The sequence below is a fragment of the Streptomyces sp. Y1 genome (genome assembly GCF_041053115.1).
GTDB lineage: Bacteria > Actinomycetota > Actinomycetes > Streptomycetales > Streptomycetaceae > Kitasatospora > Kitasatospora rubellomurina.
In genome coordinates, this window is the sequence record NZ_CP163445.1 from 6,072,187 (window position 1) to 6,128,964 (window position 56,778).

General features: G+C 73.1%; 54 protein-coding genes and 1 pseudogene (1 of these 55 only partly in view). 44 read left to right on the forward strand and 11 right to left on the reverse strand.

Annotated elements, in window-relative coordinates:
* Positions 1-69: 69 nt before the first annotated feature.
* Positions 70-1,023, reverse strand: coding sequence for a PAC2 family protein (locus AB2U05_RS26535; protein ID WP_369184455.1), 954 nt, complete (start codon positions 1,021-1,023; stop codon positions 70-72).
* 354 nt (positions 1,024-1,377) lie between these two features.
* Here AB2U05_RS26535 and AB2U05_RS26540 point away from each other — a divergent pair, with 354 nt between their 5' ends.
* Positions 1,378-1,914: an SRPBCC domain-containing protein gene (locus tag AB2U05_RS26540; RefSeq protein ID WP_078860030.1), complete on the forward strand. Its 537-nt coding sequence runs from the start codon at positions 1,378-1,380 to the stop codon at positions 1,912-1,914.
* On the opposite strand, the gene AB2U05_RS26545 is transcribed toward AB2U05_RS26540, so the two are convergent.
* Positions 1,911-2,939 (reverse strand): hypothetical protein, encoded by a 1,029-nt coding sequence (locus AB2U05_RS26545; RefSeq protein WP_369184456.1) that lies wholly within the window; start codon positions 2,937-2,939, stop codon positions 1,911-1,913. The two genes, AB2U05_RS26540 and AB2U05_RS26545, sit on opposite strands and share 4 nt — an antisense overlap.
* A gap of 205 nt (positions 2,940-3,144) precedes the next feature.
* Between AB2U05_RS26545 and metH the strand changes: the two genes are divergently transcribed.
* The 3 genes from metH to AB2U05_RS26560 all read left to right on the forward strand — a co-directional run bounded on the left by metH (position 3,145) and on the right by AB2U05_RS26560 (position 9,376).
* Positions 3,145-6,657: a methionine synthase gene (metH, locus tag AB2U05_RS26550; protein ID WP_045697520.1), complete on the forward strand. Its 3,513-nt coding sequence runs from the start codon at positions 3,145-3,147 to the stop codon at positions 6,655-6,657.
* A 153-nt stretch (positions 6,658-6,810) separates the two neighbouring features.
* Positions 6,811-7,512, forward strand: a complete 702-nt coding sequence (locus AB2U05_RS26555; protein WP_045710209.1) for an HAD family phosphatase — start codon at positions 6,811-6,813, stop codon at positions 7,510-7,512.
* Between the two features lie 241 nt (positions 7,513-7,753).
* Positions 7,754-9,376, forward strand: coding sequence for an ABC transporter substrate-binding protein (locus tag AB2U05_RS26560; RefSeq protein ID WP_369184457.1), 1,623 nt, complete (start codon positions 7,754-7,756; stop codon positions 9,374-9,376).
* A gap of 65 nt (positions 9,377-9,441) precedes the next feature.
* On the opposite strand, the gene AB2U05_RS26565 is transcribed toward AB2U05_RS26560, so the two are convergent.
* Both AB2U05_RS26565 and AB2U05_RS26570 read right to left on the reverse strand, forming a co-directional pair.
* A complete protein-coding gene (locus AB2U05_RS26565) occupies positions 9,442-10,113 on the reverse strand; it encodes a response regulator transcription factor (protein WP_045697526.1) in 672 nt (223 codons plus the stop codon).
* A 39-nt stretch (positions 10,114-10,152) separates the two neighbouring features.
* A complete protein-coding gene (locus tag AB2U05_RS26570; protein WP_052706588.1) occupies positions 10,153-11,025 on the reverse strand; it encodes a RecB family exonuclease in 873 nt (290 codons plus the stop codon).
* A 166-nt stretch (positions 11,026-11,191) separates the two neighbouring features.
* Here AB2U05_RS26570 and AB2U05_RS26575 point away from each other — a divergent pair, with 166 nt between their 5' ends.
* From AB2U05_RS26575 to AB2U05_RS26585, 3 genes are all read left to right on the forward strand, one after another.
* Complete coding sequence (locus AB2U05_RS26575) at positions 11,192-12,412, forward strand: site-2 protease family protein (protein WP_369184458.1); 1,221 nt, start codon at positions 11,192-11,194, stop codon at positions 12,410-12,412.
* Between the two features lie 47 nt (positions 12,413-12,459).
* Entirely contained in the window at positions 12,460-13,419 is a 960-nt protein-coding gene (locus tag AB2U05_RS26580; protein ID WP_045697530.1) for a tRNA (adenine-N1)-methyltransferase, read from the forward strand.
* 117 nt (positions 13,420-13,536) lie between these two features.
* Positions 13,537-14,142 (forward strand): hypothetical protein, encoded by a 606-nt coding sequence (locus AB2U05_RS26585; RefSeq protein WP_052707413.1) that lies wholly within the window; start codon positions 13,537-13,539, stop codon positions 14,140-14,142.
* 2 nt (positions 14,143-14,144) lie between these two features.
* On the opposite strand, the gene AB2U05_RS26590 is transcribed toward AB2U05_RS26585, so the two are convergent.
* Positions 14,145-14,450 carry a ferredoxin gene (locus AB2U05_RS26590; protein ID WP_045697532.1) on the reverse strand — a complete coding sequence of 102 codons (306 nt, stop codon included), beginning with the start codon at positions 14,448-14,450 and terminating at the stop codon, positions 14,145-14,147.
* A gap of 285 nt (positions 14,451-14,735) precedes the next feature.
* Between AB2U05_RS26590 and arc the strand changes: the two genes are divergently transcribed.
* The 24 genes and pseudogenes from arc to AB2U05_RS26710 all read left to right on the forward strand — a co-directional run bounded on the left by arc (position 14,736) and on the right by AB2U05_RS26710 (position 38,096).
* Entirely contained in the window at positions 14,736-16,502 is a 1,767-nt protein-coding gene (arc, locus tag AB2U05_RS26595; protein ID WP_045697534.1) for a proteasome ATPase, read from the forward strand.
* Positions 16,503-16,733: 231 nt separating this feature from the next.
* The gene (dop, locus tag AB2U05_RS26600; RefSeq protein WP_045710212.1) at positions 16,734-18,245 is read left to right on the forward strand and encodes a depupylase/deamidase Dop; all 1,512 of its coding nucleotides are present in this window, start codon (positions 16,734-16,736) and stop codon (positions 18,243-18,245) included.
* Positions 18,246-18,418: 173 nt separating this feature from the next.
* Positions 18,419-18,637, forward strand: a complete 219-nt coding sequence (locus AB2U05_RS26605; protein WP_031069167.1) for a ubiquitin-like protein Pup — start codon at positions 18,419-18,421, stop codon at positions 18,635-18,637.
* 161 nt (positions 18,638-18,798) lie between these two features.
* Positions 18,799-19,641: a proteasome subunit beta gene (prcB, locus tag AB2U05_RS26610; RefSeq protein ID WP_045697539.1), complete on the forward strand. Its 843-nt coding sequence runs from the start codon at positions 18,799-18,801 to the stop codon at positions 19,639-19,641.
* A gap of 31 nt (positions 19,642-19,672) precedes the next feature.
* The gene (gene prcA, locus AB2U05_RS26615; protein ID WP_045697540.1) at positions 19,673-20,431 is read left to right on the forward strand and encodes a proteasome subunit alpha; all 759 of its coding nucleotides are present in this window, start codon (positions 19,673-19,675) and stop codon (positions 20,429-20,431) included.
* Between the two features lie 113 nt (positions 20,432-20,544).
* Positions 20,545-21,906, forward strand: a complete 1,362-nt coding sequence (pafA, locus tag AB2U05_RS26620) for a Pup--protein ligase (protein ID WP_045697542.1) — start codon at positions 20,545-20,547, stop codon at positions 21,904-21,906.
* Positions 21,907-22,029: 123 nt separating this feature from the next.
* On the forward strand, positions 22,030-23,019 hold the full coding sequence (locus AB2U05_RS26625) for an FKBP-type peptidyl-prolyl cis-trans isomerase (protein WP_052706590.1): 990 nt from the start codon (positions 22,030-22,032) through the stop codon (positions 23,017-23,019).
* Positions 23,020-23,227: 208 nt separating this feature from the next.
* Entirely contained in the window at positions 23,228-24,550 is a 1,323-nt protein-coding gene (locus tag AB2U05_RS26630; RefSeq protein ID WP_369184459.1) for an FKBP-type peptidyl-prolyl cis-trans isomerase, read from the forward strand.
* A gap of 182 nt (positions 24,551-24,732) precedes the next feature.
* Positions 24,733-25,110 carry an FKBP-type peptidyl-prolyl cis-trans isomerase gene (locus tag AB2U05_RS26635; RefSeq protein WP_045697631.1) on the forward strand — a complete coding sequence of 126 codons (378 nt, stop codon included), beginning with the start codon at positions 24,733-24,735 and terminating at the stop codon, positions 25,108-25,110.
* Positions 25,111-25,631: 521 nt separating this feature from the next.
* Positions 25,632-26,057, forward strand: a pseudogene (locus AB2U05_RS26640) (helix-turn-helix transcriptional regulator); the annotation flags it as partial.
* Positions 26,048-26,275, forward strand: coding sequence for a hypothetical protein (locus AB2U05_RS26645; protein ID WP_369184460.1), 228 nt, complete (start codon positions 26,048-26,050; stop codon positions 26,273-26,275). The pseudogene AB2U05_RS26640 and the gene AB2U05_RS26645, both read left to right, overlap by 10 nt.
* Before the next feature lie 26 nt (positions 26,276-26,301).
* Positions 26,302-27,228, forward strand: coding sequence for a YafY family protein (locus AB2U05_RS26650; protein WP_208615472.1), 927 nt, complete (start codon positions 26,302-26,304; stop codon positions 27,226-27,228).
* Between the two features lie 27 nt (positions 27,229-27,255).
* On the forward strand, positions 27,256-27,462 hold the full coding sequence (locus AB2U05_RS26655) for a hypothetical protein (RefSeq protein ID WP_244178816.1): 207 nt from the start codon (positions 27,256-27,258) through the stop codon (positions 27,460-27,462).
* A 45-nt stretch (positions 27,463-27,507) separates the two neighbouring features.
* A complete protein-coding gene (locus AB2U05_RS26660) occupies positions 27,508-27,693 on the forward strand; it encodes a hypothetical protein (RefSeq protein WP_369184461.1) in 186 nt (61 codons plus the stop codon).
* A gap of 190 nt (positions 27,694-27,883) precedes the next feature.
* On the forward strand, positions 27,884-28,183 hold the full coding sequence (tatA, locus tag AB2U05_RS26665) for a Sec-independent protein translocase subunit TatA (protein WP_045710217.1): 300 nt from the start codon (positions 27,884-27,886) through the stop codon (positions 28,181-28,183).
* 98 nt (positions 28,184-28,281) lie between these two features.
* Complete coding sequence (gene tatC, locus AB2U05_RS26670; RefSeq protein ID WP_244178817.1) at positions 28,282-29,229, forward strand: twin-arginine translocase subunit TatC; 948 nt, start codon at positions 28,282-28,284, stop codon at positions 29,227-29,229.
* 168 nt (positions 29,230-29,397) lie between these two features.
* Positions 29,398-30,561 carry an FAD-binding oxidoreductase gene (locus AB2U05_RS26675; protein ID WP_244178818.1) on the forward strand — a complete coding sequence of 388 codons (1,164 nt, stop codon included), beginning with the start codon at positions 29,398-29,400 and terminating at the stop codon, positions 30,559-30,561.
* A 217-nt stretch (positions 30,562-30,778) separates the two neighbouring features.
* Positions 30,779-31,096 carry a (2Fe-2S)-binding protein gene (locus tag AB2U05_RS26680; RefSeq protein WP_045697558.1) on the forward strand — a complete coding sequence of 106 codons (318 nt, stop codon included), beginning with the start codon at positions 30,779-30,781 and terminating at the stop codon, positions 31,094-31,096.
* Entirely contained in the window at positions 31,077-32,549 is a 1,473-nt protein-coding gene (locus AB2U05_RS26685; RefSeq protein WP_045709829.1) for an NAD(P)/FAD-dependent oxidoreductase, read from the forward strand. The genes AB2U05_RS26680 and AB2U05_RS26685 overlap by 20 nt, the downstream gene beginning before the upstream one ends.
* A 75-nt stretch (positions 32,550-32,624) precedes the next feature.
* Complete coding sequence (locus tag AB2U05_RS26690) at positions 32,625-33,533, forward strand: dihydrodipicolinate synthase family protein (protein WP_045697636.1); 909 nt, start codon at positions 32,625-32,627, stop codon at positions 33,531-33,533.
* A gap of 148 nt (positions 33,534-33,681) precedes the next feature.
* Positions 33,682-34,686 carry a proline racemase family protein gene (locus AB2U05_RS26695; protein ID WP_045697562.1) on the forward strand — a complete coding sequence of 335 codons (1,005 nt, stop codon included), beginning with the start codon at positions 33,682-33,684 and terminating at the stop codon, positions 34,684-34,686.
* Positions 34,687-34,738: 52 nt separating this feature from the next.
* Positions 34,739-36,103: an aldehyde dehydrogenase gene (locus tag AB2U05_RS26700; RefSeq protein WP_369184462.1), complete on the forward strand. Its 1,365-nt coding sequence runs from the start codon at positions 34,739-34,741 to the stop codon at positions 36,101-36,103.
* A complete protein-coding gene (locus AB2U05_RS26705) occupies positions 36,103-37,131 on the forward strand; it encodes a proline racemase family protein (RefSeq protein ID WP_369184463.1) in 1,029 nt (342 codons plus the stop codon). Before AB2U05_RS26700 ends, AB2U05_RS26705 begins: the two co-directional genes overlap by 1 nt.
* A complete protein-coding gene (locus tag AB2U05_RS26710) occupies positions 37,128-38,096 on the forward strand; it encodes an ornithine cyclodeaminase family protein (RefSeq protein ID WP_341846012.1) in 969 nt (322 codons plus the stop codon). Before AB2U05_RS26705 ends, AB2U05_RS26710 begins: the two co-directional genes overlap by 4 nt.
* Positions 38,097-38,131: 35 nt before the next feature.
* Here the strand turns inward: AB2U05_RS26710 and AB2U05_RS26715 are convergent, their stop codons facing one another.
* Positions 38,132-38,470, reverse strand: a complete 339-nt coding sequence (locus AB2U05_RS26715; RefSeq protein ID WP_369184464.1) for a hypothetical protein — start codon at positions 38,468-38,470, stop codon at positions 38,132-38,134.
* A 213-nt stretch (positions 38,471-38,683) separates the two neighbouring features.
* On the opposite strand from AB2U05_RS26715, the gene AB2U05_RS26720 reads away from it, so the two are divergent.
* Together AB2U05_RS26720 and AB2U05_RS26725 are read left to right on the forward strand one after the other, a co-directional pair.
* A complete protein-coding gene (locus tag AB2U05_RS26720; RefSeq protein ID WP_369184465.1) occupies positions 38,684-39,391 on the forward strand; it encodes a GntR family transcriptional regulator in 708 nt (235 codons plus the stop codon).
* A gap of 101 nt (positions 39,392-39,492) precedes the next feature.
* Positions 39,493-40,089, forward strand: a complete 597-nt coding sequence (locus AB2U05_RS26725) for a Uma2 family endonuclease (RefSeq protein ID WP_369184466.1) — start codon at positions 39,493-39,495, stop codon at positions 40,087-40,089.
* A gap of 1 nt (position 40,090) precedes the next feature.
* Here AB2U05_RS26725 and AB2U05_RS26730 read toward each other — a convergent pair whose 3' ends face one another.
* Positions 40,091-40,771 (reverse strand): ABC transporter ATP-binding protein, encoded by a 681-nt coding sequence (locus AB2U05_RS26730; RefSeq protein ID WP_369184467.1) that lies wholly within the window; start codon positions 40,769-40,771, stop codon positions 40,091-40,093.
* Positions 40,768-41,844 (reverse strand): ABC transporter permease, encoded by a 1,077-nt coding sequence (locus AB2U05_RS26735; RefSeq protein WP_369184468.1) that lies wholly within the window; start codon positions 41,842-41,844, stop codon positions 40,768-40,770. The genes AB2U05_RS26730 and AB2U05_RS26735 overlap by 4 nt, the downstream gene beginning before the upstream one ends.
* 166 nt (positions 41,845-42,010) lie before the next feature.
* Here AB2U05_RS26735 and AB2U05_RS26740 point away from each other — a divergent pair, with 166 nt between their 5' ends.
* The 5 genes from AB2U05_RS26740 to AB2U05_RS26760 all read left to right on the forward strand — a co-directional run bounded on the left by AB2U05_RS26740 (position 42,011) and on the right by AB2U05_RS26760 (position 45,748).
* Complete coding sequence (locus tag AB2U05_RS26740; RefSeq protein WP_045697579.1) at positions 42,011-43,255, forward strand: sensor histidine kinase; 1,245 nt, start codon at positions 42,011-42,013, stop codon at positions 43,253-43,255.
* Positions 43,252-43,878: a response regulator transcription factor gene (locus AB2U05_RS26745; RefSeq protein ID WP_045697581.1), complete on the forward strand. Its 627-nt coding sequence runs from the start codon at positions 43,252-43,254 to the stop codon at positions 43,876-43,878. Before AB2U05_RS26740 ends, AB2U05_RS26745 begins: the two co-directional genes overlap by 4 nt.
* A 49-nt stretch (positions 43,879-43,927) precedes the next feature.
* Positions 43,928-44,950, forward strand: coding sequence for a nitronate monooxygenase (locus AB2U05_RS26750; RefSeq protein WP_369184469.1), 1,023 nt, complete (start codon positions 43,928-43,930; stop codon positions 44,948-44,950).
* Positions 44,951-45,050: 100 nt separating this feature from the next.
* Positions 45,051-45,422, forward strand: a complete 372-nt coding sequence (locus AB2U05_RS26755) for a type II toxin-antitoxin system RelE/ParE family toxin (protein ID WP_045709820.1) — start codon at positions 45,051-45,053, stop codon at positions 45,420-45,422.
* Complete coding sequence (locus AB2U05_RS26760) at positions 45,419-45,748, forward strand: XRE family transcriptional regulator (RefSeq protein WP_369184470.1); 330 nt, start codon at positions 45,419-45,421, stop codon at positions 45,746-45,748. The genes AB2U05_RS26755 and AB2U05_RS26760 overlap by 4 nt, the downstream gene beginning before the upstream one ends.
* A gap of 13 nt (positions 45,749-45,761) precedes the next feature.
* Here AB2U05_RS26760 and AB2U05_RS26765 read toward each other — a convergent pair whose 3' ends face one another.
* Positions 45,762-47,213: an aminopeptidase P family protein gene (locus tag AB2U05_RS26765; protein WP_045709818.1), complete on the reverse strand. Its 1,452-nt coding sequence runs from the start codon at positions 47,211-47,213 to the stop codon at positions 45,762-45,764.
* Positions 47,214-47,366: 153 nt separating this feature from the next.
* Between AB2U05_RS26765 and AB2U05_RS26770 the strand changes: the two genes are divergently transcribed.
* From AB2U05_RS26770 to AB2U05_RS26790, 5 genes are all read left to right on the forward strand, one after another.
* A complete protein-coding gene (locus AB2U05_RS26770; RefSeq protein WP_045697589.1) occupies positions 47,367-49,118 on the forward strand; it encodes an ABC transporter substrate-binding protein in 1,752 nt (583 codons plus the stop codon).
* A 221-nt stretch (positions 49,119-49,339) separates the two neighbouring features.
* The gene (locus AB2U05_RS26775; RefSeq protein ID WP_244178821.1) at positions 49,340-50,218 is read left to right on the forward strand and encodes an ABC transporter permease; all 879 of its coding nucleotides are present in this window, start codon (positions 49,340-49,342) and stop codon (positions 50,216-50,218) included.
* On the forward strand, positions 50,215-51,201 hold the full coding sequence (locus AB2U05_RS26780; RefSeq protein WP_369184471.1) for an ABC transporter permease: 987 nt from the start codon (positions 50,215-50,217) through the stop codon (positions 51,199-51,201). Before AB2U05_RS26775 ends, AB2U05_RS26780 begins: the two co-directional genes overlap by 4 nt.
* The gene (locus AB2U05_RS26785; protein ID WP_369184472.1) at positions 51,201-52,202 is read left to right on the forward strand and encodes an ABC transporter ATP-binding protein; all 1,002 of its coding nucleotides are present in this window, start codon (positions 51,201-51,203) and stop codon (positions 52,200-52,202) included. The genes AB2U05_RS26780 and AB2U05_RS26785 overlap by 1 nt, the downstream gene beginning before the upstream one ends.
* On the forward strand, positions 52,202-53,209 hold the full coding sequence (locus tag AB2U05_RS26790) for an ABC transporter ATP-binding protein (protein ID WP_369184473.1): 1,008 nt from the start codon (positions 52,202-52,204) through the stop codon (positions 53,207-53,209). The genes AB2U05_RS26785 and AB2U05_RS26790 overlap by 1 nt, the downstream gene beginning before the upstream one ends.
* 98 nt (positions 53,210-53,307) lie before the next feature.
* Here the strand turns inward: AB2U05_RS26790 and AB2U05_RS26795 are convergent, their stop codons facing one another.
* A complete protein-coding gene (locus AB2U05_RS26795; protein ID WP_045709816.1) occupies positions 53,308-53,685 on the reverse strand; it encodes a YrdB family protein in 378 nt (125 codons plus the stop codon).
* A gap of 83 nt (positions 53,686-53,768) precedes the next feature.
* Positions 53,769-55,835, reverse strand: coding sequence for a prolyl oligopeptidase family serine peptidase (locus tag AB2U05_RS26800; RefSeq protein ID WP_369184474.1), 2,067 nt, complete (start codon positions 55,833-55,835; stop codon positions 53,769-53,771).
* Positions 55,836-55,982: 147 nt separating this feature from the next.
* On the opposite strand from AB2U05_RS26800, the gene AB2U05_RS26805 reads away from it, so the two are divergent.
* A protein-coding gene (locus tag AB2U05_RS26805) for an aminotransferase class V-fold PLP-dependent enzyme (protein WP_369184475.1) crosses the window boundary here: on the forward strand, positions 55,983-56,778 show its 5' portion. The gene runs 374 nt beyond the window's last position; only the first 796 of its 1,170 coding nucleotides appear in the window; its start codon is at positions 55,983-55,985; its stop codon lies off the right edge, out of view.

The following is a 56,778-nucleotide window of genomic DNA, read 5'->3' on the forward strand; positions in this document are numbered from 1 at the left end:
AACGCCGAAGGGGCGTCAGGACACCTGGTCCTGACGCCCCTTCGGCGTTCCCGCCCCGACGTGCGGCGACTACTCCTCCTCGGCCCCGTCCGGGCTCTCCCGGGCCGGGCCCGGCGCCTCCGGCTCGGCCGGCCGTTCCGCCGTCGCGTGCCCGGCCACCGGCTTCTCGCCGGTCGGCCCGACGTTCTCCCGGCGGCGCAGGTAGCGCTCGAACTCGCGGGCGATGGCGTCGCCCGAGGCCTCCGGCAGCTCGGCGGTGTCCTGCGCCTCCTCCAGCTGCTGCACGTACTCGGCGACCTCGCTGTCCTCGGCGGCCAGCTGGTCCACGCCGATCTGCCAGGCCCGGGCGTCCTCGCCGAGCTCGCCCGGCGGGATCCGCAGGTCCAGCAGGTCCTCCAGCTTGTTGACCAGCGCGAGGGTCGCCTTCGGGTTCGGCGGCTGCGACACGTAGTGCGGCACCGCCGCCCAGAGCGTCACGGCCGGCACCCCGGCGTGCGTGCAGGCCTCCTGCAGCACCCCGACGATCCCGGTCGGGCCCTCGTAGCGGCTCTCCTCCAGGTCCAGCCGGCGGGCCAGCTCCGGGTCGGAGGTGACGCCGCTGACCGGCACCGGGCGGCTGTGCGGGGTGTCCCCGAGCAGCGCGCCCAGGATCACCACCAGCTCGATGCCCAGCTCGTGCGCGAAGCCCAGCAGCTCGTTGCAGAACGAGCGCCAGCGCATGCTCGGCTCGATCCCGCGCACCAGCACGACGTCGCGGGTGGTCGGCTCGGTCACCCGGATCACCGAGAGCCTGGTGGTGGGCCAGGTGATCCGGCGGATGCCGCCGTCCAGCCAGATCGTCGGCCGGTTGACCTGGAAGTCGTAGTAGTCCTCAGCGTCCAGGGCGGCGATCACCTTGCCGCCCCAGGTCTCGTCCAGGTGGGCGAGTGCGGCGGAGGCGGCGTCGCCCGCGTCGTTCCAGCCCTCGAAGGCGCAGACCATCACCGGGTCGATCAACTCGGGAACATTTTCCAGCTCGATCACCCAGCGTCTCCCTCCGGTCGGTGGCCCCACCGGCGCCGCCCCGGCTGTCCTGCCGGGCCGCGACGGATCGGCCGCCGACGGTCGAACCTCTCGTCTCCCGTGGAACGCCTAGCTCCACGGTCCCTACCTGCCCAGCCTACGGGCTTTGATGCGCCCGGGGCCCCGGGCGTCCGGGCACCGGGACAGTCTGGGGGAGCGGGCCGCCCCGATCCAGCGGATATCGGGACGGGGCGGCCCGACGGGCCGTCGGCCCGCGCACGGTGGCCGGCCGGTGACCCGGTGCGACGGGCGTGCCGCCCGGGCCCGGCGGCGCGATGATGAACGGGCGGGGGCCGGGCGGAAGGGGCCGGAGCGATGAGGCGATGGCTGTGGATCGGCGCGGGAACGGCGACGGTGACGGCGGCCGGCGCCGGGCTGCTGCTGGCGGATCGGGCCGGCCGGCGGCTGCCCGTCGAGCACGTCACCGAGGGCGGGCTGGAGCTGGCCCAGTCGCCCGGCGCGGTCTGGGAGGTGCTGACCGACATCGACCTGTACCCGGCCTGGCGCCCCGAGCTCACCCACGTCGAGCGGCTGCCCGCCGCGGCCGGCGGCCGCCCGCGCTGGCGCGAGTACGGCCGGCACGGCCACACCACCTACGAGGTGGTGGCGGACGAGGCGCCGCACCGGCTGGTGACCGGCATCGCGGACCCGGACCTGCCGTACGGCGGCACCTGGACCTTCCAGCTGGCCCCGGCGGGGGAGGGCTGCTCGCTGACCGTCACCGAGCGCGGCGAGGTCCGCAAACCGCTGTACCGGGCCGTCTCGCACTACCTGACCGGCGAGGACGCCGGGGTGCACCGGTTCCTGGCCGCGCTGGCCCACCGGATGGCCGCGCCGGCCGAGGCCGCTTAGGGCTCGACCCAGCCGCGCCGGTAGTCCGCCCAGTTCTCGGGCGTCGCGGCGAAGTCCACGTACAGCGCGACGCCGAAGTTGCGCCGCCCCGGGTCCTGCCGGCCGAGGCCCAGCCGCACGCCGCGCACGGCCGCCGGGACCGTCTCGGCGTCGCCCCAGTGGCCCCACTTGTCGTCCCGGAAGAACGGCAGGCCCATCAGCAGGTCGACGTCCGGCGGGGTGGCCTCCAGCGCCAGCTCGGTCTGCAGCGCGACGTAGCCGCCGTACAGCGGTTCGGTGGGCATCGAGGTGTCGTAGCTCATCACCGCGATCTGGTCGACCCGGCGGGCGGTCGCGCGGAAGTAGTCCTGGTCCCACCACTTGCCGTGGTCGGTGAGCAGGATGCCGGCGGTGTGCAGCCCGGGCACCGGGTCGATCTGCGGGACGGCCACCGACAGCAGGGCACCGCGTGCGGCCGTCACCGGGCGGACCTGGTCCAGCAGGGCGAGCCAGCCGGCCGTGCCGGGGCGGATCGGTTCCATGTCGAAGTGCACGCCGTCGAAGCCCTGGTCCAGCACCTGCCGGGCGGCGGCGGTGACCCGCTCCCGGGTGGGGGCGTCGTCGAGGTCCAGGGCGTCCTTCTCCGGCTTGACCTCGTCGCCCAGCCAGCCCTGCACCCGTACGCCGGGCAGCGCCCGGTGCGCGGCCTCGGTGAACCAGCGGGCCTTCGGGTGGACGGCGGGCGGCAGCGAGCCGTCGTGCTCCAGCGGGCCGGTGTGGACGTACAGGTCGCGGATGCCGGTGCCGGCCAGCTGCCGGGCGAGCGCCGCGACGTCGGCCTCGGTCTTGCGGCCGTCCACCCAGGCGTGGCCGAGCCAGACGGCGTCCCTGCCCCGGGTGCGGGCGTCGGCGGACGGTTCACCCGAGTAGTGCAGCCGGATCGCGGCGAACGCCGAGCCCAGCGTGGCGGCCGGGACGGCCGCCGCGACGACCAGGACCAGGAGCGTCCGGCGCCACCAGGACCAGGCGCGCCAGCGGTCGCGCACCGTACGGAACGGCGCCGCCAGAGCCCGGCCGACACGTCGCGGAACTGTCCGGAACCGGCTCACGCGGATGCTCCCCCCAAGCAGTCGAACGCTCAGCATACGGAATGCGGCGGCGCGGGCCTGGACAAGCCGGATACGCTGGCGACGTGCGCGCCCGATCAAGCGGGCCGCAAAGCCGACAGCCGTCGCACCAGGGAGAAGCCCCATGGCCACTGCAGCCGATCCGTCCATCACCCAGCAGAGCCGCGCGAACGCGCTGCGTGAAGCACTCGCCACCCGGGTGGTGGTGGCCGATGGTGCGATGGGCACCATGCTCCAGGCGCAGGACCCGACCATGGAGGACTTCCAGAACCTCGAGGGCTGCAACGAGGTCCTGAACATCACCCGGCCCGACATCGTCCGTTCCGTCCACGAGGCCTACTTCGGCGTCGGCGTGGACTGCGTGGAGACCAACACCTTCGGCGCCAACTTCTCGGCGCTCGGCGAGTACGAGATCTCGGAGCGCATCTTCGAGCTGTCCGAGGCCGGCGCCCGGATCGCCCGTGAGGTCGCGGACGGGCACGCCGCCGCGGACGGCCGCACCCGCTGGGTGCTCGGCTCGATCGGCCCCGGCACCAAGCTGCCGACCCTCGGCCACGCCCCGTACGAGGTCCTGCGGGACGGCTTCCAGCAGAACGCGGCCGGCCTGATCGCGGGCGGCGCCGACGCGCTGCTGGTCGAGACCAGCCAGGACCTGCTGCAGACCAAGGCCGCCATCCTCGGCTCCAAGCGCGCCCTCGCCGAGGCCGGGCTGGACCTGCCGGTGCTGGTGCAGGTGACGGTCGAGACCACCGGCACCATGCTGCTCGGCTCGGAGATCGGCGCCGCGCTCACCGCGCTGGAGCCGCTGGGCGTCGACTACATCGGCCTGAACTGCGCCACCGGCCCGGCCGAGATGAGCGAGCACCTGCGCTACCTGGCCAAGAACGCCCGGATCGGCCTGTCCTGCATGCCGAACGCGGGCCTGCCGGTGCTCGGCAAGGACGGCGCCCACTACCCGCTGTCCCCGGCCGAACTGGCCGACGCGCACGACGTGTTCACCCGCGAGTACGGCCTCTCGCTGGTCGGCGGCTGCTGCGGCACCACCCCCGAGCACCTGCGCCAGGTGGTCGAGCGCGTCCAGGGCCGCCCGATCTCCCCGCGCGACCCGCAGCCCGAGCCCGCGGCCGCCTCGCTGTACCAGGCGGTGCCGTTCCGTCAGGACACCTCGTACCTGGCGATCGGCGAGCGCACCAACGCCAACGGCTCGAAGAAGTTCCGCGAGTCGATGCTGGCCGGCGACTGGCAGGCCTGCGTGGAGATCGCCCGCGACCAGATCCGGGACGGCTCCCACCTGCTGGACCTGTGCGTCGACTACGTCGGCCGCGACGGCGTCGCCGACATGAAGGAGATCGCGGGCCGGCTGGCCACCGCCTCCACCCTGCCGATCGTGCTGGACTCCACCGAGCCGGACGTCCTGCGGGCCGGCCTGGAGGCCCTGGGCGGCCGCGCGGTGCTCAACTCGGTCAACTACGAGGACGGCAACGCCCCGGACTCCCGCTTCGGCCGGATCGCCTCGCTGGCCCGCGAACACGGCGCCGGCCTGATCGCGCTGACCATCGACGAGCAGGGCCAGGCCCGCACCGCCGACGCCAAGGTGGAGATCGCCGAGCGGCTCATCGCCGAACTCACCGCCGACTACGGCATCGACGAGGGCTCGATCCTGGTCGACTGCCTCACCTTCACCCTGGCCACCGGCCAGGAGGAGTCCCGCAAGGACGGCATCGAGACCATCGAGGCGATCCGCGAGCTCAAGCGCCGCCACCCGAAGGTGCAGACCACCCTCGGCCTGTCGAACATCTCCTTCGGCCTCAACCCGGCCGCCCGCGTGGTGCTCAACTCGGTCTTCCTGCACGAGTGCGTGGAGGCCGGCCTGGACTCGGCGATCGTGCACGCCTCCAAGATCCTGCCGATCTCCCGGATCCCCGAGGAGCAGCGCGAGGTCGCCCTCGACCTGATCCACGACCGCCGCCGGGACGGCTACGACCCGCTGCAGCGCCTGCTGGAGCTGTTCGCCAACGTCTCCAGCGCCGACGTCAAGGCCTCCAAGGCCGAGGAGCTGGCCGCCCTCCCGCTGGACGAGCGGCTGCAGCGCCGGATCATCGACGGCGAGCGCAACGGCCTGGAGGCCGACCTGGACGAGGCGCTGGCCGGGCGCCCCGCGCTGGAGATCATCAACGAGACCCTGCTGGCCGGCATGAAGGTGGTCGGCGAGCTCTTCGGCTCCGGCCAGATGCAGCTGCCGTTCGTGCTCCAGTCCGCCGAGGTGATGAAGACCGCGGTGGCCCACCTGGAGCCGCACATGGAGAAGTCCGACAGCGAGGGCAAGGGCACCATCGTGCTGGCCACCGTCAAGGGCGACGTCCACGACATCGGCAAGAACCTGGTCGACATCATCCTGTCCAACAACGGCTACAACGTGGTCAACCTGGGCATCAAGCAGCCGGTCTCGGCGATCCTGGACGCCGCCAAGGAGCACAACGCGGACGTGATCGGCATGTCCGGCCTGCTGGTGAAGTCCACCGTGATCATGAAGGAGAACCTGGAGGAGCTGAACCAGCGCAAGCTGGCGTCCAGTTACCCGGTGATCCTCGGCGGCGCGGCGCTCACCCGCGCCTACGTCGAGCAGGACCTGCACGAGATCTACGAGGGCGAGGTCCGCTACGCCCGGGACGCCTTCGAGGGCCTGCGGCTGATGGACGCGCTGATCGCGGTCAAGCGCGGCGTGCCCGGCGCGACCCTGCCGGAGCTGAAGCAGCGCCGGCACGCCCGGGCGGAGGTCCAGGAGCCGGAGCCCGAGGTCAACCTCGGCCAGATCCGCTCGGACGTCGCGGTCGACAACCGGGTCCCGACCCCGCCGTTCTGGGGCGACCGGATCGTCAAGGGCATCCCGTTCGCCGACTACGCCTCCTGGCTGGACGAGGACGCGCTGTTCAAGGGGCAGTGGGGCCTGAAGGCCGCCCGCTCCGGCGAGGGCCCGTCCTACGAGGAGCTGGTGGAGACCGAGGGCCGGCCGCGGCTGCGCGCCTGGCTGGACCGGCTGCAGACCGAGGGCTGGCTGGAGCCGGCCGTCGTCTACGGCTACTACCCGGCGAACTCCAAGGGCGACGACCTGGTCGTCTTCCACGAGGACGGCACCGAGCGCACCCGCTTCACCTTCCCCCGCCAGCGGCGCGGGCGCCGGCTCTGCCTGGCCGACTTCTTCCGCCCGGAGGAGTCCGGCGAGCGGGACGTCCTCGGCCTGCAGGTGGTCACCATGGGCAACCGGATCTCCGAGGCGGCCAACGAGCTGTTCGCCGGGAACTCCTACCGCGACTACCTGGAGCTGCACGGCCTGTCCGTCCAACTGGCCGAGGCGCTGGCCGAGTTCTGGCACGCCCGGGTCCGCTTCGAGCTGGGCTTCTCGGACGAGGACCCGCAGGACGTCAGGGACATGTTCGCGCTCAAGTACCGCGGCGCCCGCTTCTCGCTCGGCTACGGGGCCTGCCCCGAGCTGGAGGACCGCGCCAAGATCACCGAGCTGCTGAAGCCGGAGCGGATCGGCGTGGTGCTGTCCGAGGAGTTCCAGCTGCACCCGGAGCAGTCCACCGACGCGATCGTGATCCACCACCCGGAGGCGAAGTACTTCAACGCGCGGTAACCCGGCTGCCCCGTTCCGTTGGCTCTTTCCGGAGGCGGCGGGCGTATCCTTGATGATCCTGAACGGGCCGGTCCGCTCACCAGCGGGCCGGCCTGTGCCATCCCCGAGGTGCGCCGTGGCGCAGCGAGGGGCACTGCCGGAAGGACTCCCGCCATGACCACCATCTCCACCGCCACGCGCGTGCTCGACCACGGTGACCGGGGCCTGCAGGCGGTGCTGCTGGACATGGACGGGACGCTGGTGGACACCGAGGACTTCTGGTGGCAGGCCGAGGCCTCGCTCTTCGCCGAGCTGGGCCACCGGCTGGACGAGGCGGACCGCGCCCACGTGGTCGGCGGCCCGATGACCCGGGTGATGGAGTACCTGGTCGCCCGCACCGGGGCGGACATCTCCCCGGCCGACCTCGGCGTCCTGGTGAACGAGCGCTTCGTGGAGCTGCTGGCCGGCGGCGTGCCGCTCATGCCGGGCGCCGAGCGGCTGCTCAACACCCTTGACGCGCACGGGATCCCGGCCGCCCTGGTGTCCGCCTCGCACCGGCACGTGATCGACATCGTGCTGCGCTCGCTGGGCCCCGAGCACTTCGCCTTCAGCATCGGCGGGGACGAGGTGGCGCGCACCAAGCCCTTCCCGGACCCGTACCTGGAGGCGGCCCGCCGGCTGGGCGCCGAGCCGGCCCGCTGTGTGGTGGTCGAGGACACCCCGACCGGGGTGCGCGCGGGCGAGGCGGCCGGCTGCCAGGTGATCGCGGTGCCCTCGGTGGCGCCGATCGAGCCGGCGCCGGGGCGGCTGGTGGTCTCCTCGCTGGAGCAGGTGGACCTCGACCTGCTGCGGTCGCTGGTCACCGCGCGAGTGTGATTGTCATCTCATTGCGGGCGCGCCCTACTCGCCGGTAAGGGGCCTGGGCCTCCACGTCACGCACGGTGACCGGGGGAGAAAACGGTCATTGTCTGACAAGTCGTCGGGGCGGGCGCACTGCCCACAAGGGCCGTGTCCCAAACGTCATCTTCGCGGGTATCGGTCGTACATGTTCGATATGGCACGCTACTCGGGTTCGCCGCCGGCTCCGCCGGACCGCACCCAGAAGGAACACGTGCCCGTGAAGACTCCCGCCAGACGCCTGTCAGTTCTCGGCTGCGCCGGTCTGGTCGCCGTGACGGTGGCCGGCTGCGGATCGGTCACCGACGCCGTCAACGGCGACGGCGGCAGCAAGTCGATCACCATGGGCACCCGCGGCCTCACCAGCGTCCTGGACCCGGCCGGCGCCTACGACACCGGCTCGTGGCTGGTGCTCTCCAACACCTTCCAGTCGCTGCTCGCCTTCCCTCCCGCCGCCAGCGCCCCGACCCCGGACGCCGCCCAGTCCTGCGAGTTCGTCAGCGGTGACACCACCCAGTACCACTGCGTGCTCCGCCCCGGTCAGAAGTTCGCCAACGGCCACGCCCTCACCGCCGCCGACGTCGTGTTCTCGATCCAGCGGACCAAGAAGATCAAGGACCCGAACGGTCCGGGCGGCCTGCTGGACACGATCAAGTCGGTCGAGGCGAAGGGCGACAACGAGGTGGTCTTCCACCTCTCCGCACCCGACGCGACCCTGCCGGCCAAGCTGGCCACCCCGGCCGGCGCCATCGTCGACCACGAGGTCTACCCGGCCGACAAGCTGCTCGACAACGACAAGGTCGTCGGCTCCGGCCCGTACAAGCTCGACTCGGTCGAGACCATGACCCCCCAGGGCGGTAGCGCCAAGGTCCTCGCCAAGGTCGTGCTGACTCCCAACGGCAAGTACGCCGGCGACGCCAAGCTGCAGAACGACAAGTTCACCGTGCGGTACTTCGACAGCCCCACCGCGCTGAAGGACGAGTTGGACAAGGGCGGTGTCGACCTCACCGACAACAGCCTGGAGCCGAACACCGCCGCCCGGATCCTCGACGACCAGCAGAGCGGCAAGGGCGACCTGACCGTCGTCGAGGGCGAGAGCTCCGACACCAACTCGATCGCCTTCAACACCAAGGACGCCACCACCGGGAACCTCGCCGTCCGTCAGGCCGTGGCGCAGCTGGTCGACCGGAAGGCCCTCGCCCGCGACGTCTTCGCGCGCACCGTCCAGCCGCTGTACTCGATGGTCCCGACCGGCATCACCGGCCACAACACCGCCTTCTACGACAAGTACGGCGACCCCGACGTCGCCAAGGCCAAGGCGATCCTCGCCGCCGCCAAGGTCCCCCTGCCGGTCAAGCTCAACCTCGCCTCGGGGCGCTCGCGCACCGGCACCAACGAGATCGACACGCTGAAGCGCCAGTTGGAGACCGGCGGCCTGTTCCAGGTCACCGCCCAGGTGGAGAACGACTCGGCCGCCTACCAGAAGGGCCGGAGCGAGGGCAAGTACCAAGCGTACCTGGTCGGTTGGACCGCGGACTACCCGGACCCCGACAACTACATCGGGCCGCTGGTCACCGAGGACAGCGTCTACCGCACCGGGTGGGAGGACGACCGGATCAGTCAGAAGCTGCTGCCGGACGGCCTCAAGCAGGCCGACCGCGGCGCCACGAACGGGATCTACAACCAGGTCCAGGGCATCGTCGCGGAGAACGTGCCGCTGATCCCGATGTTCCAGAGCAAGGCCTTCTTCGCGGCCAAGCCGTACGTCACCGGCGTCGAGTCGACCATCGACACCACCGGCGTCTTCCGCTTCTGGGAGATCGGCCGCAACAAGAAGAAGTAGCGCCCCGCGCACGGCGGCCCGCCGCCTCCCCCGAGCCCGGGGGAGGCGGCGGGCCGCTCGGCGTCCTACAGGGTGCCCGGGCGCACCAGCCCGCTCTCGTACGCGTACACCGCCGCCTGCACCCGGTCGCGCAGCTGGAGCTTGGTCAGCACGTGGCCCACGTGGGTCTTCACCGTGGTCTCGCTGACGAACAGCTCGGCCGCGATCTCCGCGTTCGACAGGCCGCGCGCCACCAGCTTCAGCACCTCCAACTCCCGCTCGGTCAGGGCCCCGAGGGCCTGCGGCGGGGCCTCCTCGCCGGACGGCAGCTTGGTGGCGTACATGTCCAGCAGTCGGCGGGTGATGCTCGGCGCCAGCATCGCCGCGCCGTCCGCGACCACCCGGATCGCCTGCACCAGCTCCTCCGCCGGGACGTCCTTCAGCAGGAAGCCGCTGGCGCCCGCGCGCAGCGCCTCCACCACGTACTCGTCCAGGTCGAAGGTGGTCAGCACCAGTACCTTGGCCGGGCCGTCGCGCCCCGGCCCGGCGATCCGGCGGGTCGCCTCGACGCCGTCCATCCGCGGCATCCGGATGTCCATCAGCACCACGTCGGGCTGCAGCGCCCGCACCTGGTCCAGCGCCTGCTGGCCGTCACCGGCCTCGCCGACCACCACCAGGTCGGACTCGGCCTCCAGGATCATCCGGAAACCGGTGCGCAGCAGCGGCTGGTCGTCGACCAGCAGCACTCGGATCGTCACTCGGACTCCTTGCTCATCGGATCCCCCGTGGGATCGTGCTCATTCCGACGTTCGGGCCTGCAGCGGCAGCGGGTACGGCGGCGGGGTGCCGCCGAACTCCGGGCAGCTGGCCTGGTGGTCGCACCAGTCGCAGAGCCGGTTGCGGGTCGCCGGGAAGTCCCCGGTGGCCACCGCGTGGCTGATCCGCTCCCAGAGCGCCTGCAGCTTGCGCTCCACCGCCAGCAGGTCGGCCTCGTCCGGGTCGTAGCTCACCACGTTCCCGCCGCCGCCGAGGTAGACCAGCTGCAGCCGCTTGGGGACCACGCCCTTCCACCGCCACACGACCAGCGCGTAGAACTTCATCTGGAACATCGCCTTGCCCTCGAAGTCCCGCGAGGGCGCCCGGCCGGTCTTGTAGTCCACCAGCCGGACCTCGCCGGTCGGGGCGACGTCGACCCGGTCGATGTAGCCGCGCAGCAGCAGCCCCGACTCCAGCGCCGTCTCCACGTACAGCTCCCGCTCCACCGGGTGCAGCCGGGTCGGGTCCTCCAGCGCGAACCACTGGCCGACCAGCTTCTCGGCGTCCGCCAGCCAGCGGGTCAGCGCCGCGCCGTCCGGGTCCTCCGGGAACAACCCGCCCAGCTCCGGCCGTTCCCCCAGCAGCCGCTCCCACTGGGGGCGCAGCAGACCCAGCGCCCGCTCCGGCGTCCGCTCGGCCGCCGGGCTGTCGAACAGCCGCTCCAGCACCGCGTGCACCAGGGTGCCCCGGGTCGCGGCGGCGCTCGGCGGCTCCGGCAGCCGGTCGATCACCCTCAGCCGGTACAGCAGGGGGCAGGTCAGGAAGTCCCCCGCGCGGGACGGGGACAGGCCGGTCGGCGGCGCCGCCGGGCGGGGCGCGGCCCCGGCGGCGGCGGGGGTGTCGGTCTGCTGCATGCCTACGACCCTATTGCCCCTCGCTGCCATCCCGCTGCCACCCGACTGCCACGGCGGCCGCGCAGTGGGTATGAAGGGAGCGTGGGGCGCGGGGCGGCGCCGGGCCGCGATCACGTAGCGTGGGCGCACCGGGGCACGACGGGGGATGACGACCGAAGGGATCACGGTGAGCGACAGCAGGGGGCAGCAGACCTCCGACCAGCCACCGCGGGACGACCGCGGGCGCCCGGCGGGCGGCCCGCCGGAGCGGCCCGAACGCGGCGGCGGCATCCTGATGGGCCGCCCCTTCGGCGTGCCCGTCTACGTCACCCCCTCCTGGTTCGTCATCGCCGCGCTGATCACCTGGGTCTTCGGCGGCCAGCTCGGCGACGTCCTGCCCGACCTGGGCACCGCCCGCTACCTGGTCGCGTTCTTCTTCGCCGTCGCCTTCTACGCCTCCGTCCTGGTCCACGAACTCGCCCACACCCTCGTCGCGCTGCGCTACCGGCTCGGGGTCCGGCGGATCCAGCTGCAGTTCTTCGGCGGGGTGTCCGAGATCGAGAACGAGGCCACCTCGCCCTGGCGGGAGTTCTGGCTGGCCTTCGTCGGCCCGCTGCTCTCGCTGCTGCTCGGCGGGGTGTTCTACCTCGGGGTGCGGGCCGTGGAGCTGTCCACCGTCCCCGGGGTGCTGCTCACCGGGCTGATGGTCTCCAACCTGGTGGTCGCCGCCTTCAACCTGCTGCCCGGCCTGCCGCTGGACGGCGGCCGGATGCTGCGCGCCGTGGTCTGGGCGGCCACCGGCCGGCCGATGGCCGGCACCGTCGCCGCCGCCTGGGCCGGCCGGGCGCTGGCGATCGCCGTCCTGATCGGCCTGCCGCTGGTCAGCGCCGCGCGCAACGTCGAGCGCACCACCACCGACACCCTGGTGGACGCGGTGCTGGCCGCCGTCCTCGCCGCGATCATCTGGAACGGCGCCACCGGCAGCCTGCGCAACGCCCGGCTCAAGGAGGTGCTGCCCGGCCTGCGGCTGCGCGACCTCGCCCGCCGGGCCGTCGAGGTCACCGCCGACACCCCGCTCGGCGAGGCGCTGCGGCGCGCCCGCGAGGCCCAGGCCGGCGCGGTCGTCGTGGTGGACGGCCGGGGCGAGCCGATCGCCATCGTTCGCGAGTCCGCGGTACGGGCCGTACCGGAGCACCGCCGCCCCTGGGTCGCGGTCGGGGCGCTCTCCCGCGACCTCGAACCGGGGATGCGGCTGGACGCCGATCTCAGCGGCGAGGCCCTGCTGCGGGCCGTCCAGGCGACCCCGGCGGGGGAGTACCTGGTGGTCGAGGCGGACGGCCGGATGTACGGCGTCGCCGCGCTCACCGACATCGAGCAGCGCCTGACCGCCGCCGTCGCCGGGCACTGATCGGCCCCGGTCGGGAAGGGTGACGCACTTCCCGTAGGATTGCCCGCATGTCCGAACCGACCGGTGCCGCCCGCCGACGCGGGCCCTTCCAGGTCGGGGACCAGGTCCAGCTGACCGACCCCAAGGGTCGCCACTACACGTTCACGCTCCAGGCCGGGAACCAGTTCCACACCCACAAGGGTGCGTTCCCCCACGACGAGCTGATCGGCGCCCCCGAGGGCACGGTCGTGCGCACCACGGGGAACGTCCCGTACCTCGCGCTGCGCCCCCTGCTCCCCGACTACGTCCTGTCCATGCCGCGCGGCGCCGCCGTGATCTACCCCAAGGACGCGGGTCAGATCCTGGCGATGGCCGACATCTTCGCGGGTGCCCGCGTGGTCGAGGCCGGCGTCGGCTCGGGCGCGCTCAGCACGTACCTGCTGCGCGCCGTCGGCGAGCAGGGCATGCTCGCCTCCTACGAGCGCCGGCAGGACTTCGCCGACATCGCGCAGGGGAACGTCGAGCGCTACTTCGGCGGCCCGCACCCGGCGTGGAAGCTCACCGTGGGCGACCTCCAGGACAACCTGGTCGAGACCGACGTCGACCGCGTCATCCTCGACATGCTGGCCCCCTGGGAGTGCCTGGACGTCGCCGCCAAGGCGCTCGTCCCCGGCGGCCTGATCTGCTGCTACGTGGCCACCACCACGCAGATGTCGCGGACCGTCGAGGCGCTGCGCGAGCACGGCAGCTTCACCGAGCCGCAGGCCTGGGAGACCATGGTCCGCACCTGGCACCTGGAGGGCCTGGCCGTCCGCCCGGACCACCGGATGATCGGCCACACCGGCTTCCTGCTCACCGCCCGCCGCCTGGCGGACGGCGTCGAGCCGCCGCTGCGCCGCCGCCGTCCGGCCAAGGGCGCGTACGGCGAGGACTACGACAACGGGGCGCCGGAGCCCACCCTGCAGGAGCGCGCCGCGGCCCGCAAGGCCGCCCGCGAGAGCGGGACCGAGCAGCCCGACCTGGGCTGAGTACCTGTGCACGCGTGAGGGGTGGCACGAGCAAGAGCTCGCGCCACCCCTTCGCCGTTCACGCCACCCGCGTGTGGGACGATGCTCGCTCACCCACACCACTGGAGGGGACGCCTGGTGGAGACCGCGGTCAAGGCGACGGCTGGACAGCAGACCCCGCAGGGCCGGAACCGGCCCGGGCACGTGCGGACTTCCCCCTGGCACTGGGCCCTCGCCCTGGCCGGCTGCGGCGCGGTGGTCGCCGCCACCCTCGCCGCCGCCCCGGCGACCGGCACCCCGGCTCCCCTGCACCACACCGCGGCGGCCCTGCCCCCGAGTGCCGCACCCGACCCGGCGAAGGCCCAACTCCCGCTCGACTGCGGCCCGTTCCCGGTGAAGACGGTGCTGGCCGTGCCCGCCACGCTGGCCGACGGGCGGCCCGCCACGGTCGTCGCCGCACGCTGTGACGCCGTCAACGGCACCCCGCCGGACGCCGTCTACCTGCTCGGCTTCGGCGCCGACCACCGCCCGGCGGTGCTGGCCACCCTGCTCTCCGAGCGCGAGAACCTCACCGTGGGCCGGCTCGCGCTGCGTTCGGACGGCGCCATCACCGGCCACGCGCAGGGGTATTCGAGCGAGGACGTGCCGCGCTTCAGCCCGGACATCTCACTCGACCTCACCTGGAAGCAGAAGGGCGGCGGCTGGGAACGCTCCCAGTCCGCCGCCCCGACGACCCTCAGCTAGCGCTAGTCGGCGTCCGGCCCGTACACCTCGACCCGGTCCGAGACCCGGCGCACGTGGATGCACTCGCCCGGGCACTCCTTGGCCGAATCCACCACGTCCTGAAGGAGCGTCAGCGGCACCGGGGCGGTCTCCCCGGGCTGCTGGCGCAGTTCGTCGTCCGGGCCCTTCACGTAGGCCAGGCCGTCGATGTCCAGTTCGAAGACCTCTGGGGCGTACTGCACGCAGATGCCGTCACCGGTGCACAGGTCCTGGTCGATCCACACCTCCAGAGGCTCGGTCGCCACCGCGGTCCGCTCGGTCACCGACATCGTTCCCTGCCGTTTCTGTCCCGGGTCGCCCGCATTCCTGGGGCAATCCCGCCATTCGTACAACGATCGGAGCCGGCACTGCGGTCGCGATCGGATATCACTTCGCTCGACGATACATCTGGCCCGCTTTGGCCGGTGCGCGGTGGGTATCCCCTTAGCAGAGGGGAAGCACGCTGGGGCGAAGATCGGACACGCCCGTTCCATCTTTCTTGATCTAGGGGTTTACGGACCCCTGGTCCCAGGTAGGGTCTGGAAGCGTCCAGCTCCCCGGAGGAGGTGAGGACCGTGGCAGCCCACGATGACGACTACAACCGCAGCACCGGCAGGCCCGCTCGTGGTTCCGACGAGGCCGCTCAGGTCTCGTTCCTTGAGCAGGAAATCGCCGTGCTGCGCCGCAAGCTCGCCGACTCGCCGCGCAATTCGAGAATCCTCGAAGAGCGGATCGTCGAGCTCCAGACCAACCTGGCCGGCGTGACCGCCCAGAACGAACGGCTCGCCTCCACCCTGCGCGAGGCCCGCGACCAGATCGTGGCCCTCAAGGAGGAAGTGGACCGGCTGGCCCAGCCCCCGGCCGGGTTCGGCACCTTCCTCGAGGCGAACGAGGACGGCACCGCCGACATCTTCACCGGCGGGCGCAAGCTCCGCGTGAACGTCAGCCCCACCGTCGCCCTCGACGAGCTGCGGCGCGGCCAGGAAGTGATGCTCAACGAGGCCCTCAACATCGTGGACGCGATGGCCTTCGAGCGCATCGGCGAGATCGTCACCCTCAAGGAGGTCCTCGAGGACGGCGAGCGCGCCCTGGTCATCGGCCACACCGACGAGGAGCGGGTGGTGCGCCTCGCCGAACCGCTGCGCGAGGCCACCGTCAGGGCGGGGGACGCCCTGCTGCTGGAGCCCCGCTCCGGCTACGTGTACGAGGTGGTGCCGAAGTCCGAGGTCGAGGAGCTGGTCCTCGAGGAGGTCCCGGACATCGACTACCGGCAGATCGGCGGCCTGAGCAACCAGATCGAGCTGATCCGCGACGCGGTCGAGCTGCCGTACCTGCACGCCGACCTCTTCCGGGAGTACGAGCTGCGCCCGCCCAAGGGCGTGCTGCTCTACGGCCCGCCCGGCTGCGGCAAGACGCTGATCGCCAAGGCGGTCGCCAACTCGTTGGCCAAGAAGGTCGCCGAGGTGACCGGCCGCCCGCAGGGGAAGAGCTACTTCCTCAACATCAAGGGCCCCGAGCTGCTCAACAAGTACGTCGGCGAGACCGAGCGGCAGATCCGGCTGGTGTTCCAGCGGGCCCGGGAGAAGGCGAGCGAGGGCACGCCCGTCATCGTCTTCTTCGACGAGATGGAGTCGCTGTTCCGCACCCGCGGCTCCGGCGTCAGCTCGGACGTGGAGAACACCATCGTCCCGCAGCTGCTCGCCGAGATCGACGGCGTGGAGGGCCTGGAGAACGTCATCGTCATCGGCGCCTCGAACCGCGAGGACATGATCGACCCGGCGATCCTGCGGCCCGGCCGCCTGGACGTCAAGATCAAGATCGAGCGCCCGGACGCCGAGGCCGCGAAGGACATCTTCTCCAAGTACCTGAAGGACTCGCTGCCGTTCCACCCGGACGACCTGAAGGAGCACGACGGCTCGGTCGACACCACGGTGGCCGCGATGATCCAGTCGGTCGTGGAGCGGATGTACTCCGAGACGGAGGAGAACCGCTTCCTGGAGGTCACCTACGCCAACGGTGACAAGGAGGTCCTGTACTTCAAGGACTTCAACTCCGGCGCGATGATCCAGAACATCGTCGACCGCGCGAAGAAGATGGCCATCAAGGACTTCCTCGACCACGGCCAGCGCGGTCTGCGCGTCTCCCACCTGCTCGCCGCCTGCGTGGACGAGTTCAAGGAGAACGAGGACCTGCCCAACACCACCAACCCGGACGACTGGGCCCGCATCTCCGGCAAGAAGGGCGAGCGGATCGTCTTCATCCGCACGCTCGTCACCGGCAAGCAGGGCGCCGAGTCCGGCCGCTCGATCGACACCGTCGCCAACACGGGCCAGTACCTGTAAGGCACGCGGTGACCCGGGCCGGCAGCGGTCCCCGGAGCAGTACGCACACCGTCCGGCTGTGGCGCCTCGCGGCCCCGCAGCCGGACGGCGCGTCTCGGGGCCCGCCGTCCGGCGCCGGGTTCTAGGCTCGACCCACCGTTCGCGGGCAGAGGAGCGCCGGCGCCGGTGTTGTTCAGCGGGACGTCGGCGTGTTCCGTCCGTGGGGGCGGGACACCAGGCAAGGAGGGCCGCATGACCGTACGGCGCGTGATGGGCATCGAGACCGAGTACGGGATCTCCGTGCCCGGGCACCCCAACGCCAACGCCATGCTCACCTCGTCCCAGATCGTCAACGCGTACGCGGCGGCGATGCACCGGGCACGGCGGGCCCGCTGGGACTTCGAGGAGGAGAACCCGCTGCGCGACGCGCGGGGCTTCGACCTCGCGCGGGAGGTGGCGGACGCCAGCCAGCTGACCGACGAGGACATCGGCCTCGCCAACGTCATCCTGACCAACGGGGCCCGGTTCTACGTGGACCACGCGCACCCCGAGTACAGCTCGCCCGAGGTGACCAACCCGCGCGACGCCGTGCTCTGGGACAAGGCCGGCGAACGGATCATGGCGGCCGCCGCGCGGCGCGCGCTGGAGCTGCCCAACGGGCAGACCATCCACCTGTACAAGAACAACACCGACAACAAGGGCGCCTCCTACGGCACCCACGAGAACTACCTGATGAAGCGGGCGACGCCGTTCGCCGACATCGTCCGCCACCTCACCCCGTTCTTCGTCTCCCGCCAGGTGGTGACCGGCGCCGGCCGGGTCGGCATCGGCCAGGACGGCTCGGCGCACGGCTTCCAGATCAGCCAGCGGGCGGACTACTTCGAGGTCGAGGTCGGCCTGGAGACCACCCTCAAGCGGCCGATCATCAACACCCGGGACGAGCCGCACGCGGACGCCGAGAAGTACCGCCGGCTGCACGTGATCATCGGGGACGCCAACCTCTCCGAGATCTCCACCTACCTCAAGCTGGGCACCACCTCGCTGGTCCTGTCGATGATCGAGGACTCCTTCATCGCCTCCGACCTCGCCGTCGACCAGCCGGTGCGCACCCTGCACCGGGTCTCCCACGACCCGGACCTCAAGCACCTGATCACCCTGCGCAACGGGCGCAAGCTCACCGCCGTCCAGCTCCAGCTGGAGTACTTCGAGCTGGCCCGCAAGTACGTCGAGGACCGCTTCGGCACCGACGCCGACGAGCAGACCGTGGACGTGCTGGCCCGCTGGGAGGACGTCCTCGGGCGGCTGGAGCGCGACCCGATGTCGCTCTCCCGGCAGCTGGACTGGATCGCCAAGCGGGAGATCCTGGAGGGCTACCGCAGCCGGGACGCCCTGGAGTGGGACAACCCGCGGCTGCACCTGGTCGACCTCCAGTACAGCGACGTACGGGCCGAGAAGGGCCTCTACAACCGCCTGGTGGCCCGCGGCCGCTTCGAGCGGCTGGTCACCGAGGAGGAGGTCGAGCGGGCCGTCACGCAGCCCCCGGAGGACACCCGGGCGTACTTCCGCGGGCGCTGCCTCGACCAGTACGCCGAGCACGTCGCGGCGGCCTCCTGGGACTCGGTGATCTTCGACCTGCCGGGCCGGGACTCGCTGCAGCGGGTGCCCACGCTGGAGCCGCTGCGCGGCACCCGCAACCACGTCAAGGAGCTGCTGGACCGCTGCCGCACCGCGGAGGACCTGCTCCGCGTCCTGGCCGGCGGGTAACTTTTCGATCACCACGGGTGAACGTCCGCCGAATGGGAATCATCCGGGGTGGCAGCGGGTGTTGGACAGGAAGCGCCACCGGTGAACCGGGAGCAGCAGTCGCACCTTGTGTATAGGGTCGGTGCAGCAGCACCGATCGAACCGTGCCAGACGAATCGAGCGGGGTGAGGGAAATGGCGAGCAAGGACACCGGCGGCGGCCAGCAGCGGGCGAACCGCTCCTCCGAGGAGGTCGAGGAACAGGCCGCGGAAACCCAGAATTCCGACGACCTCAAGGAGCGCCAGGAAAAGCTGAGCGACGACGTCGACGCGGTACTGGACGAAATCGACGAGGTGCTCGAGTCGAATGCGGAGGATTTCGTCCGCGGATTCGTTCAGAAGGGCGGGCAGTAGCCCCTCCCCGGAATTCCGGAATTCACGGTCGCGACCGTCGAACGCGGCCGGGCGGCGCGGTCCGCCCGGCCGTCCGGCACCGGCCCCTCCGAGCGTGGACGATGATCGTCGGCCGGTAGGGTGCGGGCAGCGTGCGCTTCAAGCTACCTGGAAGGAATCGTGTGGAAGCCAACACTCGCGGCACCGGGCGTCTACCGGCTGCCTTCCTGACCCCGGGGTCGTCCTCGTTCCTCGACTTCCTCGCCGAGCACAAGCCGGAGCTCCTGCCGGGCCACGGCGGGCTCCCCGCGGGCACCGTGGTCGAGGCCCCGCACGGGACCACGATCGTCGCCGCGGTCTTCGACGGCGGCGTGGTGATCGCGGGTGACCGCCGGGCGACGATGGGCAACGTGATCGCCCAGCGCGACATCGAGAAGGTGTTCCCGGCCGACGAGTACAGCGCGGTCGGCATCGCCGGCACCGCCGGCCTCGCGGTCGAGATGGTCCGGCTGTTCCAGCTGGAGCTGGAGCACTACGAGAAGATCGAGGGCACCACGCTCTCCCTGGAGGGCAAGGCCAACCGCCTCACCACCATGATCCGGGGCAACCTCGGCATGGCGATGCAGGGCCTGGCCGTCGTCCCGATGTTCGCCGGCTACGACCTCGACCGGGGCCGCGGCCGGATCTTCAACTACGACGTCACCGGCGGGCGTTCGGAGGAGCGGGGCTTCGCGGCCACCGGCTCCGGCTCGGTCTTCGCCCGCGGCTCCCTGAAGAAGCTCTACCGCGAGGACCTGACGGCCGAGCAGGCCGCCACCCTGGTCGTCCAGGCGCTGTACGACGCGGCCGACGACGACTCCGCCACCGGCGGCCCGGACCTCGCCCGCAAGATCTACCCGATCGTCTCGCTGATCACCGAGGACGGCTTCCGCCGGCTCACCGAGGCGGAGGTCGCCGAGATCGCCGTCGCCATCACGGACGAGCGCCTGGCCCGTCCGAACGGCCCGCAGGCCCCGCTGATCTAGCCATCACCTCACCAGGAAGGGACGACCGCCGGTGTCGACACCGTTCTACGTCTCGCCCCAGCAGGCCATGGCGGACCGCGCGGAGTACGCCCGCAAGGGCATCGCGCGCGGCCGCAGCGTGGTCGTGCTCACCTACGCCGACGGCATCGTCTTCGTCGCCGAGAACACCTCGCGGGCGCTGCACAAGGTCTCCGAGATCTACGACAAGATCGCCTTCGCGGCGGTCGGCCGCTACAACGAGTTCGAGAACCTGCGCATCGGCGGCGTCCGCTACGCCGACCTGCGCGGCTACTCCTACGACCGGGCCGACGTCACCGCCCGCGGGCTCGCCAACGTCTACGCCCAGACCCTGGGCACCATCTTCTCCTCGGTCGGCGAGAAGCCGTACGAGGTCGAGCTGATCGTGGCCGAGGTCGGCCGCGGCGTCGACCAGGACCAGATCTACCGGCTCACCCCGGACGGCTCGGTCGTCGACGAGAAGAACTACGTGGTGGTCGGCGGCAACGCCGACTCCATCGGCAACTACCTGGGCCAGCGCCACCGCGCGGGGCTGAGCCTGACCGAGGCGGTCAGGGTCGCCGTGGACTCGCTCGCCCGCGACCCCAACGGGGGCAGCCCGCGCACCCTCACGCCGGAGCAGCTGGAGGTGGCCGTCCTCGACCGCCAGCGGTTCCAGCAGCGCAAGTTCAAGCGGATCCTGGGCAACCAGCTCGGCCGGTTGCTCGACGGGGACCAGTCCGCCGAGGCGGACGACGAGGAGCCGGCGGCCACCCCGCCGGCCGGCGAGTAGTACGGCGGAGTCCCGTGCGGCGGCGCGACCGCCGTGCGGGACTCCGGTGCCCCTGCGGCGGCCCAGTCGTCGTGGAGGCGGTTTCGGACAGCTCCACAAGCAAAGGAGTGCTCATGGACCGCCGGATTTTCGGGCTGGAGAACGAGTACGGCGTGACCTGCACGTTCCGCGGGCAGCGACGGCTGTCGCCGGACGAGGTGGCGCGGTACCTGTTCCGCCGGGTCGTCTCCTGGGGCCGAAGCAGCAACGTCTTCCTGCGCAACGGCGCCCGGCTCTACCTCGACGTCGGCTCGCACCCCGAGTACGCCACCCCCGAGTGCGACGACGTCGTCGAGCTCGTGACCCACGACAAGGCCGGCGAGCGGATCCTCGAAGGCCTGCTGGTGGACGCCGAGCGGCGACTGCACGAGGAGGGCATCGCCGGCGACGTCTACCTCTTCAAGAACAACACCGACTCGGCCGGGAACTCCTACGGCTGCCACGAGAACTACCTGGTGGCCCGGCACGGCGAGTTCTCCCGGATCGCGGACGTGCTGATCCCGTTCCTGGTCACCCGGCAGCTGATCTGCGGCGCGGGCAAGGTGCTGCAGACCCCGCGCGGCGCGGTGTACTGCGTCAGCCAGCGGGCCGAGCACATCTGGGAGGGCGTCAGCTCCGCCACCACCCGCTCCCGCCCGATCATCAACACCCGGGACGAGCCGCACGCGGACGCCGAGCGCTACCGCCGGCTGCACGTGATCGTCGGCGACTCCAACATGTCCGAGACCACCACGCTGCTCAAGGTCGGCGCCACCGACCTGGTGCTGCGGCTGATCGAGGCCGGCGTGGTGATGCGCGATCTCACCCTGGAGAACCCGATCCGGGCGATCCGCGAGGTCAGCCACGACCTCACCGGCACCCACCAGGTGCGGCTCGCCAACGGCCGCGAGGCCAGCGCGCTGGACATCCAGGAGGAGTACTACAGCAAGGCCCTGGAGTTCGCCGACCGCAAGGGCCTCAACACCGGCACCGTCGCGCAGGTCCTCGACCTGTGGGGCCGCACCCTGGAGGCCGTCCGCACCGAGCGGCTGGACGGGGTGGCCACCGAGATCGACTGGATCATGAAGTACAAGCTCATCGAGCGCTACCGCGAGAAGCACCAGATGAGCATGTCCAACCCGCGGGTGGCGCAGATCGACCTCGCGTACCACGACATCCACCGCCGGCGCGGCCTGTTCTACCTGCTCCAGGGCAAGGGGCAGGCGCGGCGGGTGACCACCGACCTGAAGACCTTCGAGGCGAAGTCGGTGCCGCCGCAGACCACCCGGGCCCGGCTGCGCGGGGACTTCATCCGCCGGGCGCAGGAGCAGCGGCGGGACTTCACGGTGGACTGGGTGCACCTGAAGCTGAACGACCAGGCGCAGCGGACGGTGCTCTGCAAGGACCCGTTCCGTTCGGTGGACGAGCGGGTGGAGAAGCTGATCGCGGGGATGTAGCCCGCGCGTTCGTGATCAAGGTGCGGTCCGGCCCCGGTGGTGTCTACCGGGGCCGGACGCGTGCCGGGCATACGCTGTCCGTCGAGTCTGGAGAGCCGACTTCGATCGACAGTTAGGACCACCGTGCGCCGCACCGCCGGTTTGCTTCTCACCCTGCCGCTGCTGCTCGCGGTCGCCTGCAGCAGCTCGCCCAAGGCGGCCTCCCCGGCGACGCCGTCCGCGGCGAGCGCGCCCCCGACCGTGCCCGCTCCGGTCAACGAGGCGTCGCCGATGCCGACCCTGTCGGGCGGCGGGTTCGGGAGCAAGGCGACCATCACGATCCCCGAAGGCGCCCAGCCCGGCGGGCAGTTCGTGGTGAACACGGTGAGCGAGGGCGATCGCGCGGCGGTCGCCAAGGGCGACTGGGTGACGGTCAACTACACGGCGAAGGACTGGACCACCGGCAAGGACCTGCCCAGTTCGTACGACCCGAGCGGCAAGCCGCAGCTCTACCAGGCGGGCAGTGGGCAGCTGGTGCCGGCGCTCGACCAGAGCGTGATCGGCAAGAAGGTCGGCAGCCGGCTGCTGGTGGTGGCCCCGCCGGCCGCCGCCTTCGGCGACTCGGGCTCCGAGCAACTCGGGGTGGCCAAGGGCGACACCGTGGTGTTCGTGCTGGACATCGTGGAGAGCCTGCCGCAGGACTCCACGCTGACCGGGAACATGACCGAGCCGGCCGCGACCCTGCCGCAGGTCAAGGACAACGGCAAGGCGGCGACGACGATCACCGTCCCGACCGGGCAGGCCGCGCCGACCGACCTCCAGCAGGCGGTGCTGATCAAGGGCGAGGGCAAGCAGGTCAAGAGCGGGCAGACCCTGGTGGTGCAGTACACCGGGGTGCTGTGGAGCAACGGCCAGCAGTTCGACGCCTCCTGGACGCACGGCGGCGCGCAGGCCGTGCAGATCGGCACCGGCAGCGTGATCGAGGGCTGGGACAAGGGCCTGGTGGGGCAGGCCGTGGGCAGCCGGGTGCTGCTGGTGGTGCCGCCCGCGCAGGGGTACAAGGACCAGGCGCAGGGGGCGGTGCCGGCGAACTCCACGCTGGTCTTCGTGATCGACATTCTGGAAGCGGTCTAGGAACTCGGCCCGGGGATTCCGTACTCTTGGGCGGACGCTCGTACAACAACGACGCGTCCGTCCTCATCCTGAGCTGTCATACTGCCCCTCGCACTGTGGCAGGCGCCGCCCGGCGCGAAGGTCCGGGGCGGGCGGTGCGACGGCAGCCCGGCGCTCACCACGCCGGGTCCGGATCTGGAAGACCTCGTGGCGAGATGGATGGGGAGTCATGACTGAGAAGACGCCGAGCCCGGGCGGGGCCGGCACCGCCGACAGCTCTGCGGGTGACCCGGCCGCCTCGCGTCCCGGCGGCGCGGTCGCGGGCGATCGCGAGTCGATCGTCGTTCCGCCGTCGATCCTGGCGCAGCAGGCCGGCTGGGCGCAGCCCGGCGAGCGGCTGGCCGCGGCCGGTGGCGGGACCAGGACCGACGACGACACCCCGCAGATCTTCGCCTCCACGGTGCGCCGGGCCGAGCTCTCCGAGGCCGGTTACGACGAGAACCCGCCCGGTGTGGGCCGGCTCGGCGTGATCCTCGGCACGGTGCTGGCCGTGCTGCTGGCCGGCAGCGCGGTGACGCTCTACCTGGTGAACAAGGACGGCGGGTCCAAGGACAGCAGCCCCTCGGCCGCCAAGCCGGACGCGGTGAAGACCGCGCCGCCGACCCCCACCGCCGACCCGGTGCCGCCGATCAAGGACGACGCCAAGGTGCTGCCGACGATCACCGGCGACTTCGGCAAGAAGGCCGAGATCCAGGTGCCCGGCGACAAGTCGGACGGCTCCTTCGTGGTCAAGGTCCTCTCCGAGGGCAGCGGTGCCAAGGTGGAGAAGGGCAACTGGACCTCGGTGGACTACACCGCCAAGGACTGGACCACCGGCAAGGACATCCCGAGCTCGTACGACAACAGCGGCAAGCCGCAGATCTTCCAGGCCGGCTCGGACGCGCTGATCCCGGCGCTGGACCAGGCCGTGGTCGGGAAGAAGGCCGGCTCCCGGGTGCTGGTGGTGGCCCCGCCGGCCGCCGCGTTCGGCGCCCAGGGCAAGGCCGACATGTCGATCGGTGCCAAGGACGACCTGGTCTTCGTGATCGACATCCGCAACACCAACGCGCCCGACGCGGTGGTCAGCGGCACCGTCACCCCGCCGCCGGCGGACTTCCCGCAGGTCAAGGACAACGGCAAGAAGCCGGCCGAGATCACCCCGGTGGCCGGCGCCAAGGACCCGACCGAGCTGAAGAGCCACGTCCTGATCAAGGGCACCGGGCCGGCGGTGGAGAAGGGCGAGAAGGTCGTCGTCCAGTACACCGGCGCGCTGTTCAAGGACGGCAAGGTCTTCGACTCCTCGCTGAGCAAGGGCCAGGCGTTCTCCTTCCCGGTCGGCGGCGGCCAGGTCATCCAGGGCTGGGACCAGGGGCTGGCCGGCCAGACGGTGGGCAGCCGGGTCGAGCTGGTCATCCCGGCCGCGCTGGCCTACGGGGACAAGGGCCAGGGCGACATCCCGCCCGGCTCGACGCTGGTCTTCGTGGTGGACATCCTGGACGCCGGTCAGGGCTGATCCACTTTCGGGTGACAATGGTGTGCGTGTGACCTTCGGGTCCGGCCGCGTGGCCGGGCCCGGACGGGCGGCGGGCGCCCGTATCGTGGTCCGCCCCGACGAGGTCGGGGCGGACCGGGTGCGGGCGCCCGCCGCTTGGTCGTGTCTGGAATTGCGAACGTGAGAAGAGGGACCCAGTGACCGTGAACCTCAACGAGAAGCCCGAGATCGACTTCCCGATCGGTGACGCTCCGACCAAGCTGCAGATCCGCGACATCGTCGTGGGCGACGGCGAGGAGGCCAAGGAGGGCCAGGTCGTCAGCGTCCGCTACGTCGGCGTGACCTTCGAGACCGGCGAGGAGTTCGACGCGAGCTGGAACCGGAGCCCCAACGAGTTCCGCTTCCCGCTCGGCGCCGGCCGGGTCATCCAGGGCTGGGACAAGGGCGTCGTCGGCATGAAGGTCGGCGGCCGCCGCGAGCTGACCATCCCGTCGACGATGGCGTACGGCGCCCAGTCGCCGTCGCCGCTCATCCCGCCGCACTCGACCCTGATCTTCGTGGTCGACCTGCTGGCCGTCTGAGCCTGCTCCAGCCGTGGGCCGGACCCCTCCGGGGGCCCGGCCCACGGGCGTGTCCGGGGCCTCCGGGGACGCTGTTGCGGACGCGGCTTTTGCAGTGCGTACCGCTACCGGTACGGTCGGTCCCGCCGGGTGCGGATCGCCCGGTTGGCGCACCCCGCGCGCGGCGCGGCACACCGGAAGGGTCAGCGATGGCGATCGCCAAGGCAGAGCGGCTGATGAATCTCGCCCTGTGCCTGATGAACACCAGACGTCCGCTCTCCAAGAAGGAGCTGCGGGAATCCATCGAGGCGTACCGCGAGGCCTGGCAGCACAGCAGCGAGGACGCCTTCAACCGGATGTTCGAGCGGGACAAGGACGACCTGCGCGAGCTCGGCCTGGTGATCGACGTCGACGAGAACGCGCTGGACGGCGAGCTGGGCTACCTGGCCCGCGCGGACCGCAACCGGCTGCCCGAGATCGCGCTGGACGCCGAGGAGGCCGCCGCGCTGACCCTGGCCGCCCGGGTCTGGCAGCAGGCCAAGATGTCCGGCGCGGCCAGCGGCGCGCTGCAGAAGCTGCGCGCGGCCGGGGTGCCGTTCGCCGAGGCCGGCGGCCGTACCGCGCTGGAGCCCCGGATCCCCGCCCGGGAGGCCGCGTTCGAGCCGCTGCTCACCGCCGCCCGGGACCGCCGCCCGGTCACCTTCGAGTACCGCAAGGCCGGCGCGGCCGCCGTCGAGCAGCGCACCGTCGAGCCGTGGGCGCTGGAGTGCTGGCGCGGGCACTGGTACCTGGCCGGGTACGACCGCGACCGCGGCGACGCCCGGGTGTTCCGGCTCAGCCGGATCACCGGCAAGGTGCGGGCGAAGGGCGGCGCCTTCGCGCAGGCGGTGCCCGAGCACGTCGACGTCCGCGCCACCGTGGCCAAGTTCGCCGGGAGGGGGCCACCGCGACGGCGACCGTGCGGGTCCGCCGGGGCGCGGGCTTCCCGCTGCGCACCAAGGCGCTGGCCAGCGAGCGGGTCGACGAGACCTGGGACGAGCTGGAGATCCCGTACGGCAACGGGCTGGGCGCCGACCTGGCGGAGTTCGGGCCGGACGTGCTGGTGCTCGGGCCGGAGGAGCTGCGGGCGGATGTGGTCGACCGGCTGCGGGCGGTCGCGGGGATTGCTGAGGGAGAAGGCGCGTGAGCAACGCGATCGACCAGACGCGGCGGATGCTGTCGCTGGTGACCTACCTGCGGGAGCGGCCCGGGGCCGAGGTGGCCGAGGTGGCCCGCGCGTTCGGGATCTCCGAGCGCGAGCTGATCGGGGACCTCAACGTGCTGCCGATGTGCGGCACCAGCTTCCGCGGCGGCGACCTGCTCGACATCGACACCGACGGCGAGCGGATCTGGTGGCACAACGTGGACGACGTCGCCCAGCCGCTGCGGCTGGCCGCCGACGAGGCCACCGCGCTGCTGGTGGCCGCCCGCGCGGTGGCCGGGCTGCCCGGGCTGCGGGCCGGCGACCGCGAGGCGCTCACCCGGGCCGTCGCCAAGATCGAGAACGCGGCCGGGGAGAGCGCCGAGAGCAGCGCCCGGGTCGGCGTGACCTTCGAGGCGGAGAGCCACGTCTTCGCCGACATCGACCGCGCGCTCAGCGAGGGCCGGCGGCTCTGGCTGCGCTACTACTCGCACGGGCGCGGCGGGATGACCGAGCGGGAGGTCGACCCCATCCGGCTGCTCACCGAGGGGCACACCTACCTGGAGGCCTGGTGCCGCACCTCGGAGGACCACCGGATGTTCCGGCTCGACCGGGTCGCCGAGATCCGCGTGCTGGACGTCCCGGCCGACCCGCCCCGGCGTGAGCCGCGCGACCTGAGCGGCGGGCTGGTCAACCCGGCCGCGGACGACCCGGAGGTCGTCGTCGAGGTCTCCTCCGGCGGGCGCTGGGTGGCCGAGTACTACACCCACGACAAGGCCGAGGAACTGCCGGACGGCGGGCTGCGGATCACCCTGCGCAGCGCCGACCCCTCCCAGCTGCGCCCGCTGGCGCTGCGGCTGGGCCGGGACGGGCGGATCGTGTCGCCGCCCGAGCTGGCCGAGCAGGCGCGCTCGGCGGCGGCGGAGGCGCTGGCCGCGTACGGGGAGGGGCGGGTCTGAGCGGTGGAAGCCGGGACCAGATTCAAGGTGTACTGCTCCGAGTGCCGGGAGAAGGTGGAGCTCCCGGCCGAGGAGTTCCGGCTGACCCTGGGCCGCACCCCGGCCCAGGCGCACTACAGCTTCGGCTGCCCGCGCTGCGGGGCGGCGGTGCGCAAGCCGGCCGGGGAGAAGATCGTCGAGGCGCTGACCGAGGCGGGGGTGCGCACCATGCGGCTCGTCCCGGCGGAGGGGTAGCGCCTGCTCGGCGGGGGTGCGGGCGGCCCGTATAGGGTGGGGCGCATGTCCTGGATGCTGGTCGCCGCCGTCCTGCTCGCCACCGCGGGCCTGCTGGTCCTCGGGGTCCTCGCGATCCGGCTGTGGCTGGACGTGCGGGTGCTGGCCAAGGGCGTGGACGAGGCCTCGCGGGCGCTGACCGAGGCGGCGGGCGAGCCGGCCGACTCGGCCGCGGTGGCCGCCGCCCGATAGCACGGCCGGGGCATCCGCCGTACGGGGGCTGCTGCGCGGGTGTGAGGGCGGGTTACGCTCTCAGCTGGTCCCCGTGACGCCTGTCGGGGGCCGCCGTCCCGTTCGGGCGGCCGTCGTCGGGGCGTCATCCGCAGCGGTTACCATCCGCGCGGACGGCCCGCCGGGCCGCCATGACTGAAGGTGGTCGTGCATGCGCGTCTCGATGACCGCGATCGTGGTGGTCGTGGTGTTCGCCGTCGTGCTGTTCGGAGCCAAGCGGCTGCCCGAGCTGGCACGCTCGCTCGGACAGTCGCTGCGGATCCTGAAGAGCGAGGCCAAGGCGATGCGCACGGACGGCGAGGAGACGGCCGCGCCGCCGCCGGCGGGCGTCGAGGGCGGCGCCGGCGCGGGTGGTACGGCGTCGGGTGGCGGTCGGGTGATCCAGTCCGCGCCGGGCGCCACGAGCACCGCCCGTCCGGTGGCCGGGCCCGAGGGCGACCGCCCGCACTGAGCGCGGCGCCCGCACGTGACGTCCGCCGCGCGCGCGATGTCCGCGACCACGGAGGCCCGTCGACCGGCGGGCCTCTACGCACGATCTGAGGACCGGGGTTGAGCAAGCTCTCCAAGGCGTCGAAGGCGCCCAAGAATCCTGAGGGGCGGATGGCCCTCGCCGACCACCTGCGGGAACTGCGCAACCGGGTGATCAAGTCGGTCCTGGCGATCGTGGTGATCGCCATCGTCGCCCTGATCTTCCACAAGCAGATCGAGACGTTCCTGCTCAAGCCGCTGCCGCAGTGCAACACCCCGGAGGAGCAGGCGCACTACCACGGCAAGTGCGCGCAGGTCTCGAACATCGGTCTGACCTCCGGTTTCACCTGGATGCTCCAGGTGGCGCTGACGACCGGTGTGGTGGGTGCGGTGCCGGTCTGGCTCTGGCAGGTGTGGGCGTTCGTGGCGCCCGGTCTGCACCGGCACGAGAAGAAGTACACCGTCATCTTCATGGCCTGCGGGGCGCCGCTGTTCCTGGCGGGCGTGGGCGTGGCCTTCCTGGTGCTGCCGACGACCGTCGAGGTCCTGGTCAGCTTCACCCCGGACAAGACCACGCCGATCCTGCCGCCGAACGACTACTTCGACGTCGCGACGCGGATGGTGCTGGTCTTCGGCCTGGCCTTCGAGTTCCCGCTGCTGCTCGTGATGATGAACATGGTCGGCATGGTCACCGGCAAGCGGCTGCTGGGCTGGTGGCGCGGGATGATCATGGCGATCACCGTGTTCGCGGCCTTCGCGATGCCGAGCGCCGACCCGGTGAGCATGCTGGCGCTGGCCGCGCCGATCTGGGGGCTGTACTTCATCGCGGTGGGCATCGCGCTGCTCAACGACCGGCGCAAGCGGCGCCGGAACCCGGACGCGGACCTGGACGACGAGGAGGCCTCGCACCTGGACCTCAGCGTGCAGGCGGTCGAGGGCGCGGAGGTGGTCCGGGCCTCCGGCGCGCCGGTGGCGAGCCCGGCGCCGGTGCCGGGCGCGCGCCGGGAGCAGATGGACGACATCACCTGAGCCGCCGGTAGGCGTTCCTGATCGTGGGCCCCGGTCCGCCGCTCGACGCGGCGGGCCGGGGTTCTTCGTGCTGGGGGTGCTTCGCGCCCCGGGGCTCTTCGCGCGGCGGGGGCGGTCCGGGTGCGGGGCGCTCTTGGCACCGTCGATGGCATGTGACATATTACTGGCGTGCTGAAGAGCCAGAGACCCCCCTTGGACGCCGTCGTGGTCGGCGCCGGCGTCGTCGGCGCGGCCTGCGCCTACTACGCCGCCCGCGCCGGGCTCGCCGTCGCCGTCGTCGACCGCGGACCGGTGTCCGGCGGGACCACCGGCGCCGGCGAGGGCAACCTGCTGGTCTCCGACAAGGAGCCCGGGCCCGAACTCGACCTCGCCCTTCTGAGCACCCGGCTCTGGCGCGACCTCGCCGAGCAGCTCGGCCCCGAGGCCGAGTACGAGCCCAAGGGCGGCCTCGTCGTCGCCGCCACCGAGGCCGGGCAGGACGCGCTGCGCACCTTCGCCGCCGAGCAGGGCCACGCCGGGGTGACGGCCGAGGAGGTCCCCGGCGAGCGGCTGCGCGAGCTGGAACCGCACCTCGCCCCCGGGCTCGCCGGCGGCTTCCACTACCCGCAGGACGCCCAGGTCCAGCCCGCCCTCGCGGCCGCCCACCTGCTGCGCGAGGCCCGCCGGCTCGGCGCCGTGCTGATCACCGGCGAGGCCGTCACCTCCGTCGAGCGGGGGCCGGACGGCGCCGTGCGCGGCGTGCGCACGGCGCACCGCGAACTGCTCGCCCCCGCCGTCGTCAACGCGGCCGGGACGTGGGGCGGCGAGCTGGCCGCGCTGGCCGGCGTGCACCTGCCGGTGCTGCCCCGGCGCGGCTTCGTGCTGGTCACCGAGCCGCTGCCGCGGATCGTCCGGCACAAGGTCTACGCCGCCGACTACGTGGCCGACGTCGCCAGCGGCTCGGCCGCGCTGCAGACCTCCGCCGTGGTGGAGGGCACCCCCGGCGGGCCGGTGCTGATCGGCGCCAGCCGGGAGCGCGTCGGCTTCGACCGCACGATGTCCCAGGAGGTGCTGCGGCGGCTGGCCGGCCAGGCCGCGGCGCTGTTCCCGGTGCTGGAGGACGTCACCGTGATGCGGTTCTACCGGGGCTTCCGCCCGTACCTGCCGGACCACCTGCCGGCCATCGGCGAGGACCCCCGGGTGCCCGGGCTGTACCACGCCTGCGGGCACGAGGGGGCCGGCATCGGGCTGGCCCCGGCCACCGGGCTGTTGATCAGCGAGCAGCTGGCCGGGAAGCGGCCCGAGCTGGACCTCGCGCCGTTCCGGCCGGACCGGTTCCGCGAGGCCGCCTGAGGGGCCCCTGGCCCGGGGTGGTCCGGGCGCGCCCGCCGGGCCGTGCCGGAGGCGTTCCGCGGGCGTCGCGGAGGCGTCGTGGGGCCGCTTCGGAGGTGTCCCGGATCCGTGCTGGATCCGTACTGGATCCGTGCTGGACCAGCGCTTGGTCCGTCAGTGTCGTCAGTGCTGTCAGTGCTGTCAGAGCCGTCAGATCGTCAGATTGGAGAAGCCGCCGATGCGTCGCCGCACCCCCGCCGGGCTGGTCGGGGCCGAGCCCGGGCCCGCCCACCACATCGTGTTCGACGGCCGGGCCGTGCCCGCGCTGTCCGGGCAGTCGATCGCCGCCGCGCTCTGGGCGGACGGCGTGCTCGCCTGGCGCACCACCCGCTTCGGCGGGCGGCCGCGCGGGGTGTTCTGCGGCATCGGCGCCTGCTTCGACTGCCTGGCCACCGTCGACGGCCGGGCCAACCAGCGCACCTGCCTGGTGCCCGCCGAGCCGGGCACCGTCGTCACCACCCAGGAGGGCCACGGCCGTGCCGACCTCGCCGTATGAGTTCCTCGACCTGGTGGTGATCGGTGCCGGTCCGGGCGGGCTGGCCGGCGCCGTCACCGCCGCCGACCTCGGGAAGCGCTGCGTCCTGCTGGACGGCGGGCACAGCACGGGCGGGCAGTACTACCGGCACCCCGCGCCCGGCCTCGGCGCCGCCCGGCCCGACCGGCTGCACCACGGCTGGTCCGTCTACACCGGGCTGGCCGAGCGGCTGGCCGAGCACGAGCGGGCCGGACGGGTCGAGTTCCGGGGCGGCCACCACGTCTGGGCGCTGGAGCGCACCGACGAGGGCTTCACCGTGCACGCCACCCGCGGGCCGGACGCCGGGGACCGGGTCGCCGTCCGGGCGCGGGCGGTGCTGCTCGCCACCGGCGCGTACGAGCGGCAGCTGCCGTTCCCCGGCTGGACCCTGCCCGGAGTGGTCACCGCGGGCGGCGCGCAGGCCATGCTGAAGTCCGGGCTGGTGCTGCCCGGGCAGCGGATCGTGGTGGCCGGCAGCGGGCCGCTGCTGCTCGCGGCGGCGTCCTCGCTGGTCACCGCCGGGGCCCGGGTGCCGGCCGTGGTCGAGGCCACCGGCTACCTCGCGTACGCCCGGCGCCCGCACGTGGTGGCGGCCGTCCCCGCCAAGCTCGTGGAGGGCGCCGGGCACGGCACCGCGCTGCTGCGCCACCGGGTCCGGCCGCGGCTGCGCAGCGCCGTCGTCGAGGCGCACGGGACCGACCGGGTCACCGGCGTCACGGTGGCCCGGCTGGACGCCGACTGGCGGCCGAAGCCCGGCACCGAGCGGCGGATCGACTGCGACGCGATCGCGGTCGGCCACGGGCTGCTGCCGCAGATCGACCTGGCCACCGAGCTCGGCGCGGACACCCTGGCCGGGCCGGACGGCGCCGTCGCGCTGGCCGTCGACGCGGGCATGCGCACCAGCGTGCCCGGCCTCTGGTCGGCGGGGGAGACCAACGGCGTCGGCGGCGCGGACCTCGCGATCGCCGAGGGCGAGCTGGCCGCGCACGACCTCGCCGGGGCCGAGCCGAAGCGGTCGCTGCGGCGCCGGCGGGCCCGGCTGCGGGCCTTCGCGGACCTGATGGCGGCCGCCCACCGGCCCGGACCGGGCTGGACGGGCTGGCTGCGCCCCGACACCGACGTGTGCCGGTGCGAGGAGGTGCCGGTCGCGAAGGTGCGGGAGGCGGTGGAGGAGCTGGGCGCGGGCGACCCGCGCACGGTGAAGCTGCTCACCCGGGCCGGGATGGGCTGGTGCCAGGGGCGGATGTGCGGGCCGGCGGTGGCCTGCCTGTCCGCCGGATCCGGCTCCGCGTCCGGCTCCGTCGAGTCCGGGGCGGAGTCCGAGCCCGGGGTCGGTGCCGCGGGTCCGGACCGGCGGCCGTTCGGATGCCCGGTGCCGCTCTCGCAGCTGGCGGCCGGGGAGCCGCAGCCGGCCGCGGGGGAGCACGACGCGTAAATCCTCCGGGTCGGGGGCTCTTGTCTCCGACCCTTCCCCACGAATAAAATGTCACACCTCACCAAGGAGAACACCGTGTCCCACACCCCCCACGACACCACCCGCCCCTGGCGCGGCATCATGGTCGCCACCGCGATCCCGCTGCGCCCGGACCTCTCCGTCGACTACGACGCCTACGCCGAGCACGTCCGCTGGCTGATCGACTCGGGCTGCGACGGCGTCGTCCCCAACGGCTCGCTCGGCGAGTACCAGACCCTCACCGCCGAGGAGCGCGCCCGCGTCGTCGAGGTGGCGGTCGAGGCGGCCGGTGACGGCTCCCGGGTCATGCCCGGCGTCGCCGCGTACGGCAGCGCCGAGTCCCGCCGCTGGGCCGAGCAGGCCGCCGAGGCCGGCGCCGGCTCCGTCCTGCTGCTGCCGCCCAACGCCTACCGGGCCGACCGGGACGCCGTGCGGGCGCACTACGCCGAGGTCGCGAAGGCCGGGCTGCCGATCGTCGCGTACAACAACCCGATCGACACCAAGGTCGACCTGGTGCCCTCCCTGCTCGCCGAACTGCACCGCGAGGGCTCGATCGTCGCGGTCAAGGAGTTCAGCGGGGACGTCCGGCGGGCGTACGAGCTCGCCGAGCTGGCGCCGGGGCTGGACCTGCTGATCGGCGCCGACGACGTGCTGCTGGAGCTCGCGCTGGCCGGTGCCGTCGGCTGGATCGCCGGGTACCCGAACGCGCTGCCGGAGGCCTCCGTCGAGCTGTACCGCGCCGCCGTCGCGCACGACCTGGAGACGGCGCTGCCGCTCTACAAGTCGCTGCACTCGCTGCTGCGTTGGGACTCCAAGACCGAGTTCGTCCAGGCCATCAAGCTCTCCATGGACATCGCCGGGCGCCCCGGCGGTCCGGTCCGCCCGCCGCGCCTGCCGCTGACGCCGGAGATCGAGGCCGCCGTCCGCGCCGCGACCGAGAAGGCGCTCGCCGAGGGCCTGGCCTGATCCCAGGACCGCTCCGACCGGCTGCGGGGGCAGCCGGGTCGGACCTCACCGACCGGCTGCGGCGGCGGCCGGACCGGACCCGAACGGCCGGCCGCGGGGGCGGCCCGGCCCGACCCAACCGACCATCACCACACGGGAGTTGTGCGTCATGCGCAGCCGTCATGTGTTCCACGCCGTCGACTCGCACACCGAGGGCATGCCGACCCGGGTCATCACCGGAGGGTTCGGTGTCATCCCCGGTGCCACCATGGCCGAGCGCCGGGTGCACTTCCAGCAGCACCTGGACCACTTCCGCACGCTGCTGATGTACGAGCCGCGCGGCCACGCCGCGATGAGCGGCGCCATCCTGCAGCCGCCCACCCGGCCCGACGCCGACTTCGGCGTGCTCTACATCGAGGTCTCCGGCCTGCTGCCGATGTGCGGGCACGGCACCATCGGGGTGGCCACGGTGCTGGTCGAGACCGGGATGGTGCCGGTGGTCGAGCCGGTGACGACCGTGCGTCTGGACACCCCCGCCGGGCTGGTGATCGCCGAGGTGCAGGTCGAGGACGGCGCGGCCAAGGCCGTGACCATCCGCAACGTGGCCTCCTACTCCGTCGCCCTGGACCGCAAGGTCGAGGTGCCGGGCTACGGCACGATCGGCTACGACCTCGCGTACGGCGGCAACTTCTACGCCATCCTGCCGCTCGCCGAGTTCGGGCTGCCGTTCGAGCGCGAGCGCAAGCAGGAGATCCTGGACGCCGGACTCGCGCTGATGGCCGCGATCAACGCCGGCCCGGACCGGCCCGTCCACCCGGAGAACCCGTCCATCCACAGCTGCCACCACGTCCAGCTGCTCGCCCCCGGCTCCACCGCCGAGCACTCCCGGCACGCGATGGCCATCCACCCCGGCTGGTTCGACCGCTCGCCGTGCGGCACCGGCACCTCGGCGCGGATGGCGCAGCTGCACGCCCGCGGCGAACTCCCGCTCGGGCGGGACTTCCGCAACGACTCCTTCATCGGGACGACCTTCACCGGGCGGCTCGTCGAGGAGACCGAGGTGGCCGGGCGGCCCGCCGTCGTGCCCACCGTCACCGGGCGGGCCTGGGTCACCGGGACGGCCCAGTACTTCCTCGACCCGAGCGACCCGTTCCCGGCGGGGTTCCTGCTCTGAGCCGCGCCGCATCCTCGAACGGCACTGAACGACCTTTGAAGGGCTGGCAGTTGTGATCATCTCCTCGTACAACCCCGCCGATCCGAGCGACCTCGTGATCGCCGTCGAAGGGCTCGGCGCCGAGGCCGTGCGGGAGTCCGTCGCACGCGCCCGGACCGCGCAGCGCGACTGGCTCGCGGCCGGCGCGGGCGCCCGCTCGGCGGCGCTCGGCCGGATCGCCGACGCCGTCGACGCGCACGCCGACGAACTGGCCGCGCTGATCGTCCGCGAGGTCGGCAAGCCGCTCGCCGAGGCGCGCGGCGAGGTCGCCCGCACGGCGGCGATCTGGCGCTACTACGCGCAGGCGCCGTACGCGCCCGGCGGGGAGGTGCACGAGACCGCCGGCGGGCCCGGGCTGCTGCTCACCCGGCGCCGCCCGTACGGGGTGGCCGGGCTGATCACGCCGTGGAACTTCCCGCTGGCGATCCCGACCTGGAAGGCGGCGCCGGCGCTCGCGGTGGGCAACACGGTCGTCCTCAAGCCGGCGCCCGAGGCGACCGCGTGCGCGCTGCGGCTCGCGGAGCTGGCTGTTCAGGCCGGGCTGCCGGCCGAGGCGTTCGCCGTGCTGCCGGGCGGGGCGGAGGAGGGCGAGGCCCTGGTGGCGAGCGCCGACGTGGTCTCCTTCACCGGCTCGACCGGCGTCGGCCGGGCCGTGGTGCGCGCCGCCACCGGGCGCGGCGTGCCGGTGCAGGCCGAACTCGGCGGGCTGAACGCCGCGTTGGTGCTGCCGGACGCGGACGTGGAGCTGGCGGCCGCGCACATCGCCGCCGCCATCGCCGGGTACGCCGGGCAGAAGTGCACCGCCACCAGCCGGGTGATCGCGGTCGGCGCCGCGTACGAGCCGCTGCGGGAGGCGCTGGTCAAGGCCCTGGCGGCGGTCGACGACGCGGTGTGCGGGCCGGTGATCAACGCCGCCGCGCGGGACCGGCTGACCGGCGCCGTCGCCACCGCCGTGGCGGCCGGGGCGAGCGTGCTCGCCGGCGGCGGGGTGCCCGAGCGGCCCGGCTGGTACGTCGAACCGACCCTGCTCGCCGACGTGCCGGCCGAACACCCGTTGGCCAGCGAGGAGTTCTTCGGCCCGATCGCCGTCCTGCACGCGGCCGCCGACCTCGACCAGGCCATCGCGCTCGCCAACGACACCCCGCACAGCCTCGCCACCTCCGTGCACACCCGCGGCCTGGACGCGGCCCTGGCCGCCGCCGACCGGCTGGACGCGGGCATGATCCGGGTCAACGCCCCCTCCAGCGGCGTCGACTTCCACCTGCCCTTCGGCGGCGCCAAGGGCGCGAGCCACGGCGAGCGCGAACAGGGCCGCGCGGCCCTGGAGTTCTACACCGCGAGCCGGACGATCAGCGTGCTGCCCGGCGGGGGTGCCTGATGTTCGTGCGCACCGTCGACTACCACACGGCCGGTGAGCCGTTCCGGATCGTGCTGGACGGCCTGCCGCCGATCCCCGGCGACACCGTCGCCGAACGGCGGGCCATCGCGCTCGGCTCCGGCGGCACCGCGACCGCGCCCCGGCCCGGCGAACTGGACACCGTACGGCGGCTGTTGGTGCAGGAACCGCGCGGGCACGCCGGGATGTACGGCGGGTTCCTGGTGCCGCCGGACGACGACGGGGCGCACCTGGGCGTGCTGTTCTGGCACAAGGACGGCTACTCGACGGCCTGCGGCCACGGCACCATCGCGCTCGGCGCCTGGGCCGTCGACTCCGGGCTGGTCGCGGCGCCGGCGGACGGCGTGGCGCCGGTGCGGATCGACGTGCCGTCCGGGCGGGTCACCGCGCTGGTGCACCGGGCCGGCGGCCGTACCGTGGGCGTCACCTTCCGGAACGTGCCCACCCGGGTCGCCGAGCTCAAGCTGCCGGTGGAGACCTCCCGGGGTGTGGTGGAGGTCGCCGTGGCGCACTCCGGGGCGTGCTACGCCTCGGTGCCTGCGGCCGCCCTCGGGCTCGCCGTCGAACCGGCGCAGCTGCCCGAACTCACCGCCGCGGGGCGGGAGATCAGGGCGGCGCTGGCCGGCTCGGCGGCGGTGGCGAACGCGGCGGACCCGCGGCTGTCCGGGGTCTACGGGGTGATCCTCCACGACGACCTGCCCGCGGCGGACGGCGGGGTGAACCAGCGGAACGTCACCGTCTTCGCGGACGGGCAGATCGACCGCTCGCCCTGCGGCTCCGGTACCTCCGCCCGGCTCGCCGTGCTCGCCGCCGAAGGGCGGCTCGCGCCGGGGGAGCGGCTGCGCCACGAGTCGATCATCGGGACGGTGTTCGACGGGCGGGTGCTCGCCGGGGGCGACCCGCTGGGCGCGGGCGTCGTCACCGAGGTCACCGGCACGGCGTACCGGACGGGCGAGCACGGGTTCGTCCTGGAGGCGGGGGACGAGCTGGCGGCGGGGTTCCTGCTGTGACGGCGACCGAGCTGCCCGGTACGGCGGTTGCGCCGCTCCAGTACGCCGTACCGGGCACCGGCGGGGTCGGGCCCGCCGAGGCGGTGGGGGCGATCGAGCGGGCGCTGCGGGACGGGTTCGACCCGGAGGCGGCGCCCGCCCGGTCGGCCGTACCGGTGCCGGCCGGGGAACTGCTGATGATGCCGGCCGCCGCCGGGCCGTACGCCGGCGTCAAGATCGCCGGGGTCGCGCCCGCCAACCCCGCGCGCGGCCTGCCCCGGATCACCGGCAGCTACCTGCTGCTCGACGGCCCCACCCTGCAGCCGCTCGCCCTGCTCGACGGCGCGGCGCTCACCGCGCTGCGCACCCCGGCCGTCACGGCGGCCGCGCTGCGGCGGCTGGCGGTGCCGGAGGCGGAGCACCTGGTGCTGTTCGGCTCCGGGCCGCAGGCGTACGGGCACCTGGACGCGCTGCTCGCCGTCCGGCCGCTGCGGCGGCTCACCGTGGTCGGGCGCGACGCGGGGCGGGCCGAGGAGCTGGCTGCGTACGGGCGGCGGCTCGGGCTGACGGCGTCGGCGGGCACGCCGGAGGCCGTCGGCTCGGCGGACGTGGTGGTGTGCTGCACCACCGCGCGCACGCCGCTGTTCGACGGTGCGGCGGTGCCCGGGCACGCGGCGGTGGCGGCGGTCGGCTCGCACGAGCCGGGGGCCCGGGAGGTGGACGAGCAGCTGGTCCGGCGGGCCGAACTGTACGTGGAGGCCCGGGCGGTGGCGGCCCGGGAGGCCGGGGACCTGCTGATGGCGGGCGTCGGCGGGCGGCAGCTGTGGAACCTCGCCGAGCTGGTGCGGGGCGACGCGGCGGTGCCGGAGGGGCGGCCGCGGTTCTTCAAGAGCGTCGGGATGGCCTGGGAGGACCTGGCGGTGGCGGCGGAGGTGTACCGGCGGGGGGCGGGTGCCGGGTCGCTGACGGGCGTGGTCTCCGGCTAGCTCGTCGGCTCGGTCCCGGGCTCGCCTTCTCCCGCTCAGTCGCCGGAGAAGGCGAGCCAACTGCCGGGCGTCGCCGAGCAGATGGCGAGCAGGTTGCGCAGGTCGCGGACGGCTGCTCGGTGCTCCTCGGTGGTGCAGCGGGTGAGCAGGGCGGTGGCCTCCTCGAAGGCGGCGCCCGCGTCCTGCTCGTTGAACAGGGTGTCGCCGTAGGGGTCGATCCGGCCGAGGCGGCGGTCGGCGGCCGGGCCGACGTGCTCCGCCAGCGCCGCGGCGAGGGCGGGGCCGTGGTCGGTGGACAGGTGCAGCATCCGGGCCGGGCCGGGGCGGCGGTGCTGCTTGGGGTGGCCGTCGAAGAGGGCGATCTCGATGCTCAACGTGCTGCTCCGGCGGATGGTCGGACGGTCTGGCGGGCTCGGGGTCGCAGATCGTGTGCGGCCGGCCGTTGTGCGTGGCGGCCGGCCGCTGCCACGATGGCTGGCGCGGCGGCCGGACGGGGGCCGGATCGTGGCCTCGGATCGTGGGCCGTTGCGTACGCACCGTAACGTGACATTGTACACTGGTGTTCTGCACCCACCCGGAGGAACACCATGGCCGACCTCAAACCCCGCACCCTGATCTCCGTCCAGGAGCGGCTTCGCGACCAGGTCGCCCACGCGCTCCGGGCGGCCCTGATCTCCGGCGAACTGCGCCCCGGCGTCGTCTACTCCGCGCCCGCCCTCGCCGCCGACTTCGGCGTCTCGGCGACCCCGGTGCGCGAGGCCATGCTCGACCTCGCCCGGGAGGGGCTGGTCGAGGCCGTCCGCAACAAGGGCTTCCGGGTCACCGAGCTCACCGAGCGCGACCTCGACGACTACACCGAGATCCGCGCGCTCATCGAGGTCCCGACCGTGGGGCGGGTCGCCCGCACGGCGAGCAAGGAGCAGCTGGAACGGCTGCGGCCGCAGGCCGAGGCGATCGTGGCGGCCGCCCGCAAGCACGACCTCATCGGGTACCTGGAGGCGGACCGGCAGTTCCACCTCGACCTGCTGGGGCTCGCGGGCAACGCGCGGCTGGTGGACGTGGTCGGCGACCTGCGCAAGCGCTCCCGGCTGTACGGGCTCACCCGGCTCGACGAGCGCGGCGAGCTGGTCTCCTCGGCGGAGGAGCACCTGGAGCTGCTGGACCTGATGATCGCCGGCGACGCGGACGCGGCCGAGGCGTGCATGACGCGGCACCTGAGCCACGTGCGGTCGCTGTGGGCCGGCCAGGAGGAGGCGGCGGAGGACCGCACCAGCCTGCGCCTGCGCGCCCGATAGGGGGCTAAACCACTCGTTCGGGTGAAGAGTGGGAATCGGGCGTCGGAAAGCGCTCGCGCTCTCCGATGATGCTCTCGACATCGGCAGTCAGGAGGAACTCCATGTCCGCCGCCGCAGTGGAAGAACCCTCCGAGCAGATGACGTTGCTCGAAGCCGCAGAGCTGGTCTCCGATCGACTCGTGGGGCACCGGGTCGAGATTCTTGGCGGTCAGATCACGGTGACGCCGCCTCCGGACGGGCCGCATGGCGAGATGCTCACGGACCTCATGATCCCGTTGTGGGCGGCGGGTCTCCATGGCGATACATCCCGAGTGGTTCAAGGGATGGGCCTATGGTTGCCCGGCGGACCGTCCGACTATGCGATTCCGGATCTGTGTGTTGTTGATGCCGACTACCGAGAACACCTGATCGAACGCAATTGCTACGACCCAGTGGTCTTCCGTCTTGTCGTGGAAGTGACGTCGTCGAACTTCACGACTGACCTGAAGGTCAAGCCACCGCTGTACGCCGAGGCAGGAGTGCCCGGCTACGTCATTGTGGACCGAACGAATCAGCGCGTGATGGTGCTGACCGATCCCAAGGACGGCGAGTACCGGGTGCACGCCGTCCACCATCCCGGGCAGTCGTTCACTCTGCCCGAGTCGATCGGGGCATCGGTGACGCTGAAGGTGGACGACGTGCTGGCGGCCAAGAAGTAGCTCAGACCGTCGCCGGGATCGTCAGACGGCCGTCGTGGACCTCGGCGATCCGGTCGACGGCGGTCAGGTGGGTGCGGTCGTGGGTGACCAGGACCGTCGCGGTGGCGCGGCGGTGGGTGAGGTCGGTGATCAGGTCCAGGACGGCCGCGCCGCGTTCGTGGTCGAGGGCGCTGGTGGGCTCGTCCACCAGCAGCACGGTGGGGTCGTGCATCAGGGCCCGGGCGATGTTGACGCGCTGGCGCTGGCCGCCGGAGAGCTGGTGCGGGCGCCGCGCGGCCTGGTCGCGCAGGCCGACCGCGTCCAGCAGCTCCAGGGCGCGCGGGAGGGCGGTGCGCGGGGAGCGGCCGTCGAGGTGGGCCATCACCTGGAGCTGTTCGACCGCCGTCAGCGAGGGCAGCAGGTTGGCCTGCTGGAAGACGATGCCGATCCTGGTGCGGCGCAGCGCGGTGAGCTCGGCCGGGCGCAGGCCGGCGGTGTCGGTGCCGTCGATGACGACCCGGCCGGAGTCCGGGGTGATCAGGGTGGCGGCGACGGCGAGCAGGCTGGACTTGCCGGAGCCGGAGGGCCCGACCACGGCCGTCAGCGAGCCCTTGGGGACGGTCAGCGAGACCTCGTCCAGGGCGGTGAGCCGGCCGTCGCCGTCCGGGTAGGTCAGGGTGACGCGGTCGAGTTCGAGGGTCATCGGGCGCTCCCGAGGGCGGTCAGCGGGTCGACGGAGTTGATCCGGCGGATGGACAGGGCCGCGCCGACCGCGCCGAGGGCGATCATGACGGCGGCGGGCAGCAACAGGGTCGGGGCGTCCAGGACGAACGGGACGGCGGAGCCGATCAGCGAGCCGGCGCCGAGGGCGATCGCCGTGCCGATGGCCGTACCGAGGAGCAGTAGCAGGACGGCCTGGCCGAGTGCGTCGCGCAGCAGGTAGCGGGTGGAGGCGCCGAGGGCCTTCAGCACGGCGATGTCGCCGCTGCGCTGGATCGTCCAGACGGTGAAGAACGCGCCGATGACCAGGGCCGAGATGGCGAACAGGAAGCCGCGCATCAGCTGCAGGGAGCCGTTCTCGGAGGTGTAGGAGCCGATCGCGGCCAGGGCGTCGGCGCGGCCGCGGGTCACGGTGCCGTGGCGGGCGTCGGCGGCGGCCAGGTCGGCGCCCTGGGCGGTGTGCAGGGCGATGACGGTGGCGTGGCCGGCGCCGCCGGGGGCGAACTGCTGCCAGTCGGTGAAGCTGGTCCAGATCACCGGGGTGTGGCTGTACGCGGCGTCGCCGTCGACGGCGGCGACCCGTAGCCGGTGGCCGGCGAGGGTGAAGTCGGCGCCGGGGGCGAGGTCGCCCAGTTTCTCGGCGGCGGTCCTGGACAGGACGGCCTTCCCCGGGGCGATCAGGCCGCCCTGCGGGGCGAGGTCGGAGCCGTCCGGGACGCCGAAGGCGGAGAGGGCGGCGGTGCGCTGCCCGGCGGCGGCCTTGGTGATGGTGATGCCGAGCGGCTGGGCGGAGGTGACGCCGGGCTCGCGGGCCCAGGCCTGCCACTGGTCGGGGGTGACCTGGGAGTCGGTGAAGTTGAGCTCCTGGCCCTCGGCGGGCCTGCCGAAGACGAGATGGTCGGCGGGCAGGCCGCTGATCGCGGAGATGTTCTGCCGGCCGAGTCCGGCGGTCAGCCCGGACAGCATGCCGACCAGTACGGTGATCAGCACGATGACGGTTCCCATCAGGGCGAACCGCCCCTTGGCGAACCCCAGATCCCTCCAGGCGACGAACACGGTGAGCCTCTCCTGCGGTACGCGGTTGTCTACGCCTCCCACGGTCCCGGAGGAAGGGGCCCGCGGGCATCGCGCGGGGGATTGCCTCCGTGGCATCGAAGGGCCGAAGCCGAGTTCAACCTTTTGATTGATGCCGCACCGCCGGCGGGGAACCTAGGCTTGACGGATGGCGACCGAACGACCCCGCATCACCCCCGTCGCCCGCGTCCTCCAGGTCTGCCTGCACCTGCTCGTGGCGGGCCTGCTCGTCCTCGCCGTCGCCCGCGCCGCGCTCGGCCGGGACGGCGATCCGGCGGCGGTCGGCGCCGCGGCCTCCGCGATGGCCGTGGTGTACGCGGCCGGGCCCCGCCTCGCCGCGGTGCGCCGCTCGCGCCGGGCCGCCGCGCTGTGGCTGGCGCTGCTCGGCCTCACCTGGGCCGGGGTGCTGTTCGCCACCCAGGACGGCGTGTGGCTGGCGTTCCCGCTGTACTTCCTGGAACTGCACCTGCTCGGGCGCCGCGGCGGGCCCGTCGCGGTCGGGCTGACGGCGCTGGCCGCGATCGTCGCCTGGGCCTGGCACCAGCACGGCTTCAGCCTCGCCGCCGCCATCGGGCCCGCGCTCGGCGCCGCCGTCGCCACCGCCACCGTGCTCGGCTACCAGGCGCTGTACCGGGAGAGCGAGGAGCGGCGCCGGCTCATCGACGAGCTCACCGCCGCCCGCGCCGACCTCGCCGCCGCGCACCACACCGCCGGGGTGCTGGCCGAGCGCGAACGCCTCGCCCGGGAGATCCACGACACCCTGGCGCAGAGCCTCAGCTCCATCCAGCTGCTGCTGCGCGCCGCCCAGCGGGCCCTGCCCGAGCGCACCGACGCCGCCGCCGGGTACGTCGAGCAGGCGCGGCAGGCCGCGCAGGACAACCTGGACGAGGCCCGGCGGTTCGTCCGGGCGCTCACCCCGCCGGCGCTGGACGGCGACCCGCTGCCCGTCGCGCTGGAGCGGCTGTGCGCCACCACGACCGCGCACAGCGGACTGCCCGTCCACCTGCACGTCTCCGGGGACCCGCTGCGGCTGCCGGTGCCGCAGGAGGTCGCGCTGCTGCGGATCGCGCAGTCGGCGCTCGGCAACACCGTCCGGCACGCGCGGGCCTCGCACGCCGAGGTGACGCTCAGCTACATGGAGGGGGAGGTGGCGCTGGACGTGTTCGACGACGGGGCCGGGTTCGACCCGGTGGCGGTCGCGGGCCGCACGGGCGGCGACGACGGCGGATTCGGGCTGCCCTCGATGCGGGCCCGGGCCCGGGCGTTCGGCGGCACGCTCACCGTCGAGTCGGCGCCCGGCGAGGGCACGGCCGTCGCGGTGCAGCTGCCGGTCGGCGCCGCTGCCCCGGTCGGCGCGGCTCCGGCCGGCCCGGCCCCGGAGGTGGCGCCGTGATCCGGCTGCTGATCGCCGACGACCACCCGGTGGTGCGGGCCGGGCTGCGGGCCGTCCTGGAGGGCGAGCCGGACTTCGCGATCGTCGCGGAGGCCGCCACCGCCGAGCGGGCCGTCGAACTGGCTGCTGCCGGCGGGGTGGACGTGGTGCTGATGGACCTCCAGTTCGGGCCCGGCTCGGCCATGAACGGCGCCCAGGCCACCGCCGCGATCACCGCCCCCACCGGGGCGCCGCGGGTCCTCGTCGTCACCACCTACGACACCGACGCCGACACCCTGCCCGCGCTGGAGGCCGGTGCCACCGGGTACCTGCTCAAGGACGCGCCGCCGGAGGAGCTGGCCCAGGCCGTCCGGGCCGCGGCGGCGGGCCGCTCCGCGCTCGCCCCCAGCGTCGCCGACCGGCTGCTGGAGCGGATGCGCACGCCGGCGGCCGCGCTCAGCGCCCGCGAGACGGAGGTGCTGGGCCTGGTCGCGGAAGGGCTCACCAATCAGCAGGTCAGCCAGCGGCTGCACCTCAGCCAGGCCACCGTGAAGTCCCATCTGGTGCACGTCTACACCAAGTTGGGCGTCGACTCGCGGACGGCGGCGATCCGGGAGGCGCGCCGCCGGGGGCTGATCCGCTGAGGCGTAGGCTGGGCCGGTCGGTACCCGCAGCCGTGTGAGGAGCACCCCGATGGCCGTCCGTCTCGCCGAACTCGCCCTGCCCGTGATCGGCGCGCCGATGGCCGGCGGGGCCTCCACCCCGGAGCTGGCGGCGGCGGTGAACCGGGCCGGCGGGCTGGGGTTCCTGGCCGCCGGGTACAAGAGCGCCCCGGCGATGGCCGAACAGATCGCGGCGGTACGGAAGTTGACCGACCGGCCGTACGGGGTGAACCTCTTCGTCCCCGCCCCGCCCGGGGACGCGGCGGCCGTCGCCGCCTACCGGGAGCGGCTGCGGCCCGAGGCCGCGCGGTGGCAGGTGGCACTGCCCGAGGAGATCGCGCCGGACCGGGACGACTGGGAGGCCAAGCTCGCGGCGCTGCTCGCCGACCCGGTGCCCGTCGTCTCCTACACCTTCGGGCTGCCCGGCCCGGCGCAGGCGGCGGCGCTGCGCGCGGCCGGGACGCTGCAGATCGGCACCGTCACCACCCCGGAGGAGGCCCGGGCGGCCGAGGCGGCCGGGATGGACGCGCTCTGCGTGCAGGGCCCGGAGGCCGGCGGCCACCGCGCCACCCACCGGGTGGCGGACCGGCCGGGCGAGCTCCCGCTGCTCCGACTGCTGCCCGCCGTACGGGCGGTGACGACGCTGCCGCTGATCGCTGCGGGCGGGCTCGGCGACGGGCCGGCGATCGCGGCGGCCCTGCGGGCGGGCGCGGCGGCGGTGCAGCTCGGCACCGCGCTGCTGCGGACGGACGAGTCCGGCGCCTCGGCCGCCCACCGGGCCGCGCTCGGCGAGCTCCCGGAGACGGTCGTCACCCGCGCCTTCACCGGCCGCCCGGCCCGCGGCCTGCGCAACCCCTTCATCGACCGCCACGGCCCGTACGCCCCGCCCGCCTACCCCGAGGTCCACCACCTCACCGCCCCCCTGCGCGCCGCCGCCACCCGCCGCGGCGACCTGCGAGCCATGCACCTCTGGGCCGGCACCGCCCACCACCTGGCCCGCACCGGCCCGGCGGAGCAGCTCGTCACGGACCTGTGGCGGGCGGCGCGGGAGTAGCGCGGAGGGGAGTGCGGTGCGGGGTGTGTTGTCCCCCGCAGGGGTGGATTGGGCGGGAAAGCGCGCGGTAACGTATAAGGGGCAACTTAATCTCGTAGCTATGTGGGAGATCACGCTTCTGGCGCCGGTTGAGGAGTGGTACTTGCAGGTCTGCGAAGACGACCCCAAGACGGCGGAAAGCATTCTTGAAGCACTGGATTTGCTGGCTGACGAGGGTCCGACCTTGGGACGGCCCGTGGTGGACCGAATCCACCGCAGTCGTTTGCACAACCTCAAGGAGCTGAGGCCGGGGTCTTCGGGATCCAGCGAGGTGCGCATGCTGTTCGTATTCGACCAGGAACGCGAGGCCATCATCCTGGTGGCAGGCGACAAGTCCGGCCGCTGGTCGGAGTGGTACGACGAGTCGATTCCCTTGGCAGAGAAGCGCTACGCGGATTACGTCGAGAAGCAACGGAACGGAGAACGCCGATGAAGGGGCGTAGTTGGACCGAGGTACGGGCCGAGGCCATGAAGCGGTTCCCCGAGATGGCGACGCCGGAGGCGGAGGCCGACCGGGCGCGGATCAGGCAGGAGATGCTGGCGCAGATCCGTGGCTATGAGCTGGCCGACCTGCGGCGGAAGGCCGAGCTGACCCAGAAGGAGGTGGCCGGCCTCATGGGGGTGAGCCAGGCGCGGGTGTCGCAGATCGAGCACGGGCAGGTGGACAGCCTGGACAACCTGCGGGCGTACGCCGCCGCGATCGGCGGCGAGGTCGAGGTGTCGGTGCGGCAGGGGGAGCGGACGATCAAGGTGGCCTGACCGTCCGCCCTCATCAGCCCAGCAGGGTGGCCATCCAGGACTCGATGTCCTTGGCTGCCCTGGGCAGGGCGTTGGACATCAGGTGGGCGCCGTCCGGGGTGATCACCAGGTCGTCCTCGATGCGGATGCCGAGGCCGCGGAGTTCGAGGGGGAGGGTCTCGTCGTCGGGCTGGAGGTAGAGGCCGGGTTCGACGGTGAGGACCATGCCCGCTTCGAGGGTGGCGTCGAGGTAGCGGTCGGCGCGGGCCTGGGCGCAGTCGTGGTAGTCGAGGCCGAGCATGTGGCCGCTGCCGCAGAGGGTGTAGCGGCGGTAGAGGCCGTTGTCGTCGGCGAGGGCCTGTTCGGCGGGGATGCGCAGGACGCCCCAGTCGGCGAGGCCTTCGGCGATGACGCGCATGGCGGCGCGGTGGAAGTCGCGGAAGCGGGCGCCGGGGCGCAGGGCGGCGATGCCGGCGCTCTGGGCGGCGAGGACGAGGTCGTAGGCCTGGCGCTGGACGGGGCTGAAGGTGCCGCTGAGCGGGAGGGTGCGGGTGATGTCGGCGGCGTAGAGGGTGTCGGTCTCGACGCCGGCGTCCAGCAGCAGGAGTGAACCCGGGTCGAGGGCGCCGTCGTTGCGGATCCAGTGCAGGACGCAGGCGTGGGCGCCGGAGGCGGCGATGGTGGTGTAGCTGGTGCCGTTTCCCTCGGCGCGGGCGCGCAGGTCGAAGACGCCCTCGATCCAGCGTTCGCCGCGGGGGTGGCGGAGTGCTGTGGGCAGGGCGCGGACGACGTCCTGGAAGCCGGTGGTGGTGTGGTCGACGGCGAGCTGCAGCTGCTCGACCTCCCAGGTGTCCTTGACCAGGCGCAACTCGGAGAGGACGGCGGAGAGTTCGGCGTCGCGCAGGTCGGGGCGGGGGCGCCCGGTGGCGTCGTCGACCAGCGGGTCGGTGCCGGCCAGGACGCGGGTGGGCGGCTGCGGGCCGGCGAGCAGGGCGGGCAGCTCGTCGAGGTGGCGGGTGCGGATGCCGGTGAGCTGCGCCGCCTCGGCGAGGTCGGGCCGGCGGCCGACCCAGAACTCGCCGTAGCGGCGGTCGCGGTAGAACTCGCCGCCGTCGCGCGGGGACCGGGGGCGCAGGTACAGGACGGGCTCGTGGCCGGCGGGCCCGGCGGGTTCGAGGACGAGGACGTGGTCGGCCTGGTCCTCGCCGGTGAGGCCGGTGAGCCAGACGTACGCGCTGTGCGGGCGGAACCGGTAGTCGAGGTCGTTGCAGCGGACCTTGAGGCGCCCGGCGGGGACGATCAGGCGCTCGCCGGGGAAGGCGGCGGACAGCCGGTCGCGGCGGCCGGGGAAGCGGTCGTAGCCGGGGACGCGCTGGTCGGCGGGGAGCGGGGTCGGAGCCCAGCGGTGGCCCATGAAGGCGTCGAGGGCGGGGGAGACCGGCAGGTCGTGACTGCCGGTGTGGAGACCGGCCGGGGCGAGGGTCACGGTGAACTCCTGAGCGGGGCGGGGGAGATGGGGAGCACGGACACAGCTCGGTAACGGCGGCCGTCACCTCTTGTGCAGTGCAATTTCACATTACTATGTTACGGGTCACACAGCGCAGCGGCCAGATCCGGCCACCCACAGCGGAGTTGCTACATGACCAGGCGCACCCACGCCGCCCTCGCGGCGGCCCTCGCGGCGACCCTCACCCTCGGCCTCGGGGCCTGCAAGAACGACAAGAGCGACAGCGGCGGCGACGCGGCGCCCTCCAGTACGAAGGGGCCGGGCGCGGAGTCCGGCTCGATCATCGGCGGCACCCCGGCCAAGGGCGGGACGCTCGACATCCTGACCAACCAGGACTTCGCCCACCTCGACCCGGCCCGCAACTGGACCGTCCCGCACATGGACTTCGGCACCCGGCTGCTGTACCGCACCCTGACCACCTTCAAGTCCGAGCCGGGCGCCGCGGGCAGCGAGATCGTCCCCGACCTCGCCACCGACCTGGGCAAGTCCTCGGACGGCGGCAAGGTGTGGACCTTCACCCTGAAGGACGGCCTCAAGTACGAGGACGGCAGCCCGATCAAGTCCGCCGACATCAAGTACAACGTCGAGCGCTCGTTCTCCCCGGACCTCACCGGCGGTCCCGACTACGCCGTCCAGTACCTGGCCGACGGCGACAAGTACAAGGGCCCGCTCACCGGCGAGCACCTGGCCAGCATCGAGACGCCGGACGACCGGACGATCGTCTTCCACCTGAAGCGCCCGGTCGCCGAGTTCTCCGACACCGTCACCCTGCCGACCTTCTCCCCGGTGCCGCAGTCCCAGGAGAAGGGCACCCAGTACGACTCCCGGCCGTTCTCCTCCGGTCCGTACAAGATCGAGAGCTATGACCGCGGCAAGCAGCTGGTGCTGGTCCGCAACACCAACTGGGACCAGGCCTCCGACACCGTCCGCAAGGCCTACCCGGACAAGATCGTCGTCACCGAGGGCATCAAGGGCGGCCAGGCCGACGACCGGATCATCGCGAGCGACGGCGCCGACGCCAACGCGATCAACATGCCCTGGATGCAGCACGAGTCCGTCGCCAAGGTGCTGCCCAAGGCGGACGTGCGGGAGCGGATGACCGCCGAGCGGACCGGCTGCACCGACATGCTGTACCTGAACACCGCCAAGGCGCCCTTCGACGACCCGAAGGTGCGCGAGGCGATGATGTGGGCGGTCGACCGCGAGGCCCAGGTGACCGCCTTCGGCGGCCCGGCGGTCACCGACGTGGCGACCTCCTTCCTCCCGCCGTCGCTGACCGGCGGGGAGAAGGCCGACCCGCTGAAGATCCCGGCCGCCGGGGACCCGGAGAAGGCCAAGGCGCTGCTCAAGGAGGCCGGCAAGACCGACCTCAAGGTCTCGCTGACCGTCTCGCTCGGCGACAAGACCCGCGCCGAGGCGATCCAGCAGTCGCTGTCCAAGGTCGGGGTGCAGGTCACCGTCAACACCGTGGACCCGTCCGCCTTCACCGACACCCTCGGCGACACCAAGAACGCCCCCGAGCTGACCATCAACGGCTGGTGTCCGGACTACCCGTCCGCCGCGACCTTCCTCCCGTTCCTGTTCGACGGACGGACCATCAAGGAGAAGGGCAACCAGGGCAACTACAGCCAGTTCCGTGACCAGGCCACGATGGACCGGATGGACCAGATCGCGGCCATGACGGACGTGAACGAGGCCAACAAGGCGTGGAAGCAGCTGGACGAGGACCTGATGAAGAAGGCCCCGGCCGTCCCGCTGATGTGGCAGCGCCGCCCGCTGATGGTCGGCACCAACGTGGCCGGCGCGTTCGGCAACTCCGGCTTCGCCGGGATGATCGACCTGGCGACGGTCGGCCTCAAGGACCCGGCCAAGGGCAAGGGCTGATGAGCAGCGCTGACACCCCTTCGGGAGCCGAAGGCCGCGCCGGTGTCGAGAGTGACGAGCGACAAGCGAGCGCAGCGAGTGCCGGAGCGAGGAACGTCGACACCGGGTCAGGAGCGGCCGGAGGCGAGCGAAGAGTAACTGAGCCCGCCGCCGTGGCCGCCGCCGTGGCCGACGCCGCGGCGGCGGGCCCCGCGAAGGCCGCCGGGCGCGGGCCGTGGCGGCTGGTCTGGGACCAGCTGTGGGCCAAGGGCTCGGCCCGGTTCGGCCTGGTCACGGTCGCCGTCCTGGTCCTGGCGGCCGCCCTGGCCGGCCCGCTGAGCTCGCTCGGTGGCTGGTCCCCCGAGGAGTTCGACAAGCGCGCCGTCGACGCCTACCTGGGCGGCACGCCCAAGGGCGACTTCGGCGGCATCAGCACCCGGCACTGGCTGGGCGTCGAGCCAACCACCGGCCGCGACCTGTTCGCCCGGGTGCTGCACGGCGGCCAGGTCTCGCTGCTGATCGCCTTCACCGCCACCGTCGTCGTCGTGGTCACCGGCACCCTGGCCGGCATCGCCGCGGGCTACTTCGGCGGCCGCACCGACTCCGTGCTGTCCCGGCTGATGGACCTCACGATGTCCTTCCCCTCGCTGATCTTCATGATCGCGATGATGTCGGTGGCCGAGGACGTCAACCGGATCCTGCTGATCACCCTGGTGATCGGCCTGTTCACCTGGCCGGGCATCGCCCGCGTCGTCCGCGGCCAGACCCTGTCGCTCAAGCACCGCGAGTACGTCGAGGCCGCGAAGGTCGGCGGCGCCCGCTCCTGGCGCATCCTCACCCGGGAGATCCTGCCGAACGTCTCCGGGCCGGTCATCGCGTACACCACGCTGCTGATCCCCGGCATGATCGCCACCGAGGCCGCGCTCAGCTACCTCGGCGTGGGCGTGCGGCCGCCGACCTCCTCCTGGGGGCAGATGATCGCCGAGAGCATCAAGTACTACGAGACCGACCCGACGTACTTCCTCATCCCGACGGTCTTCCTCTTCCTCGCCGTGCTCGCCTTCACCCTGCTCGGCGACGCGCTGCGGGACATCCTCGACCCCCGGGGAGGCCGGTCGTGATCCTCTACCTCGGCCGCCGCCTGGTCGGCGTGGCGGGCATCCTGCTCGCCATCTGCGCCATCACCTTCACCATCTTCTACCTGCTGCCCAACGACCCGGCCGCCGCGGCCTGCGGCAAGACCTGCAGCCCCGAACGGCTCGCCGACGTCAAGGCCGCGATGGGCCTGGACAAGTCCGTCTGGCAGCAGTTCGCCGACTACCTGACGGGCATCTTCGCCGGCCGCGACTACGGCACCGGCCCCAGCGCAGTGCACTGCGGCTTCCCCTGCCTCGGCTACTCCTACGAGTACTCGCTGCCGGTCTGGGACCTGCTCACCGACCGCCTGCCGGTCTCGATCTCGCTGGCCATCGGCTCGGCCGTGCTCTGGCTGCTCCTCGGCCTCGGCGCGGGCGTCACCTCGGCGCTGCGCAAGGGCGGCTTCACCGACCGGACCCTGATGGTGCTCTCGGTCGGCGCCGCCTCGCTGCCGGTCTACTTCACCTCGATCATGCTGATCTGGGGCGTCGTCAGGACGGCCGGCTGGCTGCCCTACCCCGCGTACCACGCGTTCACCGAGGACCCCGTCGAGTGGGCCTCCAACCTGCTGCTGCCCTGGATCGCGCTGGCCCTGCTGTACGCGGCCATGTACGCGCGGCAGAGCCGCAACTCGATGATCGAGGCGATGGCCGAGCCGTACATCCGCACCGCCCGGGCCAAGGGCCTGCCGGCGCGCACGGTCACCGTCAAGCACGGGCTGCGCTCCGCGATGACGCCGATCCTCACCATCTTCGGCATGGACCTCGGCGGGCTGCTGGCCGGGGCCGTCATCACCGAGTCGATCTTCGGCCTGCCCGGCGTCGGCCGGCTCTTCTACGACGGCCTGGCCCGCTCGGACCAGCCCGTCATCCTCGGCGTCACCCTGCTCGCGGCGTTCTTCATCGTCGTGGCGAACCTGTTGGTCGACCTGCTGTACGCGTTCGTCGACCCGAGAGTGAGGTACTGATGACCCTCCTGGACGTCAAGGACCTCAGGGTCGCCTTCGACACCCCGCGCGGCACCGTCCGGGCCGTGGACGGCATCTCCTTCACCGTCGAGGCCGGGCGCACGCTCGGCCTGGTCGGCGAGTCCGGCAGCGGCAAGTCCGTCACCTCGCTGGCCGTCATGGGCCTGCACCGCGGCGCCGCCGTCAGCGGCTCGATCAAGCTGGACGGGCAGGAGCTGACCGGGCTCGGGGAGCGGGAACTGGGGGTCGTCCGCGGCCGCCGGATCGCGATGATCTTCCAGGACCCGCTGTCCAGCCTGCACCCCTTCTACACCGTCGGCGAGCAGATCGCCGAGCACTACCGGGTGCACTTCCGGGCGGGCCGCAAGGCGGGCCGGGCCAGGGCCGTCGAGATGCTGGCCGAGGTCGGCATCCCGGAGCCGGCCCGGCGGGTCGACGAGTACCCGCACCAGTTCTCGGGCGGCATGCGCCAGCGCGTCATGATCGCCATGGCGCTCGCCTGCGAACCCGAGCTGCTGATCGCCGACGAGCCCACCACCGCCCTCGACGTCACCGTCCAGGCGCAGATCCTCGACCTGATCGCCCGCATCCAGCAGGAGCGCGGCCTCGGTGTCGTCATGATCACCCACGACCTGGGCGTGGTCGCCCGGGTCGCCCACGAGGTCCTGGTCATGTACGGCGGCCGGGCGGCCGAACAGGCCCCGGTGGAGCGGCTGTTCGCGCAGCCCGCGCACCCGTACACCCGCGGCCTGCTGGACTCGCTGCCCCGCCTCGACGACGCCGACGACGCGCCGCTGCGGGCCATCCCCGGCAGCCCGCCCTCGCTGATCGCCCCCGCCCCCGGCTGCTCCTTCGCGCCGCGCTGCGCCCGCACCATCGCGGCGTCCGCCGAGGAGCACGCCCGCTGCCTGGCCGAACGCCCGGCGCTCGACCCGCTCGGCACCGGCCACTGGGCCGCCTGCCACCTGCCGATGGTGCCGTCCTCGGGAAAGGCGCTCTGATGGGTGAACCACTGCTGTCCGTACGGGACTTGGTGAAGACCTTCCCGGGGCGGCGGAGCCGGGCCGGGCGGGCCGGGGCGCCGATCCGGGCCGTCGACGGGGTCAGCTTCGACCTCGGCGCGGGCGAGACCCTGGGGCTGGTCGGCGAGTCCGGCTGCGGCAAGTCCACCACCGGGCGGATGATCGTCCGGCTGCTCGACCCGACCTCGGGCACCGTCACCTTCGACGGCACCGAGATCGGCGGCCTCTCGCAGGCGCAACTGCGCCCGCACCGGCGGCACTTGCAGATGGTCTTCCAGGACCCGTACTCCTCGCTCAACCCCCGGCAGACGGTGGCCCGGATCATCTCCGAGCCGCTGCTGGTGCAGGGCACCGGCGCGGCGGACGCGCGGAAGCGGGCGGCGGAGCTGATGGAGCTGGTCGGGCTGATCCCCGAGCACCTCGACCGCTACCCGCACGAGTTCTCCGGCGGCCAGGCGCAGCGCATCGGCATCGCCCGGTCGCTGGCCACCTCGCCCCGGCTGGTGATCGCGGACGAGCCGGTGTCCGCGCTGGACGTCTCCATCCAGGCCCAGGTGGTCAACCTGATGGAGCAGTTGCAGCGCGAACTGGGCCTGGCGTACGTGTTCATCGCGCACGACCTCTCGGTGGTCAAGCGGGTCTGCGACCGGGTCGCGGTGATGTACCTCGGCCGGATCGTCGAGATCGGCGACAAGGCCGAGGTGTACGGGCGGCCCGCGCACCCGTACACCAAGGCCCTGCTGTCCGCCGTGCCGCTCCCGGACCCGGCGGCGGAACGGGCCCGGGAGCGGATCGTGCTGCTCGGCGACCCGCCGAGCCCGGCGAACCCGCCCGCCGGCTGCGGCTTCCACCCGCGCTGTCCGAAGGCGCAGGAGGTGTGCCGCACGGAGCGGCCGCTGCTGCGGATCGTCGGGGCGGGCGGTGCCGCTGCGGGTGGTGCCGCTGCGGGCGGGCGCCAGGCGGCCTGCCACTTCCCGGAGGAGTAGCGCCGGAGGAGTAGCAGGAGTTCAGACGCCCGGTCGGGCGCGGCGGGGAACCTCACGAGGGCCGCGTCCGACCGGGTTCCACCGTTTCCGGCGGCCGGTCACCGGGTGCTGTACTCCACGGTCACGCTGAGCACCACCAGCGCGCCGTACACCAGCGCCAGGGTGGGCCGGCCGGCCGCGTACAGGGCGAGCCCGGCCGAGCCGAGGACGAGCAGCTTGAGCACGATCGTCACGGCGGTCGGCTGCGGGAACTTCGGCCCGCCCGCGGCCAGGAACAGGCTCCAGAGGGCGATGGCCAGTGCGGGCGCGCCGAGGCCCAGCAGCAGCCGCAGGCCGAGGCCGGAGCCCGTCCTGAACCCCCAGTAGCCGAGCGCCGCGAGCATCGCGAGCTCCAGGGTGAAGGCGAGCGCCGCGTTGGCGCCGGTCAGCGGGGTGAAGTGCGTTCCCCCGGCCGGGTTCGGCCGCTTGATCTCCATGTGTGCCCCCGTGGTGTCGAGCTGCCCGGGCGGGGCGGCGGTCCTGCGGAGTGTCCCACTCCGGCCCGGGCGAGCTCAACGGATCAGCCCAGGTTCGCCCGCAGGAAGGCGAGTTCGGCCGTGACGACCTGCGCCTCCACGGCACCCGGGGTCATGTGGGTGACGCCCGGCAGCGGCAGCACGCTGTGCGGGCGGCCGGCCCGGGTGAGGGCCCGGGAGAGCAGCATGGTCTGCGCCGGGTGGACGTTGTCGTCGGCCAGCCCCTGGGTCAGCAGCAGCGGCCGCGCCAGGCCGGGGGCGTCGGGGATCAGGTCGTCGTCCGCGTAGCCCTCCGGGTCCTCCTGCGGCAGGCCGAGGTAGCGCTCGGTGTACGCGCCGCTGGCCAGGCGCCAGTCGGTGGGCGGGGCGCCCGCGCAGGCGGCGTGGAAGACGTCCGGGCGGCGCAGCACGCAGAGCGCGGCGAGCCAGCCGCCGAAGGACCAGCCGCGCACGCCGACCCGGCCGAGGTCGAGGTCGGGGTGGTCGGCGCCGAGGGCGCGCAGGGCGTCCACCTGGTCGTCCAGGACGACCCGGGAGAAGCCGCGGAAGACGGCCCGGGTGAAGGCGGGGGAGACGTTCGAGGTGCCGCGGTTGTCGGTGGTGACGACGGCGAAGCCCTGGTCGGCCCACCACTGGCGCTGCTGCCAGCGGCGCGGGTCGAGGGCCACGGACTGGTGGGTGGGGCCGCCGTAGACGTCCAGCAGGACGGGCAGGCGGCGGCCGGGGGTGTGCTCGCGGGGGTACACCACGGAGGTGGGCAGCGCGCGCTCGGTCACCCGGGCGAGCAGCGGCCGGACCACGTACGGGAGTTCGGGGCCGAGGTCGGTGATCGTCAGTTCCCGGCCGGCCCGGTGCAGGGTGCGCCGGTAGCCGGTGGGGTCGGCCGAGGTGAGCAGCAGGGTGTCGCCGGCGGCGAGGGCGGTGTGCACGCCCCGCCGCGGGGTGAGGAGTTCGGGGGCGCCGCCGTCCGGGTCGATCAGGTGGAGGTACTGGTCGGCCGGGTCGCCCTGGCCGGTCTCGCAGAGCAGTCGGCCGTGCAGCCGTCCGGCGACCCGGCGGATCTGCAGGCCGGCGGTGTCCAGCGGCTTTCCGTCCAGGGCGAGGCCGCGGGCCTGCGGGGTGTCGTGGGCGGTGAGCAGTCGGCCGTCGCCGAGCCGGGCGGGGGTGCCGGGCAGGGCGTCGACCCAGAACTCGTCGGTGGTGCGGGAGAGTTCGGTGGTCGCGCCGGTGGCCGGGTCGGCGCTGAGCAGGAGGACGCGCTGCTGGAGCCGGTCGGTCACGGTGAGCAGCAGCTCGTCGTCGCCGGCCCAGCCGGCGTCCACGAGGTACGGGAACTCGGCGGCGTCCCAGTGGAGTCGGACGCGGGAGCGGTCCAGGCCGAGGACCCAGAGCTGGACGTCCGCGTGGGGGCCGCCGGAGTGCGGGTAGGCGAGGTCGTCGGCGGGCTCGGCGGGCCGGGTCGGGTCGGCCAACTGCCAGCGGGGGAGCGCTGATTCGTCCACCCGGGCGGCGAGCAGCGCGCCGCCGTCCGGGCGCCACCAGTGGCCGCGGGAGCGGGACAGCTCCTCGGCGGCGGCGAACTCGGCGACGCCCCAGCCGGCGCCGTCGTCGGGGGAGAGCGGTTCGAGGCCGGGGGTGACGTAGAGGGCGTCCTCGGCGACGTAGGCGATCCGCTGGCCGGTGGCGTCCGGCCTCGGGTCGAACGCCGGTGCGGCGACGGGGAGTTCGTCGCTGGTGCCGGTGGCGGTGTCGGTGCGGAACAGGCGGCCGTCCAGGGCGAAGACGGCGACGGAGAGGTCGGCGGTGGCGGCGTAGCTGCCGATGCCGGCCGCGGTCAGCCGGACGCGTTCGCGCAACCTCCGTTCGAGCGGCGGGAGTTCGTCGCGGTCGCCGGTGCGGCCGGGCAGCAGCGCGGCCGGGTCGGCGACCAGCCGCTCCTCGCCGGTCTCGACGTCGAGGAGGTGCAGGCGGTCGAGCGGATCCTCCGGACCGGTCGAGCGGAGCAGCAGTAGCCGGGTACCGTCCTCGGCGAGCGTGTACGCGCGCGGCGCGCCGAAGGTGAACCGGCCGGTACGGGCACTGAGGGCCAGGAAGGGGTCGGCAATGGTCATGGGCCGATCGTGGTGGCGGCGGGCGTTGACCGACCAGGGTTGTGTCATGTGAAATGTCACACATCGCATGAGCTGTGTCAGAGCCGACGGAGCTGTCAGGGCTGTCGCAGCTGCCAGAGCTGTCGGAAACCGTTCAGGGAGGAAGCCGTGACGGACGACCTGGGGACCGCCGAGCCCCCGGCCCCGCTGCCCGCCGCCGAGGGCATGTTCACCCTCGCGCCCGGCGCCGCGCACCTCAACCACGGCTCCTTCGGTGCCGTGCCCGTCCCCGTGCAGCAGGAGTGCGAGCTGCTGCGGGCCGAGCAGGAGCAGGACCCGGACGGCTTCTTCTGGAACCTGCCGGACCGGGTCGCCCGGGCCCGGACCCGGATCGCCGCCGAACTCGCCGTCGCGCCGGACCTGCTGGCCCTGGTCGACAACGTCACCGAGGCCGCCGCCGTCGCCCTGGACAGCATCCCGCTCGCGCCCGGACACCGGATCCTGGTCACCGACCACGGCTACGGCGCCGTCACCCGGGCCGTCGCCCGCCGGGCCGCCGAGGCCGGCGCCGAACTGAGCGTCGTGGCGCTCCCGGTGGACGCCCCGGACGAGGCGGCCGTGCGCGCGGCGGTGCTCGACGCCGTGGACGAGCGGACCGCCGTCGCCGTCCTGGACCAGATCACCTCGCCCACCGCCCGGCTGCTCGCCACCCCCGCGCTGCTCGCCGACCTGCGCGACCGCGGCGTGACCACCGTCGTGGACGGCGCCCACGCGCCCGGCATGCTGCCCGACCCGGTCGACCCGGGCGCCGACTTCTGGTTCGGCAACCTGCACAAGTGGGCGTTCGCCCCGCGCGCCACCGGCCTGCTCGCCGTCCGCCCCGAGTGGACCGGCCGGATCCGCCCGCTCGCCCTCTCCTGGGAGCACGACCGGGGCTTCCCGGCGGCCGTCGAGTGGCGCGGGA

Bases quoted from the DNA above. Each gene is read 5' to 3' on its own strand.
- AB2U05_RS26740 (WP_045697579.1), top strand. From the start codon at position 42,011: ATGGCGACCGAACGACCCCGCATCACCCCCGTCGCCCGCGTCCTCCAG.
- AB2U05_RS26760 (WP_369184470.1), top strand. From the start codon at position 45,419: ATGAAGGGGCGTAGTTGGACCGAGGTACGGGCCGAGGCCATGAAGCGG.
- AB2U05_RS26555 (WP_045710209.1), top strand. From the start codon at position 6,811: ATGACCACCATCTCCACCGCCACGCGCGTGCTCGACCACGGTGACCGG.
- AB2U05_RS26755 (WP_045709820.1), top strand. From the start codon at position 45,051: ATGTGGGAGATCACGCTTCTGGCGCCGGTTGAGGAGTGGTACTTGCAG.
- AB2U05_RS26540 (WP_078860030.1), top strand. From the start codon at position 1,378: ATGAGGCGATGGCTGTGGATCGGCGCGGGAACGGCGACGGTGACGGCG.
- AB2U05_RS26660 (WP_369184461.1), top strand. From the start codon at position 27,508: ATGTCCTGGATGCTGGTCGCCGCCGTCCTGCTCGCCACCGCGGGCCTG.
- AB2U05_RS26570 (WP_052706588.1), bottom strand. From the start codon at position 11,025: ATGCAGCAGACCGACACCCCCGCCGCCGCCGGGGCCGCGCCCCGCCCG.
- dop (WP_045710212.1), top strand. From the start codon at position 16,734: ATGACCGTACGGCGCGTGATGGGCATCGAGACCGAGTACGGGATCTCC.
- AB2U05_RS26695 (WP_045697562.1), top strand. From the start codon at position 33,682: ATGCGCAGCCGTCATGTGTTCCACGCCGTCGACTCGCACACCGAGGGC.
- AB2U05_RS26590 (WP_045697532.1), bottom strand. From the start codon at position 14,450: ATGTCGGTGACCGAGCGGACCGCGGTGGCGACCGAGCCTCTGGAGGTG.
- AB2U05_RS26650 (WP_208615472.1), top strand. From the start codon at position 26,302: ATGCTGTCGCTGGTGACCTACCTGCGGGAGCGGCCCGGGGCCGAGGTG.
- AB2U05_RS26795 (WP_045709816.1), bottom strand. From the start codon at position 53,685: ATGGAGATCAAGCGGCCGAACCCGGCCGGGGGAACGCACTTCACCCCG.
- AB2U05_RS26725 (WP_369184466.1), top strand. From the start codon at position 39,493: ATGTCCGCCGCCGCAGTGGAAGAACCCTCCGAGCAGATGACGTTGCTC.
- AB2U05_RS26720 (WP_369184465.1), top strand. From the start codon at position 38,684: ATGGCCGACCTCAAACCCCGCACCCTGATCTCCGTCCAGGAGCGGCTT.
- AB2U05_RS26785 (WP_369184472.1), top strand. From the start codon at position 51,201: ATGACCCTCCTGGACGTCAAGGACCTCAGGGTCGCCTTCGACACCCCG.
- AB2U05_RS26800 (WP_369184474.1), bottom strand. From the start codon at position 55,835: ATGACCATTGCCGACCCCTTCCTGGCCCTCAGTGCCCGTACCGGCCGG.
- AB2U05_RS26730 (WP_369184467.1), bottom strand. From the start codon at position 40,771: ATGACCCTCGAACTCGACCGCGTCACCCTGACCTACCCGGACGGCGAC.
- AB2U05_RS26680 (WP_045697558.1), top strand. From the start codon at position 30,779: ATGCGTCGCCGCACCCCCGCCGGGCTGGTCGGGGCCGAGCCCGGGCCC.
- AB2U05_RS26605 (WP_031069167.1), top strand. From the start codon at position 18,419: ATGGCGAGCAAGGACACCGGCGGCGGCCAGCAGCGGGCGAACCGCTCC.
- AB2U05_RS26630 (WP_369184459.1), top strand. From the start codon at position 23,228: ATGACTGAGAAGACGCCGAGCCCGGGCGGGGCCGGCACCGCCGACAGC.
- metH (WP_045697520.1), top strand. From the start codon at position 3,145: ATGGCCACTGCAGCCGATCCGTCCATCACCCAGCAGAGCCGCGCGAAC.
- AB2U05_RS26770 (WP_045697589.1), top strand. From the start codon at position 47,367: ATGACCAGGCGCACCCACGCCGCCCTCGCGGCGGCCCTCGCGGCGACC.
- AB2U05_RS26790 (WP_369184473.1), top strand. From the start codon at position 52,202: ATGGGTGAACCACTGCTGTCCGTACGGGACTTGGTGAAGACCTTCCCG.
- tatA (WP_045710217.1), top strand. From the start codon at position 27,884: ATGCGCGTCTCGATGACCGCGATCGTGGTGGTCGTGGTGTTCGCCGTC.
- AB2U05_RS26580 (WP_045697530.1), top strand. From the start codon at position 12,460: ATGTCCGAACCGACCGGTGCCGCCCGCCGACGCGGGCCCTTCCAGGTC.
- AB2U05_RS26750 (WP_369184469.1), top strand. From the start codon at position 43,928: ATGGCCGTCCGTCTCGCCGAACTCGCCCTGCCCGTGATCGGCGCGCCG.
- AB2U05_RS26705 (WP_369184463.1), top strand. From the start codon at position 36,103: ATGTTCGTGCGCACCGTCGACTACCACACGGCCGGTGAGCCGTTCCGG.
- pafA (WP_045697542.1), top strand. From the start codon at position 20,545: ATGGACCGCCGGATTTTCGGGCTGGAGAACGAGTACGGCGTGACCTGC.